Origin of the sequence: Bacteroides sp. An51A, assembly GCF_002161565.1 — a bacterium.
GTDB lineage: Bacteria > Bacteroidota > Bacteroidia > Bacteroidales > Bacteroidaceae > Phocaeicola > Phocaeicola intestinalis.
Genome location: NZ_NFIC01000003.1, coordinates 1 through 57,671 on the forward strand (window position 1 = coordinate 1; position 57,671 = coordinate 57,671).

Below are 57,671 nucleotides of genomic sequence, written 5' to 3' on the forward strand. Positions count from 1 at the left end.
AAAGGACCAAAAAATCGCCCAAAGCACACACGAAAACGAATACATCAAGCCAAGAAAAACTTTTTGGAGAAATTCAAAACAGCTTCTAACTCCTAGAAATAACTCCTTTTTTACTTTTTGCCGGCTAAATGCGGACATTCATTTTACGTTTAACTTCTGATTTATATTATTTATGGTAAAATTTCTGTTTCATAATCGGGTTAGATTCAAATTTTCTTTTTATCGTCCTCCTGTTTCGAATACAGATGACAAAGTTTTGGGATTATAGGTAATGGGCAGACATCTCCCGAATGGTGTCTGCAATATCTTTTCTGAAGTATTCGGGAGTAAGGACTTCCATGTCGGTTCCTCTCGAAAGGATTTCTTGTTTGAAATCGAAAGTCGGTTTGATACGGTATTCGAAAATGGAGTATTCATCCGTTGTCTCTACTTCTGTTTGGGAGGAATGTAGTGGCAGGGCACGCACGTATTGCCGGTGTGTGGCAGATACTTTTATCCGTACAGTCTCGACATCCTCATCGTCTACAATGATGCCGAAACAATCGGCAAAGTATCCTTCCGGATCGAAAGTTTTTGGGTAAGTGAAATGTATGTCTGAAGTAGTCAGCTGGTGTATCCGGTCTAACGAAAACGTGCGCAGGGCGTTACGCTCTTTGCAAAAGCCTACGACATACCAGCGTTGCCTGAACACTTTGATGCAATAGGGCTGTACGGTGTATAGAGTGGGGGTGTCGCGCCAATAACTTTGATGCAGCATGTTCACTTCCAGTCCGTCGCGCATTGCTTCGATAATGGGAGTCAGGAATTGCCTGCCTGACGGTATGTTTTCGAATAAGATGCGACGCTTCAAGTGATGGCTTTCATTGATGAGGTTGTTTACGGCAAACGTGTTGAGCAGCCAGTTGCGTATGCCTCCTTTTTCCATGTCATCAGCATTCTCGATGTAGTAATAATAACCGGCCGTGCGGTCACATTCGATGTTGATGTCGAATACTTGCTCGATAGCGTTGCGCCAGTTGTGGAACGTGCGGTGTGGCAGGCTGGTCCCTTCACTTAACTGGGTACGCATCCACCGTTTGTTGATTTCTTCGAGAGTGATTCTTCCGGCACGGTAGATAGTATCTACCAGCCATATATATTTGTCAAACAGGTCTTTTGTCATGGTTTTTGGTCGTTTAATTTAATCGTAATACATCTTGACGGTCAGGTTGAAGCGTGAAATCTGCATCATGTCCTGCCACGAAAGCTTGTATGTTTCTTTCATGTAGCAGAAGTCTTTTCCCAACCCGTTTGCTTGTTTTTCTTTTAATCTGTCTTCCAAGATGGGATTGTACAGGCGTTGTTGGGGCTGACTATTGTCTTCCGGTTCTTTTTCGTTGACGTAGACATGGTCTCTCATCACACCCCAAAAAGGAGTATATCTGCACTCTTCTCCGCAAAGCACTCCCCATAAATCGCACTCTTCGTCCGAATAACATCTTTCTTCCGTATCTTCCCTGTCCCAGATTTCCAAGTGCAGTGCAAACCATCTTGGTAGATGCGGATGATGATGTCTTCCAGTATGTCTACCGGCAGCTGGGTCAGGTCATCGTATCCGCATAAATACCCGTCTCTGTATTTCATGTGCGTGTTCCTTTTTCGCATGGGGTTCAATTATACATTTCTTGTAAGTATTCGGCAAATAGGTGTAGTCCTGTCTGCATCCGTTTGATGTCTCTTTCGTTATGGTACTTGGCAGGTTCGGTCAAATACTCGAAAGCAAATATCATCTCTTGCAGGGTGGCATCCCAGTGGGCACACTGGTCTTTGATGTCTGTGTAGATGCGGTTAAAGTAGCTGGGTGGACACTGGGTGTGTGCTGCAAAGTCTTTCAGCACAGGGAGTATCCGCTTGGCTATCAGTCGGTTCGTTTGAGCATAGTCTTCATCGTCTACAGCTATGTATTCGGCATTGAGAAAAGGCAGGCAGATGGCAAAATGATGTAACCCGAACAAGACACGGGCACAGGTTTCCAGATTTATATTTTCCTCTTCCTGTTGGTTGTCGAGTATGTAGTGCAAGGCAAATGCGGCTTCTTCATACGTAGGTTTCAATTGGTCGGGGATTTGTGCGTGACGCATGAATCCTTCCAACAGCGATACGCAGGCTCCTGCCGCATAGTCGGCAAAACGCCACACCCGTTCCCGTTCGTCCAGCTCTTCACCCGGAAATGTATGTTGTTTTCTTTCCATTGTCACATATTTGCTTGATATCTTGCTCTCCAGTGTGCAGCTTTCTCTTTCTCGAATGCTCTGCGGTCAATGTCCGAGTAGTCTTCGGTAGTATGCAGCACCGCATAGTTTTCCCCTTCCCGGTGTTGCGACCAGGTCAGTTCGGCAAGAGGCGAATCGGTCAGTTGCCCGATATGGTGCAGCTCGTATGGGTCTCCGTTTTCATCGTGTGGAGGATAACCTTCGCCCATTAAGTCGCTGTTTGTCCATCCGCGCCACTTTTCCCCATGTTCCTTTATCCACCATTCCGGCATCTGATAGTTTGGGTCTATCCGGGGTTGGATTAAGGCTGGTTTTCCGTTGACAGTTGTTTCTTTCAGTCCTGCACCGATGTAGATACGTGCTTCGGCTTCACATTGAATGGCATTGACCACAGTGTCTGACCAACCGGTCATTTGCTGGATTTTCTTTCTGAATGTTTCCATATAATCATCTTTGGTTATTGTTTACTTGTGCAAAGTTAGGGTGGGGAAGTGCCAAAACATTGCACAAGTGAATGAAAAAAAACAGGTTTCTGAAAGAAGATATACTTCAACTGCCAATGAAGATATACTGCGTTGACTGATGAAGTATATCTTCATCGGCAAAGTAAGATATACTGGCTTTTGAGAGTCAGATGAGAAGCCAATGTATTCCATACTGGACGTTATCAAATGGTTAAGAATGAATGAATCCACCTTGTTCGGCATGAAGAGCAAGTGCAACAATGTGTATCCGTTGTTGCAGGTGTTCCAGGCTTTGCTGTTGTACCCGTGTTTCATGGTCCGTAACCCTTATCGTTTCACCGGGTCTTCCTTAAGCGGCTTGCTGGGATGCAAGAAAGACGTGTTCTACCGTTTCATGAGTAATCCCAAGATAAACTGGCGGAAGTCCGTCTATCACCTCACCCTCCAGCTTTGGTCGAAGATCAGACTCCGCTCCGGGCGCAAGGAAGGCACGGTCTGTCTGATAGTCGATGACACGGACTATCCCAAGACGGGACGGCGCATGGAGAACATCGGCAGGGTGTTTTCCCATGTCCATCACAGGTGCATCCTCGGTTTCAAGGCATTGTTCCTTGCCGTCACGGACGGGACAACCCAAATGCTTCTGGATTTTGCACTGCTGGGTGAAAAAGGAAAGGATGGAAAGTTCGGGATGTCCGATGAAGAGCTCGCAAGACGTTTCACCAAAGGACGTGACAGCGGCGACGCCTTGCAGGAGCGTATCGGTGAATACACGGCAAAGAAAACCGACCTGATGATTGCCATGATAAGACGCGCCATCCGCAAAGGGGTCAGGTTCAGGTATGTGCTGGCAGACAGCTGGTTCGCCTGCAAGGATGTCATCCGGTTCATCCGCTCCCGCCACGTCAGGTGCGATTACCTGGGCATGATCAAGGTGGGAGAAAACAGCAGGACAAAATACTGTCTGGACGGGAAGCCTTATACCGCGCCGGCCTTGATCAGGCACCTTAACAGGCAAGGCAGGCGGAAGTACAGCAGGAGACTGCGTTGCTATTACATCGTGGCGGACGTGACCTTTGCGGATACCAAGGTACGCCTGTACTTTGTCAGGAGAAGCAAACGGGGCGCATGGAACGGCCTGATGACCACGGACATACGGCTTGAGTTCCTTGAAGCGTACCGGATTTATGCCCAAAGGTGGTCTTTGGAAGTCGTGTTCAAGGAAGCGAAGGGGCTGTTGGGGCTGGGCAAATGCCAGGCCGGCAACTTCGCCTCGCAAATCGCGGCGACATCCCTGACGGCTTTGCAATACAACATCCTTTCCTTAGTGAAGAGGTTTGCAGCCTACGAGACCATGGGAAAGCTCTTTGAAGACGTAACCAAGGATTCTTTGGAACTGTCCGTTGCGGAAAGGATATGGGGCGTCATGCAAGAACTGGTCATTGCGGTTGCGGAACTCTTCGGATTGACTGATGAAGATATCTATCAGGCTATCATCAACAGGGAGGAAGATATGAAACATATTTGCGACATTTATAGATTAAAAGCTGCAAGTTGAACTTGCGAAACTTGAATAAATTAGTTATGATAGTTCCAAGGGTTGATTTTAATTCTGAGATTATGCAGTGCCATACATGTGGAAAAGATGTTTTCTACAAAGTTGTTTGCCCTGAGCCTGCACTCGTCTTTGACGATGCGCATGACTTTCGCGCTTCCTATGACATGTTCTATACGCACCCTGATGGCGGAAACTTTCTTGTTGTATTCCTTGTCCTGCCTGGAAAGCTCTTTCCCTTTGGGCTTCTTGACCGGCTGTATGATTTCCACCCCCTCAGGCTCATAGCCTTGGTATCCCGTATCTTGATACAAGGTGCAAGGCACAGGAAAAGAATACATTGTGTCAGCCATCTTCTTGTCGTGGGTCTTGCCCGAAACGGTCTGACTGACAAATATGACCAGACAAGCCATCGTTACAATGACGGCGTTCTTGACCGTGTGCCGTTTTTTCTTGCCGCTGTAACGCTCCTTTTGCATGTCCCGGTCTGCCGGACGGGGAATCTCCCGTTCCGTCCCGTCATGAAGAAGCACCGGCTTGTCCCCCTCCTTGGAAAGTTCCGCCAGCCGTTCGGCAAGCTCCTTGTCGGTTTCTGCGGGGACAAGACCTTTCGCTTTAAGGGACAGACGAAGGATTTTAGTCAGGCAATGGATGAATATGTTGCAGTGCTTCTGGTTCATTCCGAAACAGGCCGCATGATATTCCTGCAACGGGTTGTTTTTCAAATAAACCAAAATGAAGAACAGGCGGTCGGATATGCTGGGAAGGGGGCTGTTCTTGTAGATGGAAGGACTGCGGCGTTTTCCGCTACGGCGTTCCCCGGTCATTTCATACTCGGACAAATAGTCCTCATGCGCAGCCTCGAAATAAGGGAGAAGCGCACAAAACTGTTCATGGCTAACTCCCGTCAAGGCACGGAAACTTTTGCTGTTGTCTTTATGGTCGTGGTAATTCATGTTGCAAAGGTACGCGTATGCGCGATATATAACAAATCTAAATTACATAAACTCTAATAATCATGCAGCAACCAGGGCAAACGCATCTAAATTTTGCATAAAGATTAAACATTGCTATCTTTGAAAGCAAAAAACGATGACAAGTCCTTTACCATTCTTTTCAGAGTTGACCGATCCTCGTGTTGACCGTACTAAAGCCCATATGTTGGAAGATATCCTGTTCATAGCCATAGCGTCCGTAATCTGCGGGGCGGAAAGCTGGAATGACATGGAGAATTTTGGCAAAGCCAAGGAAGGATGGCTCCGCACCTTTCTCCGCTTGCCTGAAGGCATCCCCTCTCATGACACGTTCAACCGCGTGTTCTCCGCCCTCAATCCCGAAGAGTTGGAATCCTCTTTCCTGTCGTGGACCCGTTCCGTTGCAGAACTGACAGACAATGAAGTGGTCAGCATTGACGGGAAAAGCATGCGCGGCACTCGTGAGCACGGCTCCAAAAGCATCGTCCACATGGTCAGCGCATGGGCCTCGGCGAATCATATCGTGCTCGGGCAGTTGAAGGTGGACGAGAAAAGCAACGAGATAACCGCCATTCCCAAGCTGTTGGATTTGCTTGTCGTCAAGGGATGCATCGTGACCATTGACGCAATGGGCTGTCAGAAAGACATCGTGTCCGCAATCGTTGAAAAGGAGGCGAACTACCTGATTGCCGTAAAAGGGAATCAAGGCAGCCTTCAAGAGCAGGTGAAGGACAGCTTCCGTTTTCTGCCCGCCGTGTCCGTTTCAGAAGATACCGACTGCGGCCATGGGCGGGTTGAGACAAGACGATGTTCCGTCATCAGCGACTTGTCACTGATAGAACACAGGGAAGAATGGAAAAACCTGCGCTCCTTGATAAAGATAGAGACGGAACGTTACGACAAATGCCGACAGGCGACATTGAAGGAGACCAGACTGTATATTAGCAGTCTTGAGGCGGATGCGGACCTGATAAACAGGTCTGTCCGTTCCCATTGGGGAGTCGAGAACTCCCTTCATTGGGTGTTGGATGTCGCTTTCAATGAGGACCATAGCAGGAAGAGGGCTGGAAACGCAGCGCAAAACTTTTCGTTGATTAATAGAATCGCATTGAATCTGCTTAAGAACGAGAAGTCTGCCAAAGTCGGAGTCAGGGGAAAAAGGCTCAAAGCCGGATGGGACAATGATTATTTGCTGAAAATATTGACAGATTAGATGCGTTTGCCCTGATGCAGCAACGTCTCGAAACGTGCCAACACATCGTGATTGCTCGATTTCCGTGTGGCGAACTGGCGTTCGTAGAAGCGCAGGCAGAAGTTGAGTATCAACTCGATGTAGGCGACAAGGATAGTCCGTTGGTGCACATCGGGATGCCTGCATAATTCTTCCTGTATCTGCTTCATCAGGGCGATGAGGGTAGCCCGTTCCTCGGCGGTCATGTGCAGGGCTTCGTTCACCTGATAGGCAAAGAAGGTAAACTCTTTCATCCGTGCGGCAAGCGGCGTGCCGTGCAGCAGTTCGGGCGAAAACAGCAACGCCCAACCCTCGATGCGGAACACCTCGCCGTTGTCTTCCACACCGCCTATCTGTCCCGGCGACACACAAATAAGCGTTCCCTCCCGATAATCGTACTTGCTGCATCCGTAAGTCAAATCCTCCAAGCAATCATCGCGCAGAAAGAGGGCATAGACGGAGAAACGGGTGCGGCTGTGGCGTATGGGCGGCAGCGCGGCATAGTCGATGACGCTGACCAACGGATGCTGGTCAGCGTGCCCGACGTAGGCGTTGTAGTCGTGGACGGTCTTTGCGTTCAGAATCTTGGGCATGAGTACCATATATTTTATTCATAAATACCATTCTTATAATCCTGTAGATATTGCGTGAACGTCTTCCCCGTCTGCTGTTTGAAGAAGCGCATCAGGTGGCTGGGGTCGGAGAAATGGAAATCGTCCGCCAGTTCGCTGACGGTGCGGTTGGAGAAGAGCAGCTCGTTCTTCAGTTCTTCCAACAGACGTTGTTTCAGCAAATGGGCGGCTGATACGCCAAACTGCGCCATGACCGAAGTATTCAGCGTGATGCGGCTGATGTGAAGCTTGTCGGCATACTCCTGCACTCGCTGCATGGTGCGGATGTGCTGTTCCAGCAAGTCCTTGAATTGGAAGGCGTAATTGTTCTTCGCGATTTCTACGGGCAGGCGGTATGCGGCAGCGTATGCCCGGTTGATAATCAGCAGCAGGTAATAGAGCACGGAGACGATGAGGTTGTACGTATCCGCCACGGGATGCAGCAATTCCCGCTTTATCTTCGCGAGCAAGCGCATGTATTCCGCCAATTCTTCGGGCGAGGCATACAGGTAGGGCGGCGTATCGGTCTGGTAATAGTAGAGCAAGCGATAGACAAAGAACTTGTCGGCAATGAATGTGCGCATGAAGTCCTCACGGAAAATGAGGAACGTATAGTCCAATGCCGCTTCGTCCACATGCCATTCCTGTTGTTGGTGGGGCGAGAGGAGCAACACCATACCGTCATGCAGCTCTATCTTGCGGAAGTTCAGCAACAGGAAACCGTTTGCCTTCCGAAGAAAATAGAAACTGAAGAAGTCCGTCTTGAACCGTTTGTATTCGGTCAGTACGGAGCCGATGTCCTTGTTCGTGGCGGTGTTGATGTAGAAATCCACGCCGCAATCCGTCTTGCTGAACGGCACGCTGACCAGTCGTTCGGGGTTGATTATCTCTTTCATACGCTTGAAATTTCCACAAAGGTAATATATTCCTTTATCAAAATGGCATTTATTCCCCTGTTTTGGGCATAGAGGTGCGGGAAGATTCTGCCGAACTTTGCAACCGTAAACATTAAAACATAGAAGATAATGGAAACAACAACTATCCGATTGGTGCGCAATGCCACCTTAAGAATCAATTATGCAGGGCATAACATCCTTGTCGACCCGTTCTTTGCTGATAAGGGAAGCATGCAGTCGGCAATCGGCGTGTATAAGACTCCACGTGTACATCTGACCATGCCCGTCAGTGAAATAACCGAAGGGCTGGACATGGTGTTGCAGACTCATATTCATCCCGACCACTACGATGAAACCGTGAAACAACATCTGCCTAAAGACATCCGTTATTATGTTCAGCCGCAAGACAAGGCGACGGTGGAGCAGGACGGCTTTACCCGGGTGGAGGTAATCGAAGACAAGACGACAGTAGAGGATATGGCCATCCATCGTGTGAGCGGCCATCACGGTTTCGGCAAGATTGGCGAGATGATGGGACCTGTGTCGGGCTATGTGCTGACGGCAGAGGGCTGTCCTACGGTTTATATCATGGGCGATTGCAAATGGGAAGACTGCATCCGCGAAACGGTAGAACGGTTCAAGCCCGACTATATCGTGGTGAATAGCGGTGGAGCGGTCTTTCCGGAGTTCTCCAAGGTGGACGGCTGCATCATCCCCGATGAAGCCGAGGTAATGCAAATGCTTGATGAACTGCCTGTACACATCAAGCTGATAGCCGTCCACATGGATGCCACCGACCACGGGCAGACCACTCGCGCCATCCTGCGCAACGAGGCACTGCACCACGGTGTCGATATGTCTCGCCTGCTTATCCCGGAAGATGGGGAAACCATCAAATTATAAACCTTATAAAAAAATTACAGAAATGAAAGCAATTAAGAATGTGGCAGCAGCCAAAAACTTCAACGCAATAAGCGTTGGCAAACTGAGTGAACTGAGTGACTATGTGATAGAACTTTCGCCCGAAGTGAAGATTCCGGGAAAGGTGTTCGGAGGTGCGGCACTTCAGGCAACGGGCAGTGAGTTCTCCTTCCAGATGTTCCAGCCGGGAACGGAAACGGGATTCCTCCATACCCACAAGAACCATGAGGAACTTTATTTCTTCCTTGCGGGAAAGGGTGAATTCCAAGTGGACGGGCAAGTGTTCCCCGTTGAAGAAGGCAGCGTGGTGCGCGTGTCTCCCGACGGTAAGCGCAGCGTACGCAACAACGGGACAACTCCGCTCGTAATGCTCTGCGTGCAGTATCGGGGCAACACCTTCACGGCAGAAGACGCAACCGATGGCGTGATTCTGAATGAACCGGTGAAGTGGTGAGAAACGAAACAGGTAAAGGCAAAACAATTTTAAGTTTAACCCGCCTTTCTGTCAAGAATTATCTAAGCGACAACCTGCCCGCAGACACCCCGATTTCCCGTCAGGGACACACGACCTCCTCGTCAGGGACACACGACCTCCTCGTCGGGGACAAAAGACAACCGCTTGTCAGTCAATCGGTTGCAAAGGCGTTTGATAAGGAAGGACGAAAGACACAAGAAAGGAGGTTTGTATGATATTCTGGAAACGAGTAAAGCAATCAATCAATCAACGACCTGTGGTATCCCCGCAGCGTCACCGTGGGCAAGCCTGTGGAGACGCAGGAACTTGCCAACCGCATCGCACGTGAATCAACCGTGTCGCCCGCCGACACTCACGCCGTGCTCCGTGCCCTGCCCAACATTATGGCGGATTTCATGAAAGAAAGCCGTGCCGTGCATTTTGAAGGACTGGGCTGGTTCCGCTACACCACCGTTTCGGCAGGCAACGGCGTTGCTACGAAAGAGGAAGTGAGCAGTGACCAGATTACTGGCCTGCGTGTGCAGTTCACGCCCGACCGTACCCGTAACATGAGCGGCGGCTACACCCGTGCCCTCGTTGCCGACGAAGGCATCATGTTCATGGAATGGCTGGGCAAGGAAAGCGACGAGACGCAGGTGCCCGATAACGAAGAAGAAAATGAGGATGGTGGGCTATAGCGAATAATCCTATACCTGTAAAAAATCCCGCAACGATGTCCTCGCGTTGCGGGATTTTTTGTGCAGTTACGACAAATATACACTTTGCAAATTGACCTTTTCACCAATACTATTTGAGCCTCACAGCAATTATGCGGCAGCTTTTTCGGCGTATCTTTGTATCGTAATAAGAAATCAAACGGATAGGATATGATGAAACGAAAACTGTTATTCTTCACGATGCTGTGTTGCATGGCTTTGTCAACAAACGCCTGCGGTACGGACGGAACGCATCAGCAGACGACGGAAAATGAGATTACTGGTGGCAGCGATGTGAACGCAAATGATACCGTGGTAAGCGGCGAAGGCTTGTTCGACTTGATCACGGGTGAGAACGGCAAGCCGCCTGTCATTACGCTCAGCAGCGGCTACACCATGCCCGTACTCGGCTTGGGAACATACAGCCTGCATGGAGATGAGTGCATCGATGCCATACTCTCCGCCATCAAGTTAGGCTACCGCAAGTTCGATACTGCCACATTCTACGGAAACGAGGAGGAAGTGGGCGAAGCGATACGCCGCTCTGGAGTGCCCCGTGAGGAGTTCTTCATCTGCACCAAGCTTTATCCCAACGAGTTCGGCCACGCGGAGGAAGCCATCGAAGCCTCTCTTGCAAGACTTAACATTGGCTATGTGGACTTGATGCTGCTGCACCATCCGGGCGACAATGACGTGGAAGCCTACAAAGCGATGGAGCGAGCCGTGGCGGAAGGCAAGATACGCTCGCTCGGCGTGTCCAACTACTATATAAAGGAGATGACGGAGTTCCTGCCGAAAGTGAGCATCAAGCCCGTGATGACGCAGAACGAGATTCATCCCTATTATCAGGAGAAAGAAGTACGTGAATACATGCACCGCAACGGCATTGTCATCGAAGGATGGTATCCCTTCGGCGGCAGAGGCTATACAAAGGCGATGTTCAGCAACGAAACCCTCAAGGAGATAGCCGAAGCGCACAGCAAGTCTCCTGCACAAGTCATCTTGCGCTGGGACTTGCAGCACGGCGTGGCGGTCATCCCCGGTTCGAGCAATCCCGACCACCAGAAAGAGAACATCTCCGTGTTCGACTTCGAACTGACACCGGAAGAAATGGCACGCATTGACGCACTCGACCGGAACGAGAAACATGACTGGTATTGATAATCTAAACAACAGAAGAATATGAAAACAACAGCAATGAAATCAATCTGCACGGTCTTGCTCGCCTGCCTCTGCGGCACGGGCAGCCTCATGGCACAAGAAAATCAACTTAATACGAATAACATTATGGAAGAAAAATTGAATTTAACGCAAGAATGGGACAAGGTGTTCCCTCTGAGTGACGAAGTGAATCACAGTAAAATCACGTTCCACAACCGTTATGGAATCACGCTTGCCGCCGACCTGTATGCGCCTAAAGGTGCAACGGGCAAACTGCCTGCCATAGCTGTCTGCGGTCCATTCGGAGCAGTTAAGGAACAGGCTTCGGGACTGTATGCACAGGAACTGGCTAAGCGCGGCTTTCTCACAATAGCCTTCGACCCGTCGTTCACAGGCGAGAGCGGCGGTCAGCCCCGTTATGTAGCATCACCCGACATCAATACCGAGGACTTCTGTGCAGCAGTGGACTATCTCTCAACTCGCAAGGATGTGAACCCGGAACAGATAGGCATTCTCGGCATTTGCGGCTGGGGAGGCATGGCGGTCAATGCAGCAGCCATCGATACCCGCATCAAGGCTACCGTAGCCGCCACCATGTACGACATGAGCCGCGTCAATGCCAACGGCTATTTCGATGCTGCCGACAATGCCGACGCACGCCACGAACTGCGCCGCCAGCTGAACACCCAGCGTACAGCAGACTATCGCAACGGCTCGTATGAGCTTGCCGGAGGTCTGCCCGATGTAGTGCCCGACGATGCTCCGCAATTCTTGAAAGACTACTTCGCCTATTATAAGACGGAGCGCGGCTACCACAAGCGTTCGCTCAACTCCAACGGCGGATGGAACAAGACCTCAACACTCTCGTTTCTGAACATGCCGATATTGTCCTACGCAGGCGAAATCCGCAGTGCCGTACTGCTTGTCCACGGGGAGAAGGCTCATTCGCGCTACTTCAGCGAGGATACCTACAAGAAGCTGACCGGCGACAACAAGGAACTGCTAATCATTCCCGGCGCCAACCACACAGACCTCTACGACAACTTCGACAAGATACCGTTCGACCGGATAGAGGCGTTCTACCGCGAGAACCTGAAATGATGAGCGATATGGATAAACATGTTACTTTCCGAAACGGGCAGCAAGTCTGCCCGCTCGGACAAGGCACCTACCAGATGGGGCGCAGGCGCAACGAAGAAATACAAGCCCTGCGCCGGGGCATTGACTTGGGGCTGACATTAATAGATACTGCCGAGATGTACGACACGGAAGACCTCGTAGGCGAAGCCGTGCGCAGTTGCCGTAACAAGGCGTTCATCGTCAGCAAGGTATTGCCAAGCAATGCCAGCTACGAGGGAACAAAGCGGGCTTGCGAACGGAGTCTCCGGCGGCTCGGCACGGATTACATCGACCTTTACTTACTGCATTGGATAGGGCGTTATCCGTTCTCCGAAACCGTCCGTGCTTTGGTGGAATTGCAGCAGGAAGGAAAGATCCGGCAATGGGGCATGAGTAATTTGGATGTGGACGATATGGAACATATTCTTTCTTTACCACACGGAAAGGACTGCGCCGCCAATCAGGTGCTCTACAACCTAAAAGACAGGGGCATCGAATACGACCTTATCCCGTGGAGCGAGCAGCACGGTATTCTCGTCATGGCCTACACGCCGCTGGGCGAAGGAAGGTTGCGCAACCACAAGACGCTGATAGAGATTGCCCGCAGGCATAATGCCACTTCCACACAAATCATGCTGGCGTGGGTAATGCGTACACAGAATGTCATCGCTATCCCCAAAGCAAGCAGCATCGCCCATGTGGAGGAGAATGCCCGAAGTCTCGACATATCCTTGACGGAAGAAGACCTGCATGACATCGATAAAGTATTTCCGGCTCCTACGCATAAAGTGCGTTTGGCAGGTTGGTAAAGTAAGTCATGCACATTTATTATTAATGCCAATAAGGGAGTTAAAAGGGAGTTACAAAGTTCCCCAAGTGGTGTTTCCTGCATTATTATGTGCAAAAAGAATGATTCTCTAGTCAATGAAAGACTTGTTTGTTCTTAATGAGAGTGTGGTGAATAGCTTTTGATTTATTTAGTCAACTATTTGACTAATTCGAGAAGAATGCGTATCTTTGCGCCCCGAAAAGGATAAAGATTGTTTTTATGGAAAAAGAAAGTGCTGCATTCAGGGAGCTGATGTTGCAGTTGTTTCGTACGCGGATGACCTTCAGGCGTGCTGTGCAACGGGCTCTGAAAAAGACAGAAGCAGGGATTACATTCGAGATGCTTCAGGTATTGCGGTGTTTGTGGGAAGAACAAGGCATCTCCCAGCAGGTGCTGGCAGAACGCATAGCCAAAGGAAAAGCCGCATTGTCGAACCTGATAATGAATCTGGAGAAAAAGAATTATGTGTACCGGCTGGAAAGCCCTTCCGACCGCCGGAACAAGCAGGTCTTCCTGAGCGAAGAAGGGAGCTTGTTTTACAAGCGCATCAGCATTGCGCTGGATGCTATTTACGAGTCTGCCGGCGTTGCCATAGGGCTGGAGAAGGTAGAGTCGATGTCAGCTGATTTAAAACTTACCGGCGATGTGTTGGAAAAAGTTTAGCCTGTTGCTCTGGGGCGTTTGCGCCCTTGCCTTCATAGATGTGCAGGCAGCAGAAAAGGAAGGAATAAAAGAGGACCAGCCTGCCGACTCGTTGTTCCTGACGGTAGATGAACTGTTCCGCTTGGGTGTGGAGAATAGCTTGCGCCTTCAGGCAGATGCCTTGGACGAGGCTATGGCATACGAACGTGGCAAGACCGCCCGCACTTCGCGCCTGCCCGATTTGCAGATAGGCTTGCGCGGGGGTGTCGTAGGGCAGCCAGTGGTATTCCAGCGCGGTTTGTCGGATGCCGTGCGTCCCGACACGCCCGACTGGTCGCAGAACTATGCGATAGATTTTACCCAGCCGCTTTACGAAGGCGGAAGAATCCGCTACGCCATTCGGAGGGCAGACCTGCAGACCCATGCCGCCGCACTTCGTTCCGCCTCCGACCGTGCCGACGTGAAGCTTGAACTGCTGGAACAGTATATGAGCCTGTTCAGCCTGTACAAGCAGCGCGAGGTGCTGATGCGGAACATCGAGGAATCAGAGCTTCGGTTGAAAGATATCCGCCAGATGAAGAAGGAAGGCCTGATTACGAACAACGACGTGTTGCGCAGTGAAATGCAGCTCACGAACGACCGCCTGTCGCTGACCGAAACCGAGAACAGCCTGGCGCTGGTTTCGCAACAGCTCGACATCCTGCTGGGACTGGACGAGGACCGCATGCTTTTGCCCGATACGTCCTTGCTCCGGCGTTCGGTGGCATTGCAGGAGTATGACACTTACGTAGAAGAGGCGTACCTGAACGACCCTGCCATGCAATTGTTGCGCAAGCAGACCGAAATAGCCAAAAACGAGGTTCGCCTGACCAAGGCCGAAGCTTTGCCCAGCATTTCGCTTTATGCCTCGAATACGTTGGCACGCCCCGTGTCGCGCACAATGGCGGACATGTATAATAATGCGTGGAATTTCGGATTGTCAGTCTCTTATCCCTTCTCGTCATTGTATAAGAACAATCACCGGGTGAAGGAAAGCAAGTTTGCCGTGCAGATGAACCTGAATGCCGAAGAACAGAAAAAGCAACAGGTGCGCGTAACGGTACGCACGGCATTTCTCCGCCACCGGGAAGCTTTGCGCCAGGTAGATGCCTTGAAGCTTTCCGTGCACCAGGCGGAAGAGAACTATCGCATTATGCAGAACCGGTATCTGAACCAGCTGGCGATACTGACCGACTTGCTGGATGCCAATGCGGTGAGGTTGAACGCGGAACTGCAACTTACATCGGCACGCACGCAGGTCATCTATACTTATTTTCAACTGGAAAGAGCCTGCGGAAGATTGTGAAATAAGTTGATCAGGTATTAAGGACTAGTTGACGAGGTACTAGGAACTAGGTCTTGAATAGTTTGTTTGTAATCCAGCATGACACTGACTAGTATTTAGTAAAATCTAGTCAACTAGTCCCTAGTCACCTAGTACCTAAAAAAAGAAAAATCATGGGAGAACTAAGAATAAAACGAGAAAGACTGAGGAAATTACGTATGCGGAACCGGATATTGAACGTGGTGTGCATCGTCCTTGCCGGTTCCGGACTATGGTGGACCGCCACTTATTTTTGGCGTTATTTCAATTATGAGGTAACCAACGATGCCTTTATCGACCAGTATGTGGCTCCGTTGAATGTCCGGGCATCGGGCTATATCAAGGAAGTGCGTTTCAGAGAACACCAATATGTGCACAAAGGTGATACGTTGCTGGTGCTGGACAATAGCGAATACCTGATTCGGGTGAAAGAAGCCGAAGCGGCTTTGCTGGATGCACGGGGAGCACAAGATGTCCTGCATTCGGGCATTGAAACCTCGCACGCCAACATTGCGGTGCAAGACGCCAACATTGCCGAGGCAAAGGCACGCTTGTGGCAACTGGAACAAGACTATCACCGTTTCCAGCGGTTATTGAAAGAAGAATCCATCCCCCAGCAGCAGTTCGAGCAGGCAAAGGCATCGTACGAGGCAGCCCAAGCACGCTATCAGGCTTTGCTGGAGCAAAAACGTGCCGCCCAGTCGCAATATACCGAAACCAGCAAGCGGACCGTAAGCGCCGAGGCCACCATCCTGCGCATGGAGGCAGACCTCGACCTGGCAAGGCTGAATCTGTCGTACACGATACTGATAGCCCCCTACGACGGGTATATGGGCAGGCGCACACTGGAACCGGGGCAATATGTGCAGGCGGGACAGACCATTTCGTATCTGGTAAGAGGGGATGACAAGTGGGTGACCGCCAACTACAAGGAGACTCAGATTATGCATATTTACATCGGCCAGCCCGTACGCATCAAGGTAGATGCCTTGCCGGGCAGGGTGTTCCGGGGAGAGGTGACGGCCATATCGGAAGCCACCGGCTCGAAGTATTCGCTGGTGCCGACCGATAATTCGGCAGGAAACTTCGTAAAAGTACAGCAACGCATTCCGGTGCGCATCGACTTGAAAGACGCGTCGGATGACGACATGCGGCATCTGCGTGCCGGAATGATGGTAGAGACGGAGGCTTTGCGGAAATGATGGATGTAAGGAGTTTGGGACTTCCCGTGCGGAGGTGGGTGCCCGACTGGCTGGCGGTGGCTGCTCTTTTCATCGTGATATTGCCGGTATTGATGGTCAACGGCGCTTATACGGGCAGCATGCTCGAGGTGTCGAATACGCTGGGCACGAATACCGAGGACATCACGATGGCTTATTACGCCGCATCGGCAGGGATGGCAATCGGCTATCCCATTGTACCGAAAGTGCTTTCTGCCTTTCCGGCGAAGCCTTTGCTGCTTGCCGACCTTGTCCTGCAGTTCTTTCTGAGCTGGATTTGCGCCCGCTCACAGAATGCGGATATCCTGATTGTGGCAAGCTTTGTCATCGGCTTCCTGAAGGGGTTCATGATGTTGTGGTTCATCCGTATCGTGAAATTCATCTTCAGCCCGAAGGATGTACGTAGCGAGTTTTACTCGTATTTCTATCCGCTGGTATTCGGGTTCGGACAGCTTTCGATGGTGCTTACGGCAGAACTGGCATACCATTACGACTGGAAGTATATGTATTATTTCGAAATGGCACTGATGCTGCTGAGCATCCTGACGGTAATCATTTGCTTCCGGCAAGACAAGGACAGGACGGGATTGCCGATCGAAGAACTGCATCTGCGCGAAATGCTGGTGGCGGCTGTAGGGGTGCTGATGCTGATGTACGTGGCGGATTATGGGAAGATGCTCGACTGGATGGCCTCTTTCAAGATTCGCGCCTACCTGGTTATCGGCCCCATACTGATTGCCTTTTTCATTTGGTTGCAGGCGCATGCCGAAAAGCCCTTCGTCAATCTGGCTCCCTTGTATCAGCCCAAAGCCATCGTGGGATATCTCTACATGATGCTGGTGATGTTTTTCAGCACGTCTACCACGTTGCTCACCAACTATATGACTTCCATCTTGCAAGTGGATTCCGCGCGTACGTACCTTTTATATATATGGATGCTGCCGGGATATGTGCTGGGGGCGTTCATCTGCTTCTGGTGGTTCAGGTGGCAACGGTGGCGTTTCCGCTTCCTCATAGCCGGAGGCATGGCATGCTTTGCCCTGTTTTTCGGTATATTGTATTTTACGGTTTCGCCGGAAAGCACGTATGAGATGCTGTTTTTCCCCGTGTTTATCCGTGGGCTGGGAATGCTGGTTGTGATTATCGCGTTTGCCTTGTTCTCGGTAGAGGACCTGAATCCGAAATTCCTGCTCTCGAATGCTTTTTTCCTGATACTGAGCCGTTCGGTGCTGGCGCCGATTATGGCAACTTCGTTTTACAGCAACGTGCTTTACCACCTGCAGCAAAAGTACATGCATTCGTTATCGGAAACCCTGACGATGGCAGACCCGCTGGCGGCATCGCGGTTCTCCCAATCGTTGAGCAGCGGAATAGGGCAAGGACACGGTTATGCCGAAGCGGCACAGATGGCGACTTCTTCACTTTATGCCACGCTCCAGCAACAAAGCCTGCTGCTGGCGTTGAAGGACATTCTGGGGTGGCTGTTCATCGTGACGCTGGTGATAGCCATCGTGTCGCGCTTCATTCCGTTCCATAAAACCATCCGTGTCACCTTTGCCAAGGCAGGCGATGATATGGTATAGTTATCATATCCCCAGCTTTTTCTTCAGTTCTTGGGAGAGGGCATCTTTGTGGACCAGGATATAGATGGTTTTGGCACGGACATAACTTTCCGACATGTTCAGGTATCCTCCGAAACGGTTCCCGTCGGCTGCCCATGAGTTCTTGGTGATGTAGTAGCGGGTGCCGTTTTGGTCGGTTGCGATACCGGTGATGTGCATCAGGTGATCATCGGTGGTTTTCCCAGATTCGTAGCCTTGTTGGCGGATTTCGGGAGTGACGTTCACTTCCGGATACGGACGCTTAAAATGGAATACTTCGGCAAGCCGGTCTTTTGTGCTCAGTTGTCCCCAGCGTGCACGGTCGCTGTCTTTATACAGGTCGGCATTCTCTACGTCGGGATTGATTGCCACTCCGTTGTTGAACGAGAACCCAGGTTCGCTTACGTCACCGTCCCAGCACAGGGTGTATCCGTTTTCCAATGCCGTGTTCATTGTGCTTATCAGTTCATCCAGAGGAAGGTTGTACATGCGTTGGTGCTCCCAGTTGTCGGGGATTTCCACTTCGAATGCTTTGTAATAGGGCTTGTGGGTGAAGCTGGTGAGCGGGATATAGTCGTCGGTGTCGATGTCCAGACTTTCTGCAAAGCTTTCAGGGGTGTATTCTTTGCCTTTATACGTGAATTTTTCGGGGAGTTTGCCGAAGTAGATATCGAACAGGCTATTGGCAAGCTGCTGGTATTGGGGGCTGTTCTTGCTTTGTTTGACTGCTTCTGCAGAGAGGGCTTCCACGTATCCGGCAAGTTCGGAGTGGTTGTGTACCGGTGAGTCGTAGTTAATGCCTGTATAGACTTCTTCGGGCACGATACCTACTTGGTTGAATGCAGTCATCCAACTGGTGGTGATGCTTCCTTGCCCTACGTTACCCTTGCCGTGGCGCAGGAAGTTGTCGGCCATCTGATTCAGGTATTTCTGGCGCACGATGAACATTTCTGAGAGATCATATTCTCCTTTGCCTTGGCGCAGCAGTTCCGATTCGATGAACGAGGTGGTGGCGAAGCACCAGCATGTACCGCTTATTGCTTGGTCTTTTACGGGGGTCGTCTTTTGCTGGACTACGGTGTTGAACTTGTATCCATCTTTCTCTTCTGCCATTGCCGGCAGGGTGGCAAGCGCGAAGGCTGCCCATACATAATGTCTCAGTTTCATGAGTTTTTAAGTTTTTGAGTTTTTGAGTTTTTGAGTTTTTGAGTTTTTGAGTTTTTGAGTTTTTAAGTTTTTAAGTTTTTAAGTTTTTAAGTTTTTAAGTTTTTAAGTTTTTAAGTTTTTAAGTTCTTGAGTTCTTGAGTTCTTGAGTTACTGATATCTGTTATTAGTTGTCCATTGTCAATTGTTCGTAAGGTATTCTTTTCGGAACATGTCGAGGAACAGCAAGAAGAGTGATACCAGCAACGGTCCGAAAATGATGCCCATAAAGCCGAAGATGGGAAGTCCTGCCACCACGCCGAAGATTGTAATAAGCGGATGGATGTTTGCCATTTTCTTTTGCAGGATGAACCGGATGAGATTATCGCATTGTGAGATGATGATGCCTCCGTAGGCAAGCAGTATCAGTCCGTGTACCCAATCGCCGATGATGAAGAAATAAGCGGTGACCGGAACCCATACCAGAGCCGTTCCTACCAGAGGGACGATGGAGGCGAAACCGGTAAGCATTGCCGTGAGAACCGGGTTCGGTGCATGGCAAAGCAAATAGCCGAACAATGAGATAAATCCTTGAATGATGGCTAGGAGAGGGATTCCGATGGCATTGGAGCGGACAATGAGCTGGATTTTCTGGAGCACTTCGCGCTTGTTGTTTTCTTCGAAAGGAAGCAGTTCGGAAATGAATTGCTCCATTTTGTCTCCTTCCCATAACATGAAAAACAGGAGCATGATGGCTACGGCAAGGTTTACTATCAGGTCGCTTACCCCAGTCATGATGGAATGGCCGATAGAAGACACTTGGCTGATGATGAATGACAGGTTTTTTTCGGACAATACGTCAAATCCTGTCTTTTCCTCGATGATGCTTATCATTTGCTGGGCGGGGCGGATGATATCGGCAGTGTCGAAATGTAGGTTAGATATCTGATTGACCAGTGCCCAGCTGAAAAGTGAAAGTGGTATCAGGATGAACAGGGTTGTTCCAATTGTGATAATCCATACAGAGGCCAAAGGCTTGATTTTCTTTTTCAGCCAGTTTGAGAAGCCGCGCAATAGCAGGTAGAGGGTGAATGCGCCCAAGATGCCGTTCATGAAAGGCTGCGCCTGGCGGAATAATAGAATTCCCAAGCCTACAATCATGATGATGAGTGAATACTTCCAATATTGTTCTTTCATATCCTTAGGTATTTAGCGTTGATGGTTTGTGTTTGGTGATTCGTTCTTCTGATTTCCTTTTCTTCCAAAGCTGCCAGCTGTTGATGGTATTTTGCCACACCACGTAGCTTCCTGGAGCGATGGTTGTAAGCGGGTTCAGATAGGTGGCTGCCATCCAAATGGCAAGCACCGTGTTCTTTTGTCCCAATGCCTGTCCGCCACTGATGCGGTCGTGGTATTTTCCTCCGATGCTTTTTCCTCCCCAAAACTGGAGGCAGCAGATGACTAGTGCCAGAGCAGCGATAATACATTCTTCGGCTATGGAAGTGTTTCCTTCTATCACAGATTGGGTAGTTTGTCCCATTACGATGGTCAGGGATATTCCCCAAAGATAGAATGCCATGTCCTTAAGTCCTACCAGAAATTGATGGACAGGTGGGGCATAACGTCGCAACAACACCGCGATGAAGAAAGGAAAAAGCAGCAAAGGGAATACTTTCCCTAGTATCCGCATGAATGATTCGCCGAACGGAATGTCGGAAGGTTCCACCAGAGGAAAGACCAAAGGGACAACTATGGCTGCCAGAAGATTGGAAGCCAATGTATAAGTGGTAAGCGATGCGGCACTTCCGCCTAGTTTGTTGGTGATAACTGCAGCAGCCGTAGCAGTGGGGCAGATGAGGCAGACCATTGCTCCTTCAAGTGAGATACGCCATACGGAGCTGAAAGGAATGCAGAGCAATACTCCTGCTACTGCCAGACAGGAAATCAGTTGGATAAGCAACAAGATGCAGGTCCATCGCCGCGGAGATAGGTCTTTGACTTCTATCTTGCAGAACGTAAGGAGCAGTTGGGCAAAAATCAGCAGCGGAGTAAGCCAGACCACTAGAAACTTCACGAAAGGTTTGAGTGGATGAAGGAAATCGAACATGGCAAAGCAGAAATATCCTATGACTCCTGCCAGCATGGCCAAAGGCAACGTCCAGTTCTTGATAAATTGTAGCATGGTGTTTCCTACGTTTAGTTTAGGATGCAAAAATAACGAAAAACGTTAAAATGGTTGCCCTTTTTTCTGTTTTTATAGGCTTTCTCCATTAAAATAAAGAAATCTTGTCTGGCTAAAGGAAGAAACCCACAAAAAACTATTACCTTTGCACCAGACTGGAAACATGGGAAAGTATAGATTTAACATATTATGTATATGCTGTTTCTTGCTGTCTTTCGTAGCAACGGCTTCTGAAGTTACGGACAAATCGTTTACCGTAGTTATAGATGCGGGACATGGAGGTAATGATCCGGGGGCTGTGGGAAGACGTGGGCGAGAAAAGAACATCAATCTGAATGTCGCATTGAAATTAGGCAGGTTGATAGAAGAGCAGTGTGGTGATACGAAGGTGGTTTATACGCGCAAGAAAGATGTATTTGTGCCGTTGCATAGACGTGCCGACATTGCCAATGCTGCCAAGGCGGACTTGTTTATTTCCATCCACACCAATTCTGTTGCTTCACGTAACAGCAGGGTGAGCGGTACGGAGACCTATACGTTGGGACTTCACCGAACGGAGGATAATCTGGAAGTGGCAAAGAAAGAAAACTCTGTCATCTTGATAGAAGATGATTATAAGCAGCGTTATGCCGGGTTTAATCCCAATTCGTCTGAGAGTTACATTATTTTCGAGTTCCTTCAAGATAAGTATATGGCACAAAGTGTGAATTTTGCCCAATTGGTTCAGAAACAGTTCCGCCAAAGTGCACGGCGTATAGATAAGGGGGTGCATCAGGCTGGCTTTCTGGTGTTGCGCGAAACCACAATGCCAAGCGTCTTGATAGAACTGGGATATATTACCAATGCCGCCGAAGAGCAATACTTGTTGTCCGACAAAGGCAGCTCGGCTTTGGCTCAAAGTATTTATCAGGCATTCTTGAGGTATAAGCAAGAGCATAAGACTCCGGCGGCTGGTGTGGGCGGAGATGTTCCTGTTTCAACCGTATCAGAAGAGGAAAAGGAAGATTCAGGCATTCAGACAGAACAGGCAAGGAAAGACGGAGTGGAAGACAGACCGGTCTTTAAGATTCAGATATTGACTTCCGACCGGATCTTGCCAGCAAAGAGCCGCTTGTTTAAAGGATTAAGTCCTGTAGGACGGTATAAAGAAAAAGGATTATACAAGTATACTTATGGAGAGACGGTTGATTATAATCAGATACTACGCCTGAAGCGGACGAAAGTAGATGCAAAATTCAAGGATGCTTTCATCATAGCATTCAAGAATGGTGAGAAAATGAATGTCAATCAGGCTATCCGGGAATTTAAACGAAACAGATAATTAAAACAAAAAGACAAGCATATATGAGAAAAGAATTTAAAATAGGACTGGCGGGGATTGCTGCACTGGTCATCTTGTTTTGCGGCATCAAATACTTGAAGGGCATCAATATGTTTAAGCCCGAGAGTTATTACCTGGTAGAGTTTGAAAATGTAAACGGACTTCCTCAGTCGAGTCCGGTGTTTGCCAATGGCTTTAAGATTGGTATCGTGCGTGACATTCAGTACAATTACGCAAAACCTGGTCATGTGCTTGTAGGCATTGAGTTGGATGAACACATGAAAATACCCAAGGGAAGCCGAGCTGAACTGGTGACGGAAATGTTGGGTACCGTAAAGATGAATCTGCTGCTTGACTTGCAGAATACTACCTATTATAATGAAGGAGATACGCTTCCTGGTTCGGCAAACAACGGACTTATGGGAGCTGCTGAACAGGACTTGCTTCCAAAGCTGCAGCAGATGATGCCGAAAATGGATTCCATTTTGGGGTCATTGAACAAGCTGTTGGCAGATCCGGCATTGGCCCAGACGTTGCACAATGCCGAACAGTTGACCGCCTCCTTGAATGCGGCCAGTGAGCAGCTGAACAAGTTGATGAGTACCGATGTGCCTCAGGTGATGGGAAACGTCAATGACATTACAGCCAATCTAAAGGTCATCAGCGGTAATTTGAAAGGTGTGGATTACGCTTCCACTATCTTGAAAGTAGATTCTACATTGGCTAATGTCCGTATGTTGACAGACAAATTGAACCGGAAAGACAATACGCTCGGGTTGCTGATGAATGATTCATCTTTATATCAGAATCTGAATGCAACGGCGACCAATGCGGCCAGTTTGTTGAAAGATCTGGAAACACATCCGAAACGCTATGTTCATTTCTCGTTATTCGGGAAAAAAGACAAATAAGAAGCTGTTTTGAATTTATCGTGCGATGATTTGGGATGAGTTTTTGAGGCATTTTCGCTTCTGTGATGAGGAAGATAGCGGGCTATCTGACGAAGAACAGGAGCGAAAAGGACCAAAAAATCGCCCAAAGCACACACGAAAACAGATACATCAAGCCAAGAAAAACTTTTTGGAGAAATTCAAAACAGCTTCTAAATATGCTTATATAGAAATTGTCTAAATAGCATCCGACGCCTGAAGTCGAAATAAGTAATGACTAATCCTTTGATATTCAAGTTGTGAATGAAGAAGGATTAGTCTTTGTGCGCTTTGAGAAATAGATAAATAATGCATTGAAAAACAAACCTTTGCAATTTTACAAATGCTTGGAAATATATGTTTCAGAAGTGTGTAAAACAAGCGGTTGAAAACCAATATATTATAAAAGCCTTGTAAAAAGCAAGCGAAAAGGCATTTGTTTTTATAGAAATAGATTCCGAACTTTGTTCCGTAGAAGTATAGCTTAAAAATATAGAGAGGACAAATATGATTGAAAACAATCAGGCTATTGTATTGTGGCAACGTTGTCTTGACTTTATTCGTGACAACGTTAATACGACAGCCTTTACTACTTGGTTTGAACCCATCGTGCCTGTCAAATACGAAGGGAAAGCTTTGACTATTGGAGTTCCGAGCCCTTTCTTCTATGAGTATCTGGAAGAAAAATACGTGGAACTCTTGCGTGCCGCCATCTATAAAGAGATAGGTGAGGGTACGGAGTTGATGTATTCCATTTTGACCGACAAAACGAATCACATAGCCATTGATATGAAAGGGACAGAACGCTCGGGCGCTTTGTCTCCTCAGAAGCCCATACATGATGGGAATAAGGCTCCTACATTGTTGCAGGCTCCTGTAGTTCAGGATTTAGACCCACATTTGAATCCTAACTATAATTTTGAAAACTTTATCAAGGGTACCAGCAATGAGTTTTCGCGCACAGTGGCTGAGACGGTGGCTCAGAATCCGGCACGTACTTTCAATCCGTTGTTCTTGTACGGACCTTCAGGGGTAGGAAAAACGCATTTGATTAATGCTATCGGTACACGTATCAAGGAATTGTATCCGGAGAAGCGTGTGCTTTATGTGTCTGCACACTTGTTTCAGGTGCAGTACACCGATTCGGTTCGTACCAATCATTTTAATGATTTCATCAGTTTTTACCAGACTATTGATGTGCTGATTATTGATGATATTCAAGAATTTGCCGGAATGACCAAGACACAGAACACGTTTTTCCATATATTCAACCATCTGCATCAGAACGGGAAGCAGCTTATTCTTACGTCCGACCGTGCACCGGTGATGTTGCAGGGGATGGAAGACCGCTTGTTGACACGTTTCAAGTGGGGACTGATTGCCGAACTGGAAAAGCCGGATATTGAGTTGCGCAAGAACATCTTGCGTAGTAAAATCCGTCGCGACGGTCTTACAATACCAGAATCTGTGATTTGCTATATAGCCGAAAATGTAAACGAGAGTGTACGCGAACTGGAAGGAATTGTCAATTCTTTGTTAGTATATTCTATCCAGTTGAAACGGGAAATCAACTTGGAACTGGCACAGCATATTGTGCAGAAAGCTGTGCGTTGTGCCGAAGTGAAACCGCTTACGGTCAATGATATTATAGAGAAGGTGTGCAAGCATTATCAGATAGATACTTCTGCTATCCATACCAAGACCCGCAAGCGTGAGGTAGTGCAGGTACGCCAGCTTGCAATGTATCTGGCAAAAAAGCATACCGATGTTTCATCTGGCAAGATTGGCCAGATGATAGGAAACAAAGACCATGCTACCGTGCTTCATGCTTGCAAAATCATTAAAGACCAGGTGGAAGTGGACAAGGCATTCAAGAGCGAAGTAGAGGAAATCGAAGCAAGTTTGCATCGGTGAGATATGAAATTTCCTTTTTAAAGATATTTCTTTGTAAAAGGGTTGCATATTTCAAATGAATGTCGTACCTTTGCACTCGCAATTAAGAAACGGGGTTCCGTAGCTCAGCTGGATAGAGCAACGCCCTTCTAAGGCGTGGGTCGAGCGTTCGAATCGCTCCGGAATCACAGAAATCTGTAAGTGGTTTTTCCGCTTGCAGATTTTTGTTTTTTCTACTCCACACGTCATTAATTTGTGCATTTGTTCAAGTATGCCTTTTGATGAACATAAGTGAGTGGACCGTTTCACATAAGTGACTTGGGTGTTTCACATAAGTAAGTCAGTCGTATCACTTATGTTCGTTGATACCGCATATGGTATAGTATGGCTTGTTTATTTTCTTCTCCTGAATTCAGCGCAGACGATAGCTGTGGCTATGGCTACATTCAGTGATTCGCTGGTGGCTCTTTCAGGCGGATAGTTTGGGATGAACAAGCGGTGGTTGATAACTTCGGCTATGTCCGGGCTGATGCCATTGCCCTCGTTGCCCATTATGATGATGCCTTTGCTATCTAAAGCTTCTTCGTATATGTTATTTCCGTTTAGGAATGTACCGAAGAGGGGAACGTCTGCCTTGGCCTGTTCTGTGATAAATGCGGCCAGGTCACAGTAATGGAATTTTACGCGTGCGATGGCTCCCATCGTAGCCTGTACGGTTTTGGGGTTATAGATGTCAGCCGTGCCTCGCGAGCAGAATATGTGTTCGATGCCGAACCAGTCTGCCACCCGTGCTATTGTTCCTACATTTCCGGGGTCTTGAACATCGTCCAGTGCCAGGCAGAGTGAGTGTCTGGCTGCATCTGCTTCTACTTTATGTGGCGGTTGTTCGAAGATAGCCAGTACTTCCTGAGGGGTTTTCTGCAGGCTGATACGAGATAGTTCATCTCTCTTTACCACAATGATTTCGGAAGCTTGGATGTAGGGGTGTTGGTTCAGCCATTCGTCGGTGCCTACTATCAGCCGGCATGTAAAATGCCCCAGCAGGTCGCCTACCAGTTTCGGTCCTTCGGCGATGAAGGCTTGTTCTTCTTTCCGGTTCTTTTTCTGTTCCAGCGAGTGGATGTATTTGATTTTGTTTTTGCTGAGCATACGTTTTCGTTTAAAATGACACCTGTCAGGAATCACAAGGGGAGTCAGAAAAGGTGGTATTGTTCACATTTTGGGTTGGAAGTTAGCAGCCGATACTTGTATGCTTGTTTCATAAAGCTGAATCACGGGCTTTTAACTACCGGGCATAGTGATAATTCTTGCGAAGCATGACCACTTTAACTCCTGATTCGCACAAATAACAAATATTTACGGGCAAAGCTAAGAAGATATTTTCAATAAATCCCTATCTTTGCGGATAAATTTGCATTCCCTCTGAGTAGTATATGAAAAAAAAGGTTCTGATAAACGTATTCCTGATGCTTGCTGTTATGTTGCTGGCAGGCTGTTCAGTGAGCAAGTTTATTCCAGAGGGGAGCTATTTGTTGGATGATGTTAAAATAGAGTCGGATAATAAAGAGATTAAGTCGTCGCAGATGAATCTTTATGTCCGTCAGACCTCTAATGCCAAATGGTTCAGTATTGTCAAGCTTCCCATGTATATTTATAGCGCTTCAGGGCTGGATTCTACAAAATGGCTGAATCGTTTTTGGCGCAAGATAGGTGAGGCTCCCGTCATATATGACCGTGAGGCTGCTCGGGACACCCGTGAGGAAATGGAAAAAGCCGTACAGAATATGGGATATATGGGAGCTACTGTAGATATGGACGAGGTGCCTTCGGGCAACCGGATGAAAGTGTATTATTCGATTCATTCGGGACAACCGTACGTTGTAGAGCGTCTGACTTATGACATTTCCGATTCGAAAATAGCCGCTTATCTGGCAGAAGATTCTACTCATACCCGTCTGTACGAGGGAATGCGTTTCGATGTAAACGTACTGGATGAGGAGCGTCAGCGTATTACCCAATACTTGCAGGACCGTGGGTATTACCGTTTCAATAAAGATTTCATAACTTATCAGGCGGATACGATGCTGAATACGCATCGGGTAGGTTTGACAATGAGATTATTGCCTTACCGCCGTACAAAGGATGATGCGCCTCAACCCCATAGGCAGTACACATTGCGTAATGTGCGTTATGTGCTGGGGGTAGATTTTGCAGAATTGTCAGAGGATGCTTTGCGCGGGCTCGATTCGATATCTTCCGGTGGAGTCGGGCTTTTTTATAAAGACAGACCTTTTTTACGTCCGCGGGTCGTAACCGATTATAATCATTTACATCCGGGGGATTTGTATTGCAGCCGTAATGTACAGGACACTTATTCTTCGCTGGCGAGGCTGTCAGTATTGAAATATTCCAATATCCGTTTCGATGAAGTACGGTTGCCCGGCGATTCTGCCCGTGTGGATGCATATATCTTTTTGTCTAAGAACAAAAACAAAGCCCTTTCATTCGAAATAGAAGGTACCAATTCGGCTGGTGATTTAGGAGCAGCCGCTTCGGCTTCATTTATCCACCGCAACTTGTTTAAAGGATCGGAAACGTTTACCTTGAAATTGCGTGGTGCGTACGAAGCGGTAAGCGGACTGGAGGGGTATGCCAACAGCAATTATGTGGAGTATGGCGTGGAGAGCAGCATCAATTTCCCCGAATTTATGTTTCCTTTTTTGTCATCCGACTTCAAACGGCGTGTCCGGGCAACCTCAGAGGTCAGTGTGAAGTTCAATTCACAGGTACGTCCGGAGTTCGAACGGACGTTGGCTTCTGCTGCTTGGAGTTATCGGTGGTCGCGTAGGGGAAAAGCTACGCACCGGTTTGATGTGCTCGACATCAACTATGTTTACATGCCTTACATTTCCGGTGCTTTCAATGATTATCTTGACCGTATGGACCAGGTCAATCCTTTGTTGCGGCATAGTTATGAAGACCTTTTTATCGTGCGGATGGGGTATACTTATACATACAACAGTGCAGGAGGAAATGCGATGAAGGCTGCCAAGAGCAATTCGTATTCCATCCGTTTCAATATTGAAGAGTCGGGCAATCTGCTTTATGGATTTTCGCGTCTGGTGCATAAGAAACCGAAATACGGCGATGCTTATCAGCTGGCAAACATCGATTTTGCCCAGTATGTGAAGATGGATATCGATTTTGCGAAGAATTTTGTGATAGACGACCGGAACTCGTTGGTATTTCATGCTGGATTGGGCATAGCTTGCCCGTATGGCAATTCGAGAAGCCTGCCTTTCGAAAAGCTTTATTTCTCGGGTGGAGCCAATAGTGTGCGTGGCTGGAGAGTGCGTACGCTGGGACCCGGTTCGTACCGGGGAGACGGGAATACCATCGATTATGTCAATCATACGGGTGATATCAAGCTTGACCTTAACATCGAGTATCGTACCTATTTGTTCTGGAAATTGAATGGTGCGGCATTTATCGATGCCGGTAATGTGTGGAATATTCGTACCCAAGGCACACAGACCGAAGGCGTTTTCAAGTTCAACCGTTTTTATAAGCAATTGGCAGTAGCATATGGTTTGGGCATTCGTTTTGACCTCGATTTTCTAATCCTGCGTTTCGACGGTGGTATGAAAGCCATCAATCCGATGTATACGGGCAAAGACCGTTATCCGATTGTTTCACCTGATTTCAAGCGTGATTTTGCTTTCCACTTTGCTGTAGGCTATCCCTTCTGATTAGTTTAATTCAATTATAAAGACAAGATGAAAGATTCTAACAATTTGTATACGAAAGAAGAAATTCAGGAACTGGAACATTGGTTCGATAGCAAGGAGCTTCCTAAGAGTTTGCAATTGGACAAGGCTACATATATCCCAGACCTGAAAGAAACATTGCACAGGTTGTTTCTGCAAGCAGACCAATGCTACGAAAATCCGAAGATGCAAGGTTGTATTTATCTGCTAGAACGCATCAAGGCAAAGCTGGAGGAATGAAGAATGAAGAATCCCATGTGGCGAAGCGATTCTTCATTCTTCATTTAAAAAAGTTCATCATTCCTCAAACTTCTGCTTGCGTAGAGTTTCTTTCAGCACTTTCGACATTGCCTCGTTTCCTTCTTTCGTGTAGCGGATGTCGGTGAAAATCTGTGCCAGCGTTTCGGTATGGTTGATTTCCACGAAATGCTTGTTCTCGGGCAGTGACTCCTTGTAGGCATAGATACGGTCGATGTCCTCGGGCGAATAGTCATGATATTGCTCTTCGTGAACGATGCCTTCCAAAGGCAGACGGTCGGTCTGGGGAGGACATTCATCGGGATAGCCCACGGTGATGGTAGCAAGCGGAATGACCCGTTCGGGCAGGTTCAGGACTTCGATGATTTGGTCGGGATTGTAAATCGTGGTGCCCAGGAAACAGGTGCCCAGTCCGGCGGCTTCGGCAAGTGTGCAGAAGTTCTGTGTAAGCATGATGGCATCAATGCTGGCATTCATGAACGAGAGCAGGTTGTCGTAGCCTGGTTCTGCCTTGCGTTGGCGACACCACTTCACAAAGCGGTTGAAGTCGGCGCAGAAGGTCAGCACCACGGGAGCTTCTGCCAGCATTGGCTGGTGGAAATGTGCGGGTGCCAGCCGTTCTTTCATTGCCGGGTCACGTGTGATAATGACGCTATACAACTGCATGTTACCCATTGTTGGGGCACGGAAAGCTTCTTCCAGCAATCCGTTCAGCAAGTCGGCAGGGATGTCCTGTTGCTTATACTTGCGTATCGTACGTCTGTTTTTGATAGAATCCATAATTTGTTTTTGGTTTTTGGTTTGAGCAAAGGTAATATAAAATGAGCAAATAAACAATGTGCCAATGTGCCAATGTGCTAATGTGCTAATGTGCTAATGTGCTAATGTGTTAATGTGCTAATGTGCTAATGTGTCAATGTGCTAATGTGCCAATGTTCGTTACGCCGGATTTGATAATATCTCTTGTGGCTTAATGTGTGTCGAACTCGGACAACTTGATGCCATAGCCCATTTCGGGCCATTCTACGTAGATGTCTTGGTCGTCTGTATGCCTCACTATCAACACTTGTTGCGTAGGGTTGATTGTTTGAAGAAAATCGTATGCCTCTATGGGCAATTGGTACGTGCGGCTGTCCCCATTGTGCCTGATGAAGAGCTTCAGGCAAGTCCGGCTGATGCTGACATCTTCCAGCTGGTAGGTGTCTTTCAGGTCAATTCTGCCTGCAAACAACGCTTTGGCTTGTTCGAAGATGGAATTTCCTTGTTCTTTATCCCATTTGTTCATGATTCTTGCCCACACTTTTTCTTCTTTGTCTTTCGGTTTTTCCAGATTTATCTGTTTCATGGCTTCAGGAAGCCCGAATAGATTACCTGTTGCAGGATTGGCTTCCAGATAGAGTGTATGTGTTTCTTCATCATATCCGTAGGCATAAAAACACCATTCTCTATGTGCTCCAGTTCCCCGGCAAGCTTGAAGGATGAGCGGGTCGTCTTCTTTATCTACCGACCAAAAGCAAAACACCAATGCGTCTTTCAGTACGAATGTGCAGATGTCTTTTCCTGCTTCCAGGCACAATACGATGTAGCACCCGTTTGTGGCACGCCCGAAACTATGCTCTACCAGTACCCATACTTGGCTGCCTTGTAGGTAAGGGTGCCCGGGTATGCGCCAAAAGCTTTTTGCATCCCAACCGAATAACATCATGCTTTGACTGGCATAGCTGCTGAAATCCGCTTCCGTATAGCGTCGGAACAAGATGGTACAGTTTTCGATGATTTTCCACAAGTTCGATGCTTTTGTCAGTTCTTTCAGATTGAAAGAAATTTCATGCGCGTCCGTCCTTTCCGGGTACCAGTAGGATAACATACTGTCCAATTCGTCTATCAGCAGGCAGAAAGTGCGTTGGGGGTTTTCCTTATAAGGGTCGATATTTCGGCATCGTATATAAATCACCGTCACGATGCCCCAATACACGTCCGGTTCGTCCGCTTTCAGGTCTTTCAGTATCGGGGCGGTTTCTTGCTGGAATTCCGGAGAACAAGCTTCGTAATCATCATCGGTCAGCATGAGCAGCAAGTATCGAAGCCACTTCGGATGTTTCCGGTCCATTTCGGGCAGAATCAAGTCGCTGAAATAAGCGGCCCCTTCAAAGATACGCGCTAAGTTATACAAGTGCCTTTCCGTGAGGCAGTGCTCTTCCAGGAGCTTGTCCCACACGTCGTCCACCGTACTGTCTTTCGTTTCATCCCTCATAATCCGATAAAGGGTCGCCTTGTTGCTTTCGTATCCCAAGTCTTTGGCGAGTGCGGAAGCCGAAGGCGCGAAAGCCCGGTTTTCGATGAGGCATTGCAATATCTTTCGTTTCTCGTTCATATCCGTATCAATTTAAGCCGGTTTTGATACAAAACGCCGGCACCTGCCGAAATCCGTCCTTATATAATATAAGGAGTAAACGGGAAAACCGTAATTTTGTATCAATCGGATGTAAAGGTAAAAAAACTCCCGAAAAAGAGCGTCATGTCCGGCAAAAAATGTATATTTGCATGATGCGGGCTGGAGAAATGGCCCACATTTATGGAAAGCGTTTTTTACTTTCGTCCTAAGAAACGAAATCGCCAAAATTCAGACTCAGATGGATGAAAGGAACATGACGCTCATCTGTTTTGTATATGTCTGTGTACAGCCCGTGTTGTACCTGTACATACCAAGACGGCGTGGGAGTACTGTTTATATTCATTTCTGGGTAAGGCGTTTGGCGATGCCTGTTTCTTGATGGATAGCAGACAAGTCCTCACGCCTTTACTTTTGTGTTAAATCTAATGCTGAATTCGGAGGGCTTATAGGCGTATAAGAAGGGGAGGGAATATCTTCTCCAGAAAGGGGAAAAAGTCATGAAATATAAATTAGATTACGATTGCGGTTCGTGAGAGTCCGATTGGGAAATAGAGGACGGTATCCGATACGATGCTATGGGTTGACAAAGTAATATATACTGCATCGCCCGATGCAGTATATATTCATAGGCAGATGAAGTATATATTCATCAGGCGATGCAGTATATATTACTTTTGGAGGGGTATTGGATAGCTTGGCTTTTATAATATCAGTCCGGCTATGTTTCCGTACGAATAAGCGTCCGTATTTTATTTCCCTTTTTAGTGGTGAAATAGCTGTAATATTGCAATAACTTGATGATGTAAAGGTAAAAAACTCCAAGAAAAGAGCGTCATGTTCGAGTAAAAAACATATCTTTGTAGTGTCTGGCCGGAGAAATGGCCGGACTTACATATAGAAAGCGTTTTTTTGCTTTCGTCCTGAAAAACGAAATCGCCAATTTCAAACCAGAAGGATGAAAGAACATGACGCTCATCTGTTTTGCATATGTCCGTGTACAGCCCATGCTGTATCTGTACATACCAAGACGGCGTGGGAGTACTGTTTATATTCATTTCTGGTAAGGCGTTTGGCGATGCCTGTTTTTCAGTGCATAGCAGACAAGTCCTCACGCCTTTACTTTTGTATTAAATCTAATGCTGAATTCGGAGGGCTTATAGGTAAGAAAGGAGATGTGTGGTAAAGAAAGTATGTGTGTAAAAAATAATAGCTTAACGGAACCTATAGAAGGATTGATTTGAAGTCTAATTTAAATTTTACAGAATATGAAACCTTATAACGATTATGATGATAACGAGGAGGATTATTATTCTCCTACAGATTGGGAAAGAGATCCTTATGAAACAGATGAAGATTATGAGGATAGAATACAAGACCAAGAAGATTATTTGGATTACAACAATGATTGACGCTTATTAAATCGCTATTTTTTTGAGGAATGGCAAGATATGGTAGTAATAAAGCACGATCTTGCCATTTCTCATATAGACCCACATTGTTAGGTGATAATTTTGCTATAGTCTAAAAATAAAAATTAAGGAAATAGATTATTAGGGGGTATATATTTTTTAAAACGTAATATTGTAAAAATATTAAAGATGGATGGGAAATTTTAGCAATATAATTCTTAAAAGTGGATTCAGATTATGGCAAGATATAAAAAAAGTCCTATGCATGAAGGACAAGATAAAATAGCTCGGTTTAAACGACTTGATCAATTGTTACGCTCTTCTGAGGGGCATACATTAAATGAAATTTTAAATGATGACCGAATAGACAACATAAGCAAACGCCTTCTTCAAGATAATTTAAATGAACTAAAAGAGAAATATGGTGCCAAGTATAAAGAAGGTCTTTGTCGTGGCAGAGAAAAATTGTGGAGATATGAAGACACAAATTTCTCAATTATGGAGCAGACTTCCATAGACATGGAAGTAATAGGAAAGTCTATTGAAAAGCTTAACTTTTTTAAGGGTGATCCTCGTTATGATATGCTTAGATTCTATCTTATTGAACTCGAAAATGGTATATCTGAAGATGGAATTAATTTTATGTCGTTTGACAATAATAGTGAGGTCGCCGGTCTTGAATATATTGAGAATATTATGAATGCCATTATACATAAATATCCGTTGAAAATGTGGTATCAACCTTTTAAAGGAAAGGAATTGGAAAGGAATATCCATCCTTATCATCTTCGTCAATATAATAGACGGTGGTATGTGTTCGCATTATGTGAAGGGCAAAACGAAATACATAATTATCCTCTTGATAGGATTGTGAGACTGGAACATTTAAGTAAGCCATATATCGAATCAAATATTGATTTTGATGAATATTTTGATGATATAGTAGGTGTATCGAATTACAAGAATGCACCTTTAGAGAAGGTTGTGCTCAAAGTTGGCAATTCAAGTATTGATTATATAAGGACTAAGCCTCTTCATTGGAGTCAGACTGAATTGAAAGAATATTGTACAGAAGATTATACTGTTATTCAGCTGAAGGTTAAAGTTAATACAGAGCTTAAGATGCTTCTGTTTTCATATAGCGATGCAATCGAGGTCTTAGAGCCTGCATGGTTGCGGGATTCATTTGCAAAACAAATAAAAAATATGAGCGATATGTATAAAGTATGAAGAAATGCTGCATACATAGATTTGATAATTGGTGTATTTTTGCATGTCTGTAAAAGTGCACTTAAAAATACAGATGCCACAAACACCTATGGGCGGAAAAGACGGTGTCAAATTGGGTAATCTAATTAGTTCGTTTTATAGAATTAAATCTGGGTTATATAAATTAAGAGCAATATGGGTTTTATCGGAACAATATTAGGTTCAAAGGCTGTAGAAGAATATGTTAAAGAATATAAGAAAGTCCACTCTCAGTATGTAAAGAATCAAGAGAGTTTGAGGACGCAAGCTTTATTGCTTTATGGAAAAAGGAAGTTGTATGTTAAGATTCTTGAATCTATTCCACAGCGTTTATCTTCCATTAACAACTTACCCCCTTGGTGTAATAATGATTTGACAGATTCATTGAAACAAATAGAAGATTTTCAAAAAGCTGTCGAGTATGAGAAACGCCCTGATAAGTTTGCAGAATTAACGGATAAGACAGGACGAACAGCTGCTCAAATTTTGGGTACAGCTGCTACTGGTACAGCAATCGCAACTCTTGGCCCAACCGCAGCAATGTCAATAGCAACAGTTGTTGGTACAGCTTCCACAGGAACTGCAATTAGTGCCCTTACAGGTGCGGCGGCAACGAATGCGGCATTGGCATGGCTTGGAGGAGGTGCTGTCGCAGCTGGTGGAGCAGGCATTGCGGGGGGAAATCTCTTATTAGGCTTGTTGGGCCCGATTGGATGGACTATTGCTGGTTTAGGTACTGCGGGTGGAATCTTCGCTGCCAGATTGAAGAATAAGAGTAAGCTAAAGGAGTTGGAGGCGCAGGTGGAGATTATGAAGCATTATAATGAAAATGTGGTTCCCCAGTTACGACATTTATCAAGTCTCATAGTGAGAAGCGATGATAATCAGAAACGATTGGAAGATTCTTTAGTGTGGTTAAATACTGTTTTCCCCAAGGACTATCAGCAATGGAATGAAGATCAAAAACATAAGTTGGAAGTTTTAATCAATATTGTATTCATTTCTGTTCAGTTGATAAACGAAAGGATTTAGTATGGAACTTCAAGATTTGCTAAAACTTTCCCCAGTAGAGCTTGCATCACGTGTTCAAGAACTTGAGTCACGCATTCAAGAGCTTGAGGATGAACGTTCTCGTCTGATTGATTTGATGGATAAAGTGAGGGAGCATAAACATAACTATTCAGGAGATTTTGGATTAGTTGTTAGTGCCCCAATTCAAGCATTGGTTAAAGAAGTTATATCTAATCCGGATGCTTTTATCCCTGATGACATAGACCGAATTATTAAGATATATGCCGATTCTGCGGAAATGCGCGGAACTTATGAATGTCTTGGATGGCGAATAGAAGAAAAATTGGAAAAAGTTAAGGAGGTTATGGTACCTAAAATCAGAGAAAATGTCGAGTTTTTTTCATCTATAGTTGGCCAGAACAAGACGGAGTATAACAATACTCATCTTATAGATATTTTGAGAATGGCTTTAAATGAGTCTGAGTCACTTTGTGATAACCTTGAGAATATCGAATCGTTTAAATATGGGATATCGGAACCATTTAATTTGAAGGCTGAGATACTAAGTGCTTTTAAGGGGGACAACTCCAAGCGTGGTCTTTTAGGAAAAACTACTATTCAAATTGAAAAATATTTTGGAGATTTGTCCGATGTTCAAGTTAGCATGAGTAAGAAAGCTTTCCGTTCACACGTTTTGGGAAACATAATCAAGAATTTGCATGATCATGCATTTGTTGAGGATTCAACTTCTACTTTCCCTATCTTAAATATTCGATTATCGCTGTGGAAGAAAATTTTGTCACGCTTTTTCTCGCGATTATTTACTATTAATCTCCAAAAAACTTTCAGTGTCGGAGATTATTTTGAGAAAAAAGTACTGATTAAATTAATAAAGGATGAGAAAAGTGATCATAGGGTTAACTTAATCATAGAAAATAATGGTAAGGAATTTAAGGGTGATAGAGATGCTATATTTGATAAAGGAGTTGGAAGCGGGGAGGGAATAGGGCTGTATTCTGCAAGGCAATTCCTGAAGCATTATGGAGCAAATATTGATATGTTGGAAAAGGTTGACGACGGATATAAAGTTGGATTTATTATTAATTTACCTATATATGGATCAAATTTATAACATCTTGTGGCTTGATGATGAGCCTATCAAAGCGCTGGAAATTATTCGGGAAATGCATCCTGAGATGAATTTTGAGAAGATTGGTTATGTTGATGAATGTAAAGACAGGATTACCAATAAACGCGAAAAGTATCATGCAGTAATACTTGATGCTAACGGAGTGTCTTCGGATTCTCCAGAGAAAGATGCAAATAAAAGCGGTTTTCTTCCTTTGGTTCGTCACGTGATAAATTGCAAAATACCGCTATACATTTACTCTGGTCAGCTCCTTAGGAAATCGGAGGGAGATACCGCAGATGTAGTTTTGGAGGCATTACACAATTGGGGATTGCGAGACGGAGAAAACATATTTCAAAAGTCAAGTGGTCCTTATGAAATGATTGAGAAGATAAAATCCGATTTAGATAATAAATATTATTACTATCAGGGATATGAATATATTCTTGATTTCTTCTCAAGGGGTTGGATAGAGATGAAATTTAAGTCTTCTCAATTCGATCCTATTATGGAATATTATAAAGAACGTGATATAGATTCAGCTCATGGTAACCAGATGCGTCAAAGCGTTGAGCAAATGCTGGAGTGTATAAATTCAATAATGAAAATTACAGATGACAAGGAAGATAGGGCATCTAAAATTATTGGTGGATTGTCTCATTCCTATAAGAGATACTCTGAAGTAATGATAGGTGCTTTGAAGCATATGGATGAAATGCCTAACGAAGAAAGTCACAATGCTTTGGACGAAGAGATGCGAGAACTGTTTTTTTTATCAGACTTCTCAACCTTTTTCTTGGTTACAAAATGGTTTCATAATCTCATGTTACGGCTTGAAAAAGAAGGTTTCACAAAGATTGTTGAACAGCCAATAGAAGAAACGAATGCGGAAACATTTGTTCCTTTGCAGGATAATTCGAAACCAAGAATGCTTGAAAAACCGGAACGTCAATCCAATAATGATGGTTTGTTTGAGATGCCATACGAAGAAGATGGGCAGAAGTATGTAAATCTGAAAGTAAAAGTTCTTTATGGTGATAAGTCTTTGAGAAACGCTCCGGGAAGGGTGCTTGTAACCGGTATTATGAAAGATAAATATACAAAGAATGGTTGGGTTACCCGCCATGTTAATCAAGTTGAAAAATAAGTTTGAAAATCTGAAATTATAAGGAATCAAATTGGGGAATATTGCTAAAATTGAGGTTTTAAGGAAAAAATAATTTCACTGGATTAACTTTTAATGATAGCTATGTAGTGTGAAGTAATGCTGCATAGTTATCGTTTTTTTTGTGCTTACATTTGCAATGTCAATCAAAGAGAGGCGCCGCTTTGGTTGAATACCAAAATCTGCTTATGGGTAGGAAAAGACGGCAGAATAATAGTTAACTATGAATCAGAATTGAGCTTCAACTACTGGTTTACAAAAATTTAAGAGTATGAAAAAACAAGAAAGAGGGTTTTTAGAAGACATCGAAGATGCTTTGGGAGATTGGGAGTATCAAACAGATGCTTACCACGAGAATGAATATTTTTGTGTTGATGTAACTATCGACATGGATGATTGGGGCGGCAATGCTGATGAAATCTGGGACGCTTTAAGTGACGTTGCCTCAGAATGGGGAGCTGGTATTGATTCTGATATGAATACATATTACCTCGCATTGTAGAATAAGATTGTAAATTAATTGTTTAACCATTTAATACTTTTGATTATGAAAATATTAGATGAAGATTTGGAGTTTCTGGCTAAGTGTGGTAATGAAGACTTACGGGTTTTGGTAGACTATTTGACAAAGGATAAAGATGGTGATACCCGTTGGACTGAAGAATTGACAGGTTCGGAAACTTATCAATTGTATTATCCGAACCAATTGCAAACAATGTGGTTGGATATTGCGCATGAATTGCAAAAATTTGGTGGCAATTCAATAATGAATTTGTTTCGTGGGCATGGTGTTCCTTATCGGGAGATTTTGCTGGATGTGTGTAAGAAGATGAAAGTTAATTTCAACAAGAAAGCAAAGATAGAGTTCATTGAGGATTCTCTGCTGAGGAAGGTTGCCGAAGATGCCATTGAAAGAATGTCGCCTTCTGACTTGAAGAGTTTGATTGATTCTTCAAATCTCAAGGTTGCAAATTATAGTAAAGAGGCTATGGTGGCTGCGTTGCAGATGGCTATCCGTATGGGCGGCTTTATGCCTTATCAAATAGCTGTAATCGTTGCTAATGCCGTTTGTCGAGCCTTATTAGGCAGAGGTTTGTCGTTAGCTGTGAATGCAGGTTTAACCAGATGGTTGTCTGTTTTTGCCGGGCCTATTGGATGGCTATTGACAGTTATATGGACTGCAATAGATGTGGCTGGACCCGCTTATCGGATTACGATACCTTGTTGTATTCACATAGCTTACATGAGAAAGATGCTGTCTTTGTCTGACGAGCAAAAGAAAGAAATTCTTCTCTTGCAAGATTGAATTAAATCACTTATGTTAAATTTTAAACTTGATTATCATGGTTAAGATTTTAAGTATCTGGGTAAAGCCCGCAATCGGACGTTACGTGTTTGGAACAAACTTCCAAAAAGGTGATTACATTCCTACACCGGATGAGTACTATGCAAAGATCGAAGGTGGAAAAGTTATACAACTCGATCCAAAATTGATTCGTTCTTATTTTGGTTGGGATAGAATTAGTGCAAAACGTTTGAAAGAATGTGTAGTTGGTTCAAACGCTGAATTGTTTGTTTGTGCAGAGGATAAGGATGTACTTGCGTCAGTTATAAATGAAAATTTGAAGTTCGTAGTTTCGTCAGAAGAAATAAAAAAAGGACTTATGGCCTTTCAAGATAAAGTACAAGAAACTCAAACGTCAATTTCTTGTACTAATGGCACAAATTCATCCCGAACATTAGGTGAAGCATTGCCTAATGCGAAAGAGATGGCATGTGGTGCTGGAATTGGATTTGTTATTGGTACTGGATTGGGTTTGTTGTTCCATGGTAAAAAGGAAGGCAGAGTGAATAAGAAGGTAATGAAGAAATCTTGTATCTGGGGAGTGTTAGGTAGTGCTATCACTGTAACTGGACAAGTTATATTAAAAGCGAGTTCAGTCAAGTGAGTTTACGAATAGTTAAAATTGAGTTAATAATTAAAATCTGATATTATGAAAGAAGACAGGGACTTGCAGTTTTTAGCGTCTTGCAAAAGCGAGGACTTGAAGACGCTGGTGGATATGATGACATCCGATAAGGACGGGAATGTGCGTTTGTCGGAACAGTTGACAAATACGGACGCTTACTTGCGGTATTACCCCGACCGTCTGCCTTGTATGTGGCAGGAGATTGCCAACGAGTTGCAACGCTTTGGTGGCAATACGATAGTGAATGTGTTCCGCAAGGGAGGTGTGCGCTATCGGGAGATATTGCAGGATGTGTGCCGGAAGATGGAGGTTTGGTTTTCCGATTTGGAAGAGACCGCAGAGATAGAAAGACGTTTGTTGGAAAAGGTCTGTATGGAAACGGTAAGGCGTATGCCGGAAGAAGAGTTGCGGCAGATGGCGGAACAATTGGACATTGGTGAGAAGCATCCGCAGAAATTTATGTTAATGTTTGCCCTCCAGATGGCGATACGGAAAGGGGGCGTGCTGTTTACCTGCATTGCGCTTTATGTAGCGCAGATGATTTCGAAGATGCTGTTAGGCAGGGGTATATTGATGTTGGGTGGTAATTTGCTGAATAAGGCGTTCGGCATTTTAGGCGGTCCGATAGGATGGGCGGTCACTTTAGGTTGGGCGGCTTTCGATTTGGCTTCGCCGGCCTACCGGGTGACGATTCCCTGCGTGATACAAGTGTCGTGCATGCGTTTGCGGTTCATGGAAGAAAGGAGGATAGGCTATGAGGGCGCAAGACATTATGCATCCTGAAGATGCAAAAGCGATACAGTTGATAAAGAGTGTGCCAGGCTGTGAAAGATTGATCCGTAAGTTCATGAAGTGGGGTTACGAAGCCCAATACCGAGGAGAGAATCTGGCGAATATGATAAGAGTCACCTCAAGAAATTATCCGGATATCTATGCCGTTTTTAAAGAAGTGACGGGACAAGTCGGCATCACGGAACCGGAACTGTATGTCTATAATGACCCCATGATAAACGCTTATACTTACGGAGAGACCCGTACGTTCATCGCCTTATCCAGCAGTTTGGTGGAGCGGATGAGCAAGGAGGAATTGAAGGGGGTTATCGCTCACGAGTGCGGTCATATCTTGTGCCGGCATATGTTGTATCTCACGATGTATGAGACGCTGAAAGAGATGGGCATGTTTTTAGGCTTGATACCTTGGATGATGTTCTCACCAATTTATTTGGCTTTGCAATACTGGAACAGGAAGAGCGAATTGTCTGCCGACCGTTGTGGGGCAGCAGTCGTTGGCGAAGAAACCTATCAGTCGGTATTGATAAAGTTGGCATCGGGAATGAAAGAAGACTCCCGCCAGCCGGACTGTCTGGTGGAACAAGGAAAAGCGTATGAGGCACTGAAGCACTCTTCGCTTTGGAACCGGATACAACAAGAGTATCAGTGTATTTTTTATTCGCACCCTCAATTGTGTGTGCGGGCATTGGAACTGGACCGTTGGAAGGTTTCGTATGCTTACCGCAGCCAGCGGAACAGGTATTAATCAACTAAACTCAGCAGTGATATGAACAAGGCGATAACTTCTTTTTGGGAACGGCTGTTTTTCCGTTATGACGTTAGCCGGATGCGCAAGGCGGTGGTGGATTATCTGACCGCGGAAGGCATACAGGCGGAAGTGAAAGACGGCATGATACAGGTGCTGTTTGAAGACTATTATTATAATGTAGAGTTCGACTTGGACGGGGAATATCCTCGGTGTGACATTTCATTTCGGCTGAAGGATGAAATGTACGAAAAGCTGGATTTGCCGCGTAAGACTTTCATTGCGGATAAAGTCAATACAGACGAGGAGCGTTTGTCGACACTAAAGGCATTCGGTGACGTGTTAATTGTTGATGCGCATTTCTACTTTGCCAATCGCAAGATGCTGCTTTCGCTATTCTATGAATACTTTGCGGATGTAAAACATGCTGTAGACGATATGTGCGATTTGTTGCAAAACGAATTGAGTGAGAAGGAAGAAAAGCGTCCGATCGGATTCACGGCAAGTCCGGTTGTTTCTAAAGAGGAAGCTAAGGTAGCGGCTTGCAATAAAAAAACAGAATGAGTTATGATACGAGGAATAACATTATTCATCTGCACCGAGTGCAAGAAAATCTTTATGGCACCGGATGTGGAATACGGTGCAATGGTCTATTCCGTTCCGATGCCTTGCAAACGTTGTGGAAGCAGACGCACGTTGCCTGTATTCCAATTGTTGGCTTATCCGGTGTATAAAGGCATATGGGAAACGATAGAAAGGGAAAAGAATGATAAAAACGATAACAATGAAAATAGATAAAGATGATCTCCTTTTTGGGGCCATCATCGGCGGATTAGTGATTTGCAGTCCGTTCATTGCCATGTATCATATAGGTAAATGGATTTATAGCAAAACACCCCAAAAGATTAAAGAGCAAAAAGCAGAAGAGAAAAAACGGGAGGAGATGAACAGGGAGATACATGAGTTGGAAAAGCAACTGGGACTTGCGGAACGTGATGACAGCTATATGCACTATGATCCTCTGTATATGGGTAATGAGCAGAGGGGCAGAGAAGGTTATTGGGCAGATCTAAAGAAGAAAGTAGCTTCAGGGTATAAAAGTCCGGACTTGATATGGATGATTAAAGAAACGAAAGGTGGAATTTGTGCACCGAGGTTCGGTTATGGAGATTGTCAGGTCTTGTTGCTGCTGCAGAAAGACTGCTACGACATTCTTGGTTGCGTACCTATAGAAAGAGGGTCATTGGAACATATAGGGAATGGCAGTGAAGAGCCGGGAAAATTGCCAAGAGCTGACCGCTATGTGAAAGCAGCTTACGAAATGATGACTTTTTCAAACGACTATGCAGTACGGCTTCAGACGCTGTCGGAATGCGGTAATTATCGGGATTATTATGTTTATGCGGTTCCGGGAAACTTCCAATTCTCTGATGTGGAAACGGGGATGGATGAACGGTTAAAAAAGTTTATAGCAGATTTCCAACGTAAATATAAGAAGCAATGAAGAAAGACAAATATTATTATATGGTCCTGAAAGTTCAAGAGGAATATTTCCTGAATTTCGTATGACCATACTGCAGGCATCGCTCATATTTTATTCCCGTTCCACTTCTTCCAGTCCTATTAAGAAGCTGTTTTGAATTTCTCCAAAAAGTTTTTCTTGACTTGATGTATCCGTTTCCGTGTGTGCTTTGGGCGATTTTTTGGTCCTTTTCGCTCCTGTTCTTCGTCAGATAGCCCGCTATCTTCCTCATCACAGAAGCGAAAATGCCTCAAAAACTCATCCCAAATCATCGCACGATAAATTCAAAACAGCTTCTAAGTCGTATCCTTTGATTTGGGCAACGATAAGATGCAATGTGGTTCCTTGGATGAGCGTTTGCACTTTGGGACCGGAAGCGTAATCTTTTACTTGCTTTATGGCTTCCGTCCGCTGTGCTTCCGCTCTCTCATCGGTAGCTGTGGCAGGCAGGTATTTCAATTCTAAAATATAGCTGTGCTTTACCATGGGCCAACGTACCAGGTCGGGCATGAGGAAGAAATCGCAATAACCGTGATTCAATTCCACTTCGGGGGCGGTCAGGTAGTAAGGGTTCAAGCTGAGGTAAGCATTCATAAAACCTTGCAAGTTCCGTTCACCTTCTATCAGGCTGCGGATGGCGGTGGTGTCATGATATGCTTTGAAAATATGTTCCAGCATGGGATGCCAATTCCCTTTGAAAGCTGCGTCGGTATAGCTGCGAAGCAACGGAGAAAGGTTTATCGGGTGTACCTTTTTGTATTCGTTCAATAAGAAATCGTAATATTGCTTCCGTACGTTGTTGTTCGGGATGCCCAGTTCTTGCTCGATTCCGTAAGTTCCCGTGATGGTCAGCATGCCGTAATAGAATAACAGGCTCTTGAATATTTCCGGGTCGGTCAGTCGGGATGCCGGGAATGAATTGGCTACGATGCCGGTAGTTGTTCCCTTTTCTGCCACTTCCAATAATACGCCTTTGCGATCACCGTCTAACTGGTCTAACTTAATCAGCTTGTCCAATTTCGTGTAATCTGTACACGTGTTGCGGTCTACCATTTCTTTAGGGGCACATCCGTGTTGGATATAGTAATTCAAATAATAAGTAACCATATCGCAGTTAAACATCTTCGGGTCTGTATAGACTACCTCTTCTGAAAAGCAATATCCGTCGTACCAGGGTTTCATTTCTGCTATCAGATGTTCTTCATCGGCTTTTAATGTACCCGCAGACTGGTAGTAACGGATCATTTCGCGCACGTCTGTTTCGCTGAACCCTAACATCCGGTTGAAGCGGGCATCCATCGTGATGCTGGTGGCGATGTTGTAACCGCTGGTCACGTCATCTAAGGCCACGGGGCTGACTCCCAGCATCAGGATACGCTCGAAGTTGCCTTTAAATTTCTTGAATACATCACGGTAGAAGCCGCTGGCGTGGGTTATGGCATGATAAATGGCTTCACCTTCTTCGTTCAGTATGGTATTGGTGAAATTGTCGTATTCGTCTACTATCAGATACAGTTTATGGTTGCGTGCGCTGGCTGCTGCAATGATAAGGGCGAACTTGGTGTTTGCGTCTTGCGCTCCTCTTATTCTTTCTACAAAGTCGGCGGGATAATAGGCGGCATAACGTTCTGCAAAATCGTCTAACCGCACTTCGAAGTAGCGGTCGAAATTCAAAGGGAGTGCATCTGCATTTCCTCCGACTTGCGAGAAGTCTAAGTGCAGCACTTGAAATTTGCCTTGCCATTGGGTAGGATGGTCTGCTACCCAAAGCCCTTTAAACAGTTCTCTGAAATTTTCTTTTTCGTTGATGTCGTAATAATAGCGGAGCATGGACAGGAAAAGGCTTTTCCCGAAACGGCGCGGGCGGATAAGGAACAGGAAACTCGCCACATCTTCCATGCGTTGGATATAGGCACTTTTGTCTACATAATAATAATTTTCTTTTCGAATCCGCCGGAAGTCTGATATGCCGTAAGGGAGGAGCTTGTATGTATTCATATTATTGCCGCATTGATACCTTTTGTTTTAGTGATGTTGTAACTGAGCGCTATCGTTGCAAAGGTAGCATTTTCTTTTGAAACGTCCAATACCGGAAGAGCTTGTTCTTTATATGAAATGAGGTCATTCCGGAAAAAGTCATGAGTGGTTATGCTGTATGAATCTGCGAGATTACAAGGATGATTCATGCATATATGTGCATAAGCCATTTCAATTATATGCGGACATGAAGGAAGATAGTCGCGTTGTGCCGGTCACGTAGAAGCATCGGCGCGAGGGCGGGCTTCTTTGTCTATATTAATGGGAATGTTTTTGCAAAGTAATCGTGTGTGCGGACGAGCCGGACAAGGTGGTTTTCTTGCTTGTGTAGCTTGTCTTGATTTCTTTGTTAGATAAACTATGTTAAAACTATAGTTTTCCCAAAAAGAAAACTTACAAGATGCTTGTGTGTTAATAAAGTTGTGTGAATCAGCTTGTTAAGATTTTGTTTTGGAAAACTTTCTTTTTTGTTTTGCAGATTGGAAAAACATCTTTAGCTTTGTACCACCTTATGAAAGACGATAGATTTTAATCAAAATACTCATTAATCGTGGAAAATCAGACGTTCAGTTACGACGAAGCATATAATGCCTCGTTGGATTATTTCAAGGGAGACGAGCTTGCCGCCCGCGTGTGGGTGAACAAGTATGCCGTAAAGGATTCTTTCGGCAATATTTACGAGAAATCTCCCGAAGATATGCATTGGCGTATCGCGAATGAAGTGGCACGTATCGAAGCCAAGTATCCGAATGGGTTGAGCGCAGAAGAGCTGTTCCGCCTGTTTGATCATTTCAAGTACATCATTCCGCAGGGAAGCCCGATGACGGGCATCGGAAACAATTATCAGATTGCGTCCTTGTCGAACTGCTTCGTAATCGGGCTGGACGGAGCTGCCGATTCGTATGGGGCCATCATCCGCATCGACGAGGAGCAGGTGCAGCTGATGAAGCGCCGCGGAGGTGTAGGGCACGACCTGTCGCACATCCGCCCGAAAGGTTCGCCGGTAAAGAACTCGGCGTTGACTTCTACCGGGCTGGTGCCATTTATGGAGCGTTATTCCAACTCTACGCGCGAGGTGGCGCAAGACGGACGCCGAGGGGCGCTGATGATGACGGTATCTATCAAGCATCCCGACTCGGAAGCTTTCATCGATGCCAAGATGACCGAAGGAAAGGTTACGGGAGCCAATGTGTCGGTGAAGCTGGACGATGAGTTTATGGAAGCTGCCGTGGAAAACCGCCCGTATGTGCAGCAGTTCCCTATCAGTTCGCCTCATCCGATGGTGAAGAAAGAGATTGACGCTTCGGCTTTGTGGAAGAAAATCGTGCACAACGCGTGGAAGTCGGCAGAGCCGGGCGTGTTGTTCTGGGACACGATTCTCCGCGAGTCGGTGCCCGATTGTTATGCCGACTTGGGTTTCCGCACCGTGTCTACCAACCCGTGCGGCGAAATCCCTCTGTGCCCGTACGATTCTTGCCGTCTGCTTGCCATCAACCTGTATTCGTATGTGGTCAATCCGTTTACTCCGGAGGCTTATTTCGATTTCGATTTGTTCAAGAAGCACGTGGCTTTGGCACAGCGCATCATGGACGACATCATCGACCTGGAGCTGGAAAAGATAGAGAAAATCATGGAAAAGATAGATTCCGACCCCGAAAGCGAAGAAGTGAAAGGTACGGAGCGCCATTTGTGGGAAAAGATTTACCGCAAGTCGGGCATGGGACGCCGTACGGGCGTGGGCATCACTGCCGAAGGCGACATGCTGGCGGCTTTGGGATTGCGCTACGGGACGGAAGAGGCGACCGAGTTTGCCGAACGGGTGCAGAAAACCATTGCGCTGGAGGCATACCGTTCTTCGGTTGTTATGGCAAAGGAACGTGGCGCGTTCGAGATTTACGATACGGAACGCGAGAAGGACAATCCGTTCGTGAACCGCTTGCGTGAAGCCGACCCCGGGCTTTATGAGGAGATGAAGAAGTACGGCCGGCGTAACATCGCGTGTCTGACCATTGCCCCTACGGGGACCACCAGCCTGATGACGCAGACCACTTCGGGCATTGAGCCGGTGTTTATGCCGGTTTACAAGCGCCGGCGCAAGGTGAATCCGAATGACGAGAACGTGCGCATCGACTTTGTGGACGAAACGGGAGACGCTTTCGAGGAATACCTGGTGTTCCATCACAAGTTCCTGACGTGGATGAAGGTGAACGGTTATGACCCTGACAAGCATTATACGCAAGAGGAAATTGACGACCTGGTGGCGAAATCTCCTTATTATAAAGCGACTTCGAACGACGTGGACTGGCTGATGAAGGTCAAGATGCAGGGACGCATCCAGAAATGGGTGGACCATTCGATTAGCGTGACCATCAATTTGCCGAACAACGTAGACGAAGACTTGGTGAACCGCCTGTATGTAGAGGCATGGCGGTCGGGCTGCAAGGGATGTACGGTGTACCGCGACGGTTCGCGTGCAGGCGTGTTGCTTTCTGCCAAGAAGAAAGACGACAAGAAAGAGGAAGAATGCCATTGCAAGCCTCCTCAGGTAACGGAAGTCCGCCCGCGTGTGCTCGAAGCCGATGTGGTGCGTTTCCAGAACAACAAGGAGAAATGGGTGGCGTTCGTCGGTCTGCTCGACGGTTATCCTTACGAAATATTTACCGGTCTGCAAGATGATGACGAGGGAATTGTATTGCCGAAATCGGTAGTCCGCGGCCGCATCATCAAGAATTATGACGAGAACGGCGTGAAGCGTTATGATTTCCAGTTCGAGAACAAGCGTGGGTATAAGATGACGATTGAAGGATTGTCCGAGCGCTTCAACAAGGAGTATTGGAATTATGCGAAACTGATTTCAGGCGTGTTGCGCTACCGGATGCCTATCGAACAGGTTATCAAGTTGGTCAATTCGCTCCAGCTCGATAGTGAAAATATCAATACGTGGAAGAACGGTGTGTCGCGTGCATTAAAGAAATATGTGCTCGACGGCACGGAAGCCAAAGGCGTGAAATGCCCGAATTGCGGCAATGAGACTTTGGTTTATCAGGAAGGTTGCCTGATTTGCAAGACTTGTGGTTCTTCGCGTTGCGGATGACTTTGCTTTTCACCACAGATTACGCAGATTTATAAAAAATGCCAATCAGGAGTTAAAAGGGAGTTATAGGTAGTTATCGCCCGCCGGTGCGGGCTGGGAGTTAGATGCCAATACCTTTTTGCGCCGCTTCTGTAGAGACGATGTGCACATCGTCTCTACTACGTGGCATATACAAAATGCACAAAATAAATACCGCGTGAAGTATAACTCCTGAACGAAGTGATAACTCCCGTGAAACATAACTACGTTTAACTCCTGATTCGCATAAAAATTATATTCTTGATTTATTTTAATCTGTGTAATCTGTGGTGCTTTAAAAAAGAGGTATGGAAGAAACAGTAAAACATCATTTGTTGGACCGGGTGAAAAAGAACCCGTATGTCAATCATTTGGAGATTGATTTTCAAGAGATAGAAGAAGGCCGTGTGGTAGGGCGCATGCCGTTGAAGCCCGAACAGCGCCAGTATAGCGGAGTGGTGCACGGAGGGGTGTTGGCGGCATTTGCCGATACGGTAGCCGGATTTGCGGCTTATACGATGACGCCTACCGACCGGGATGTGCTGACGGCAGAGCTGAAGACTTCGTTCTTGCGTGCGGCATGGGGCGACGAGCTGGTAGGGATAGGCACCGTTGTGAAATCGGGGTTGAACTTGCAGTTTGCCGAGTGTGAAATCTATTGCGACGGCAAGCTGGTGAGCAAGGCTTCGGGGACATTTTGTGTGGTGCATTCTCTGATTTAGGCGTATGAAAGCGGAAGCGATGTATATCCGTCTGGACGGATTGAAATTTTATGCCCGTCATGGTGTGTTTCCTCAAGAAACGCGTGTAGGTGCGGAGTTTACCGTCGACCTGTGTTTGCGTACCGATTTCTCGCAAGCGGCGGAGGCCGATGCCTTGGAGGGAACCGTCAGTTATGCGGAGGTGTTCGAGCGGGTAAAGGCGGAAATGGAAATTCCTTCCCGTCTGCTGGAGCATGTCGTTTATCGGATAGCCCGCCGCCTGCTGGACGATTTCCCTAATGTCATGGAAGTCACTATCGGCCTGTATAAGCAGAACCCGCCCATGGGAGCCGATTGCCGCCGGGTGGGGGTAGAGGCGAGGTATGCACGGAATTAGTTGACAAGGAAACAAGTTGGCAAGGTTTACATATTACAAAGCCTTGCCAACTTGTCAACTGAATAGCGATTTACCTTTCTCCTATCGGCGTGTACGTTACTTCTTCCAATACGTTCTTGTATGCCGGCCGGATGATGCGTCTTCCTTCGAAGTTCAGTTCTTCGATACGGTGGGCGGTCCAGCCTACGATGCGCGCCATGGCAAAGAGCGGTGTGTAGATTTCTATCGGCAGCCCAATCATTTCGTAGATAAAGCCGGAATAGAAGTCCACGTTCGAGCATACTTGTTTCTTTGTGCCCTTTACTTTCTTGAAACATTCAATGGCGCGTTGTTCCAGCAATTCCAGGAAGGCAAATTCTTTTTCGCACCCTTTTTCGGCTACCAGTTCGCTGGCAAGTTCTTTCAGAAGCACGGCACGCGGGTCGGAAATGGTATATACGGCATGGCCGATTCCGTAAATCAGTCCGCTCCCGTCGTATGCCTCTTTGTGCAGCATCCGTATCAGGTAGGTGTCTATTTCGTCGATGTTGGTCCAGTCGGAGATGACCTCTTTCAGGTGGTGGAACATCTTTACCATCTGGATATTGGCTCCGCCGTGTAGCGGACCTTTCAGCGAGCCGATGCCGGCTGCAATGCTCGAATAGGTGTCGGTGCGGGTAGAGCTGGTGACACGTACGGTGAAGGTGGAGTTGTTTCCTCCTCCGTGTTCTGCCTGAAGCACCAGCAGCAGGTCGAGCATCCGTGCTTCCAATGGGGTATATTCCTTTTTCATCATGTAAAGGAAGTTTTCGGCTATCGACAGGTTTTCATGCGGGTGCCGGATGTGGAGCGAACGGCCGTGTATGCTGTGCCGGTAAATGTTGTAGGCGTATGCGATGATGGTAGGGAACTTCGAGATGAGTTCGATGGACTGGCGCATCAGGTTGTCGCGCGAGATGTCATCGGGGTTGGGGTCGAACGTGTACATTTCCAGCACGCTGCGCGCGAGGATGTTCATGATGTTCTGTCCTTCCAGGTCGATGATGTTCATGGTTGTCTTCTTGTCGAGCGGCATGTTGTCGTTTATCAGTTCCTTGAAGGCATCCAGCTGTTCGTTGTCGGGCAGTTCTCCCGAAAGGAGCAGGTATGCCACTTCTTCGAATCCGAAGCGTTTTTCCTTTAGCAGGGCATGTACGATGTCGGCAAGGTCGTATCCCCGGTAGAAGAGTTTTCCGGGAATCGGTTTCAGCCCTTCTTCCGTACGTTCATATCCCACTACGTTGCCTATCTTGGTCAGTCCTACCAGCACGCCGGTCCCGTCTTCGTTGCGCAGCCCGCGTTTCACGTTGTATTTCGTAAATAGTTCATTGTCGATGCGGCAAGCCTGCTTGGCGCATTCCGAAAGCTTGTATACGATGTATTCTTTTTTCATGAGTAGTACAAAATTTAAATGATGTTTATTAGAAACGCAGATTAAACCGATAGGTAAATAATCTGCGTTTCAGAACTGACAGGTTATTTAAACGAATCAGAGTCAGTTACTGCTTAGCGCATCAATCACCCGTTGTCCGAATTCCATAGTGCCCAAGGGTTTTCCGTTGGGCATGAAGCGGGCGAGGTCGTTGGTCGCTTCTCCCGCTTCGAATAGTTTCTCCAAGGCTTGTGTGACGAGGGTTGCGGCTTCTTCCCAGCCTAAATGTTCCAGCATCATGACCGAAGAGAGCAGCATCGAACAAGGGTTGACGATGTTTTTTCCGGCGATGTCGGGAGCCGTGCCGTGGGTGGCTTCGAAGATGGCATGCCCCGTTGCGTAGTTGATGTTGGCTCCGGGAGCGATTCCGATGCCTCCTACCATGGCGGCAAGCTGGTCGGATATATAGTCGCCGTTCAGGTTCAAGGTGGCTATTACCGCATATTCTTCAGGCTTCAGCAGGGTGTTTTGCAGGAACGCGTCGGCTATGCAGTCTTTGATGATGACCTTTCCGGTGTTGGCGGCATCGGCAAGGGCGGCATTTGCCGATTCTTCTCCCAGGTCTTTCTTTATCTGGTTGTATTGGTTCATGGAGAAGGTCTGGTCGGGAAACTCTTGCTCTGCCACTTCATATCCCCAGCGTTTGAACCCGCCTTCGGTAAATTTCATGATGTTGCCTTTATGCACCAGTGTGACGGAAGTCTGATGATGCTGCAAGGCATACCGGATGGCGGAACGTACCAGCCGTTTGCTCCCTTCGGCGGAGACCGGTTTTACGCCGAAGGACGAGGTCTCGGGGAAACGTACTTTGCTTACTCCCATCTCGTCGTGAAGGAAGGTGTAGAACTTCTGGGCTTCGGGAGTTCCCTGTTCCCATTCGATGCCTGCATAGATGTCTTCCGTGTTTTCGCGGAAGATGTGCATGTTTACTTTTTGCGGTTCTTTCAATGGGGAAACGACTCCCTTGAACCAGCGTACCGGGCGCAGGCATACATAAAGGTCGAGGGTCTGGCGCAGGGCTACGTTCAGCGAACGGATGCCTCCGCCTACGGGAGTGGTCAGCGGCCCTTTGATGCCTATCAGGTATTCGCGGAAAACATCAAGGGTGGCTTGAGGGAGCCATTCGCCTGTTTGGGCAAATGCTTTTCCTCCTGCAAGCACTTCCATCCATTCGATGGAACGTTTGCCTCCGTATGCGGCTCTGACCGCTTCGTTCACAATTTTCTGGCATACCGGAGTGATTTCGGCGCCTACTCCGTCACCTTCTATATAAGGTATGGTTACACAGTCGGGTACAATCAGCCGACCGTCTTTCATTTGTACTTTGCTCATAATGGATTATTGTTTTAAATTTTTTAATATCCGCATTCTACCCAATTGCCATGTAGGGGCGTATCGCATACGCCCTGAAGGCATCCGCATGGGTTAGTTGATGCATTCGGGCGTATGCGATACGCCCCTACATGGGATGTTTGCGGATATTCAAATTAAATTTAGGTACTGGTAGACCGGATTTTTAGAATGTATTTAAAAACCTAGTCAACTGGTATCTAGTCCCTGGTTCCTGATATTGTTTATAAATTCAATGCCGCTCCGGCTTTAAACCACTTTATCTGCATTTCATTATATGTATGTGCGGCTTCGAATGTATCTTCGCTTCCGTCGGCATGCCTTAACTTGATTTGCAGGGGTTTTCCGGGTGCGAACTCTCTTAATCCGAAGACAGAGATGCGGTCGTTTTCCTGCACTTTATCGTAATCGTCTTTATGGATGAATGTCAGTGCCAGCATGCCTTGCTTTTTCAGGTTCGTTTCATGGATGCGGGCGAAACTCTTGGCAAGAACGACTCTTACGTTGAGGAAACGCGGCTCCATGGCGGCATGTTCGCGGCTGGAGCCTTCTCCGTAGTTTTCTTCGGCTACTACGATGGAGGGAATCCCTTTTGCCTTATAGCTTTTGGCAACGGCGGATACGGCTTCGTATTCTCCGGTCAGGGTGTTCAATACCCAGTTCGTTTTCCCGTTGAAAGCGTTTACGGCTCCCATCAGCAGGTTGTTGGAGATATTTTCCAAATGTCCGCGGAACCGTAGCCACGGGCCCGCCATGGATATGTGGTCGGTGGTGCATTTCCCTTTTGTCTTGATCAAGAGCGGCATGTCGATGAGGTCATTTCCGTCCCACGGTGCGAATGGTTCCAGCTTTTGCAGGCGTTCCGAATCGGGATGTATGGAAACTTCGATGGATTTGCCGTCGGCAGGCGGGGCAATGTATCCGTTGTCGTCTACGGTGAATCCGTTTCGGGGCAGGGTTTCGCCGGCAGGTGCATCCAGTTTCACCTGTTCGCCCTTTTCATTGGTAAGGGTATCGGTCAGCGGGTTGAAGCACAAGTCTCCGGCGATGGTAAGTGCCATAGCCAGCTCCGGTGAAGCTACGAAGGCGTGCGTATTCGGGTTCCCGTCGGCACGTTTGGCAAAGTTCCGGTTGAACGATGTGACAATCGAGTTGGCTCTGTTCGGGTCATCGGTCACCCGTTTCCATTGTCCGATGCACGGGCCGCAGGCATTGGTCATAATGGTTCCGCCTACGGCTTCGAAGGCACTTATCATGCCGTCGCGCCGGGCGGTGCAATAGATTTGTTCCGATCCGGGATTGATTATCAGGGGAGAAGCCATCTTGAGGGCTTTCTCCTTTACCTGACGTGCCAGAGAGGCTGCCCGGCTCAGGTCTTGGTAAGACGAATTGGTGCACGAACCGATTAATCCTACTTCCATGCGGCGTGGGTAACCGTTTGCTTTTACTTTTTCTGCAAAATCCGAAATGGGGCAGGCGGCATCAGGTGTAAACGGCCCGTTGATATAAGGTTCCAATGCCGACAGGTCGATTTCGATGATGCGGTCGTAATACTTTTCCGGTTGTGCCAGCACTTCGGGGTCGGCTTGCAGGCAATCGGCGCATGCCGATGCCAGCCGGGCTATTTCTTCCCTTCCCGTAGCGCACAGGTAAGTTGCCATCTGTTCATCGTAAGGGAAGATGGATGTAGTGGCACCCACTTCGGCGCCCATGTTGCAGATAGTGGCTTTCCCCGTTGCCGAAATCGATGCGGTCCCTTCGCCGAAATATTCGATGATGGCATTGGTCGCTCCTTTTACGGTAAGGATGCCGGCAAGTTTCAGTATCACATCTTTAGGGGCAGCCCATCCGTTCAGGCTTCCTTTCAGGTGCACGCCGATGAGGCGGGGCATTTTCAGTTCCCATTCCATGCCGGTCATTACGTCTACGGCATCAGCTCCGCCTACTCCGATGGCTATCATGCCCAGTCCGCCTGCATTAGGCGTATGCGAATCGGTGCCTACCATCATGCCGCCGGGAAAAGCGTAGTTTTCCAATACGACCTGGTGGATGATGCCGGCACCCGGTTTCCAGAATCCGATGCCATATTTGGCAGACACGCTTTGCAGGAAGTCATACACTTCACGGTTTGTCTGGCAGGCGGCAGGAAGGTCGGTTTGTACGCCTTTGTAGGCTTGTATCAGGTGGTCGCAGTGTACCGTTGCAGGAACGGCTGTTGTTTCTTTGCCTGCATTCATGAATTGCAGCAGTGCCATTTGCGCCGTGGCGTCTTGCATGGCAACGCGGTCGGGGCGGAATGTCGCATAATCTTCGCCTCGCCGGAAGCGGGGTTGTATCTCCGGATGATACAAGTGGGTATATAAAATCTTTTCGGCAAGCGTGAGAGGCTTGCCGCTTGCCTGTTGAGCCGCTTTTACCCGTTTTGCATACGAGGCGTAAAACGTTCTTAGCATGTCGATGTCGTAAACCATAAGACTTTTTGTTTAATGAATTGTTTTTATTTGTCCGCAAATGTAAGAAGAATGTTTTGGAAAAGCAAGATTTTGCAGACAAAGCGTCTTGTTTGATGTGAATCATGCAGCGGTTTGCCAAATTTGCGGCTCGTATATCCGGTGAAACGTTTCTTTGATGCGCCGTATCCTTTCGAAATGCAGCCGAAACGTTTCCGCAGGCTTTCGAAGCCCTCTGGAATGTTGCCGAAGCGTTTCCGCAGGCTTTCGAAGCCCTCCGGAGTGTTGCCGAAGCGTTTCCGCAGGCTTTTGAAGCCCTCCGGAGTGTTGCCGAAGCGTTTCCGCAGGTTTTCGAAGCCCTCCGGAGTGTTGCCGAAACGTTTTACCGGAGATTTTTTTAGAAAAGCATTGAGTATTTCTCATTTCTTGTTCGTATTTTAGGGAAAACTTAATAAACTCATCTATTTATGAAAACAAAAATTTGGATAATCGTTTTCTTCTGTATAAGTGCCAGTTTGCAGGTTGCAGGTCAGGTAAGTGGTTTGCCGCAAGGGCACCCGCGTTTCTTGACCGATGCCGGAGGCAAGGAGGAGACGTTACGGTTGATTGAGGAAGAAACGTGGGCACGGGAGGTGTTCGACGGATTGAAACGGCGTACTGACACCTATGCCGGACGTGAAAAAGGATGGCTGACATCGCGTCTGCAAATGTACTGGAACACCCACGCTACCGACGTATATATAAAAGGAGAGGTGTACGACCATGCCGGAGGCAATCGCGCGCCTGCGCCTACGGTGATGTTTACCGGCGCACGCAGCCATGCCACCAACTACCGCCGCCCCAAGCTGGAAGAGCTGGAGCCTTACGCCGAAGATCCGAAGGGCATATATCTGGCGAACGCTACGCTGGAAGGAAATCCCAAGGAGTGGGTGCACATCGGCAAGACGGGGCGCATGATAGAGAGCATCAACCGCGAGATAATGGGCATCGCCCGCGATGCTGCTTTCCTGTGGTGGCTGACCGGCGAGGAGCCGTATGGACGGATGGCGGCATCGGTGTTCGATACGTACATGACGGGCATTTATTACCGCAACGTGCCGGTCGACTTGAATAACGGGCACCAGCAGACCCTGGTGGGCATGACCTCGTTCGAGGTGATTCACGAAGACATCCTGAACGAGTTGGTGCCGTTGTATGATTTCCTTTATGATTACCTGAAGCAGACCCGTCCCGAAAAGATGTCCGTGTATGCCGGGGCGTTCAAGAAATGGATAGAAAACATCATCGCCAACGGTGTGCCCCATAACAACTGGAACCTGATTCAGGCACGTTATATCATGAACGTGGCATTGATACTGGAAGACGATGCCGCTTATCCCGACCGGAAGGGCAGGGGCTATTACATCGATTATGTAATCAACCAATCTTCGCTCCGCCAGTGGTCGCTGAAGCAGTTGGCGGATTACGGATTTGATTCCGCTACAGGCATTTGGGCGGAGTGTCCGGGCTACAGCATGAACGTGGTGGGCGACTATGTTTCGTTTGCCAACCTGTTTGACCGTAACCTGCAAACCGACCTGACCATGCAGATTCCGGTTATCCCGAAGGCGGTAGAAGCCTTGCCTCAATACCTGTTCCCCAACCGGATGCTGTGCGGCTGGGGCGATACGCATCCGGGAGCGTTGCGCACCGATGTGTTCCGTTACCTGATTCAGAACGCGCAGCAGTACGGCAAGAAAGCCGAAGAACGGAAATTCACGGCGATGTTCCGCCTGTTCGACACGAAAGCCAGCGAGGCAGGAAAGCCAGCCCGTATGCCGGTAGCCGTCACTTCGTTTTTCGCCGATAAGCCGCTGGTGCTGGACCAGGAGGTGAAAGCCGGCAAGATAGACGACTATGTGACGCCGACGTTTTATGCGCCCAATGTGAGCTGGCTGGTACAGCGCAGCGGCATGGACGCACGCAACAGCCTGATGGCATCGCTCAACGGAAGCGAGGGAAACCATGCGCACGCCAACGGCATCAGCCTCGAACTGTACGGAAAAGGCTATGTGCTGGGACCGGATGCAGGCATCGGGAAGACGTTGTATCAAGGTTTGGATTACCTGGAGTATTACAGCCAGTTCCCGGCTCATAACACGGTGTGCGTAGACGGCATCTCGTCGTATCCCGTCATGAAGAGCAACCATGCCTTCCGTGTGCGCAACCTCTATCCGGCATCGGGCGCCAAGGTGGGCTACCAGCCGGTAAGCTACACCAACGTGTATTTCCGCGAGCCCGAATCGTATGCCGACCAGACCCGTTTGGTGAGCATTGTCAATACGGGCGATTCTACGGGATATTATGTCGATGTGTTCCGCAGCCGGAAGATAGAGGGCGGCGACAAGATGCACGACTATTTCTACCATAACTTAGGACAGACGCTGGACTTGCGTGCTTCCGGTGGCGATACGCTCGCGATGCAGCCCACGCAAGAACTTGCTTTTGCCGGGGCGCATCTCTATGCTTACTCTTATATATATAATCAGCGATGCATCGAAACCAGTAAAGATGTCCGGGCTGACTTTACCGTCCGGATGCCCGATGGCGATGATATTACGATGTCGATGTGGATGAAGGGCGAGCAGGAGCGGAAAATCTTCTCGGCTTTAAGTCCGATGACCGAAGGGTTGAGCCGCATCAAGCAGATGCCTTATGTGATAGCCGACCAGCCTACGCTGACCTTTGTGGCACGCCAGCGCGGAGAGGCGTGGAAGCGTCCTTTCGTATCGGTATTCGAACCGCATACGGCAAAGAATGCGCCTTCGCACATCAGGGAGGTACGCTTTCCGGAAGTCAGCGCCACCGGAGAAGGAAGCCATACGGGCATTCAAGTGATACAGACCGACGGTACGGCCGATTGGATTCTCTCTTCCGATAAGGCAGAAGTGCGTTGCACCACGGAAGGGATTTCGGCACAGGCGGTATATGCGCTCTACCGGCAGAAAGGCGGGCAGGGAGAAATGGCTTTCTTGGGCGGCGGAACCTTGCTTGAGGCGGGGGATATCCGCATCGAAGCGGCAGAAGCGGCGGATGTTTTGCTGGTGAAGGAGGCTGGAGGCTGGATGTACACCGCTTCCCGTCCGTGTACAATTACGATGGGTGGAAAAGAGCTTAGTTTGCCGTCGGTGCAAACAAAAACTTCTGTATTGTTTTCAAAGTAGAAAAGATATTGTTATTTTTGTTCGTCTCAAAAAAAGGTAGATTGGTAAATAAGAATGAGAGAACAGCTGAAGTTTATAATAAT

At 47.1% G+C, this 57,671-nt stretch carries 54 protein-coding genes, 1 tRNA gene and 1 pseudogene (1 of these 56 running past the window's edge); 37 read left to right on the forward strand and 19 right to left on the reverse strand.

Going from position 1 to position 57,671, the window contains the following annotated elements:
- Nucleotides 1–262: 262 nt before the first annotated feature.
- The 5 genes from B5G04_RS06290 to B5G04_RS06310 are packed head-to-tail and all read right to left on the reverse strand — an operon-like array spanning nucleotide 263 to nucleotide 2,695.
- Nucleotides 263–1,162, reverse strand: coding sequence for a WYL domain-containing protein (locus tag B5G04_RS06290; RefSeq protein WP_087396338.1), 900 nt, complete (start codon nucleotides 1,160–1,162; stop codon nucleotides 263–265).
- Nucleotides 1,163–1,180: 18 nt separating this feature from the next.
- Complete coding sequence (locus tag B5G04_RS06295; protein ID WP_022040807.1) at nucleotides 1,181–1,399, reverse strand: hypothetical protein; 219 nt, start codon at nucleotides 1,397–1,399, stop codon at nucleotides 1,181–1,183.
- A complete protein-coding gene (locus B5G04_RS06300; protein ID WP_087396340.1) occupies nucleotides 1,399–1,623 on the reverse strand; it encodes a hypothetical protein in 225 nt (74 codons plus the stop codon). Before B5G04_RS06300 ends, B5G04_RS06295 begins: the two co-directional genes overlap by 1 nt.
- Before the next feature lie 26 nt (nucleotides 1,624–1,649).
- Nucleotides 1,650–2,231, reverse strand: a complete 582-nt coding sequence (locus B5G04_RS06305; RefSeq protein ID WP_087396342.1) for a hypothetical protein — start codon at nucleotides 2,229–2,231, stop codon at nucleotides 1,650–1,652.
- A 2-nt stretch (nucleotides 2,232–2,233) separates the two neighbouring features.
- Nucleotides 2,234–2,695, reverse strand: coding sequence for an HNH/ENDO VII family nuclease (locus B5G04_RS06310; protein ID WP_087396344.1), 462 nt, complete (start codon nucleotides 2,693–2,695; stop codon nucleotides 2,234–2,236).
- A 202-nt stretch (nucleotides 2,696–2,897) separates the two neighbouring features.
- Between B5G04_RS06310 and B5G04_RS06315 the strand changes: the two are divergent.
- Nucleotides 2,898–4,274 (forward strand): annotated as a pseudogene (locus B5G04_RS06315) (transposase); the annotation flags it as partial.
- A gap of 20 nt (nucleotides 4,275–4,294) precedes the next feature.
- Here the strand turns inward: B5G04_RS06315 and B5G04_RS06320 are convergent.
- Nucleotides 4,295–5,227: a transposase family protein gene (locus tag B5G04_RS06320; RefSeq protein WP_087395870.1), complete on the reverse strand. Its 933-nt coding sequence runs from the start codon at nucleotides 5,225–5,227 to the stop codon at nucleotides 4,295–4,297.
- A 136-nt stretch (nucleotides 5,228–5,363) separates the two neighbouring features.
- On the opposite strand from B5G04_RS06320, the gene B5G04_RS06325 reads away from it, so the two are divergent.
- Nucleotides 5,364–6,458: an ISAs1 family transposase gene (locus B5G04_RS06325; protein WP_087396241.1), complete on the forward strand. Its 1,095-nt coding sequence runs from the start codon at nucleotides 5,364–5,366 to the stop codon at nucleotides 6,456–6,458.
- Here the strand turns inward: B5G04_RS06325 and B5G04_RS06330 are convergent.
- Nucleotides 6,455–7,069: a hypothetical protein gene (locus tag B5G04_RS06330; RefSeq protein ID WP_143270434.1), complete on the reverse strand. Its 615-nt coding sequence runs from the start codon at nucleotides 7,067–7,069 to the stop codon at nucleotides 6,455–6,457. The two genes, B5G04_RS06325 and B5G04_RS06330, sit on opposite strands and share 4 nt — an antisense overlap.
- Before the next feature lie 14 nt (nucleotides 7,070–7,083).
- Nucleotides 7,084–7,983, reverse strand: coding sequence for an AraC family transcriptional regulator (locus B5G04_RS06335; RefSeq protein WP_087396348.1), 900 nt, complete (start codon nucleotides 7,981–7,983; stop codon nucleotides 7,084–7,086).
- A 126-nt stretch (nucleotides 7,984–8,109) separates the two neighbouring features.
- On the opposite strand from B5G04_RS06335, the gene B5G04_RS06340 reads away from it, so the two are divergent.
- From B5G04_RS06340 to B5G04_RS06385, 10 genes are all read left to right on the forward strand, one after another.
- Nucleotides 8,110–8,886, forward strand: coding sequence for an MBL fold metallo-hydrolase (locus tag B5G04_RS06340; RefSeq protein WP_087396350.1), 777 nt, complete (start codon nucleotides 8,110–8,112; stop codon nucleotides 8,884–8,886).
- A gap of 22 nt (nucleotides 8,887–8,908) precedes the next feature.
- On the forward strand, nucleotides 8,909–9,358 hold the full coding sequence (locus tag B5G04_RS06345) for a cupin domain-containing protein (RefSeq protein ID WP_087249765.1): 450 nt from the start codon (nucleotides 8,909–8,911) through the stop codon (nucleotides 9,356–9,358).
- Nucleotides 9,359–9,669: 311 nt separating this feature from the next.
- Nucleotides 9,670–10,056, forward strand: a complete 387-nt coding sequence (locus B5G04_RS06350) for an HU family DNA-binding protein (protein WP_239414041.1) — start codon at nucleotides 9,670–9,672, stop codon at nucleotides 10,054–10,056.
- 189 nt (nucleotides 10,057–10,245) lie between these two features.
- The gene (locus B5G04_RS06355; RefSeq protein WP_087396352.1) at nucleotides 10,246–11,235 is read left to right on the forward strand and encodes an aldo/keto reductase; all 990 of its coding nucleotides are present in this window, start codon (nucleotides 10,246–10,248) and stop codon (nucleotides 11,233–11,235) included.
- A 21-nt stretch (nucleotides 11,236–11,256) separates the two neighbouring features.
- Nucleotides 11,257–12,336, forward strand: a complete 1,080-nt coding sequence (locus B5G04_RS06360) for an alpha/beta hydrolase (RefSeq protein ID WP_087396355.1) — start codon at nucleotides 11,257–11,259, stop codon at nucleotides 12,334–12,336.
- A gap of 8 nt (nucleotides 12,337–12,344) precedes the next feature.
- The gene (locus tag B5G04_RS06365; RefSeq protein ID WP_204246999.1) at nucleotides 12,345–13,163 is read left to right on the forward strand and encodes an aldo/keto reductase; all 819 of its coding nucleotides are present in this window, start codon (nucleotides 12,345–12,347) and stop codon (nucleotides 13,161–13,163) included.
- Between the two features lie 239 nt (nucleotides 13,164–13,402).
- Entirely contained in the window at nucleotides 13,403–13,846 is a 444-nt protein-coding gene (locus B5G04_RS06370; protein ID WP_087249798.1) for a MarR family transcriptional regulator, read from the forward strand.
- A complete protein-coding gene (locus B5G04_RS06375; RefSeq protein ID WP_143270435.1) occupies nucleotides 13,827–15,170 on the forward strand; it encodes a TolC family protein in 1,344 nt (447 codons plus the stop codon). The genes B5G04_RS06370 and B5G04_RS06375 overlap by 20 nt, the downstream gene beginning before the upstream one ends.
- A gap of 149 nt (nucleotides 15,171–15,319) precedes the next feature.
- Nucleotides 15,320–16,390 carry an HlyD family secretion protein gene (locus B5G04_RS06380; RefSeq protein ID WP_162609948.1) on the forward strand — a complete coding sequence of 357 codons (1,071 nt, stop codon included), beginning with the start codon at nucleotides 15,320–15,322 and terminating at the stop codon, nucleotides 16,388–16,390.
- Nucleotides 16,387–17,991: an MFS transporter gene (locus B5G04_RS06385; RefSeq protein WP_013618926.1), complete on the forward strand. Its 1,605-nt coding sequence runs from the start codon at nucleotides 16,387–16,389 to the stop codon at nucleotides 17,989–17,991. The genes B5G04_RS06380 and B5G04_RS06385 overlap by 4 nt, the downstream gene beginning before the upstream one ends.
- Nucleotides 17,992–17,994: 3 nt before the next feature.
- Here the strand turns inward: B5G04_RS06385 and B5G04_RS06390 are convergent, their stop codons facing one another.
- From B5G04_RS06390 to B5G04_RS06400, 3 genes are all read right to left on the reverse strand, one after another.
- A complete protein-coding gene (locus tag B5G04_RS06390; RefSeq protein WP_022040418.1) occupies nucleotides 17,995–19,176 on the reverse strand; it encodes a C1 family peptidase in 1,182 nt (393 codons plus the stop codon).
- Between the two features lie 177 nt (nucleotides 19,177–19,353).
- Nucleotides 19,354–20,349 carry an AI-2E family transporter gene (locus B5G04_RS06395; protein WP_022040419.1) on the reverse strand — a complete coding sequence of 332 codons (996 nt, stop codon included), beginning with the start codon at nucleotides 20,347–20,349 and terminating at the stop codon, nucleotides 19,354–19,356.
- Nucleotides 20,350–20,353: 4 nt separating this feature from the next.
- The gene (locus tag B5G04_RS06400; protein WP_022040420.1) at nucleotides 20,354–21,334 is read right to left on the reverse strand and encodes a bile acid:sodium symporter; all 981 of its coding nucleotides are present in this window, start codon (nucleotides 21,332–21,334) and stop codon (nucleotides 20,354–20,356) included.
- A gap of 163 nt (nucleotides 21,335–21,497) precedes the next feature.
- Between B5G04_RS06400 and B5G04_RS06405 the strand changes: the two genes are divergently transcribed.
- From B5G04_RS06405 to B5G04_RS06420, 5 genes are all read left to right on the forward strand, one after another.
- On the forward strand, nucleotides 21,498–22,655 hold the full coding sequence (locus tag B5G04_RS06405; protein ID WP_087211982.1) for an N-acetylmuramoyl-L-alanine amidase: 1,158 nt from the start codon (nucleotides 21,498–21,500) through the stop codon (nucleotides 22,653–22,655).
- A 23-nt stretch (nucleotides 22,656–22,678) separates the two neighbouring features.
- Nucleotides 22,679–23,566, forward strand: a complete 888-nt coding sequence (locus B5G04_RS06410) for an MlaD family protein (protein ID WP_087396360.1) — start codon at nucleotides 22,679–22,681, stop codon at nucleotides 23,564–23,566.
- A 25-nt stretch (nucleotides 23,567–23,591) separates the two neighbouring features.
- Nucleotides 23,592–23,786: a hypothetical protein gene (locus tag B5G04_RS19710; RefSeq protein WP_158100062.1), complete on the forward strand. Its 195-nt coding sequence runs from the start codon at nucleotides 23,592–23,594 to the stop codon at nucleotides 23,784–23,786.
- A 305-nt stretch (nucleotides 23,787–24,091) separates the two neighbouring features.
- Complete coding sequence (dnaA, locus tag B5G04_RS06415; protein WP_022040423.1) at nucleotides 24,092–25,498, forward strand: chromosomal replication initiator protein DnaA; 1,407 nt, start codon at nucleotides 24,092–24,094, stop codon at nucleotides 25,496–25,498.
- 93 nt (nucleotides 25,499–25,591) lie between these two features.
- Nucleotides 25,592–25,665 (forward strand) — tRNA-Arg (locus B5G04_RS06420).
- 205 nt (nucleotides 25,666–25,870) lie between these two features.
- On the opposite strand, the gene B5G04_RS06425 is transcribed toward B5G04_RS06420, so the two are convergent.
- A complete protein-coding gene (locus tag B5G04_RS06425; RefSeq protein WP_022040425.1) occupies nucleotides 25,871–26,626 on the reverse strand; it encodes an RNA methyltransferase in 756 nt (251 codons plus the stop codon).
- Nucleotides 26,627–26,910: 284 nt separating this feature from the next.
- On the opposite strand from B5G04_RS06425, the gene B5G04_RS06430 reads away from it, so the two are divergent.
- Together B5G04_RS06430 and B5G04_RS06435 are read left to right on the forward strand one after the other, a co-directional pair.
- Nucleotides 26,911–29,226, forward strand: a complete 2,316-nt coding sequence (locus B5G04_RS06430) for a BamA/TamA family outer membrane protein (protein ID WP_087396362.1) — start codon at nucleotides 26,911–26,913, stop codon at nucleotides 29,224–29,226.
- 27 nt (nucleotides 29,227–29,253) lie between these two features.
- Nucleotides 29,254–29,484 carry a hypothetical protein gene (locus B5G04_RS06435; RefSeq protein ID WP_087208372.1) on the forward strand — a complete coding sequence of 77 codons (231 nt, stop codon included), beginning with the start codon at nucleotides 29,254–29,256 and terminating at the stop codon, nucleotides 29,482–29,484.
- Nucleotides 29,485–29,541: 57 nt separating this feature from the next.
- Here the strand turns inward: B5G04_RS06435 and B5G04_RS06440 are convergent, their stop codons facing one another.
- Nucleotides 29,542–30,282 carry an NADPH-dependent oxidoreductase gene (locus B5G04_RS06440; RefSeq protein WP_022040428.1) on the reverse strand — a complete coding sequence of 247 codons (741 nt, stop codon included), beginning with the start codon at nucleotides 30,280–30,282 and terminating at the stop codon, nucleotides 29,542–29,544.
- Between the two features lie 190 nt (nucleotides 30,283–30,472).
- Nucleotides 30,473–31,876, reverse strand: coding sequence for a hypothetical protein (locus B5G04_RS06445; RefSeq protein WP_087249781.1), 1,404 nt, complete (start codon nucleotides 31,874–31,876; stop codon nucleotides 30,473–30,475).
- Nucleotides 31,877–33,162: 1,286 nt separating this feature from the next.
- On the opposite strand from B5G04_RS06445, the gene B5G04_RS19715 reads away from it, so the two are divergent.
- From B5G04_RS19715 to B5G04_RS06510, 13 genes are all read left to right on the forward strand, one after another.
- Nucleotides 33,163–33,306, forward strand: coding sequence for a hypothetical protein (locus B5G04_RS19715; RefSeq protein WP_158100063.1), 144 nt, complete (start codon nucleotides 33,163–33,165; stop codon nucleotides 33,304–33,306).
- A gap of 237 nt (nucleotides 33,307–33,543) precedes the next feature.
- Nucleotides 33,544–34,536, forward strand: a complete 993-nt coding sequence (locus B5G04_RS06455; RefSeq protein ID WP_087396366.1) for a WYL domain-containing protein — start codon at nucleotides 33,544–33,546, stop codon at nucleotides 34,534–34,536.
- A gap of 174 nt (nucleotides 34,537–34,710) precedes the next feature.
- Complete coding sequence (locus tag B5G04_RS06460) at nucleotides 34,711–35,586, forward strand: hypothetical protein (RefSeq protein WP_087396368.1); 876 nt, start codon at nucleotides 34,711–34,713, stop codon at nucleotides 35,584–35,586.
- 1 nt (nucleotide 35,587) lies between these two features.
- Nucleotides 35,588–36,697: an ATP-binding protein gene (locus B5G04_RS06465; RefSeq protein ID WP_087396370.1), complete on the forward strand. Its 1,110-nt coding sequence runs from the start codon at nucleotides 35,588–35,590 to the stop codon at nucleotides 36,695–36,697.
- Nucleotides 36,681–37,841 carry a hypothetical protein gene (locus tag B5G04_RS06470; RefSeq protein ID WP_143270436.1) on the forward strand — a complete coding sequence of 387 codons (1,161 nt, stop codon included), beginning with the start codon at nucleotides 36,681–36,683 and terminating at the stop codon, nucleotides 37,839–37,841. The genes B5G04_RS06465 and B5G04_RS06470 overlap by 17 nt, the downstream gene beginning before the upstream one ends.
- A 289-nt stretch (nucleotides 37,842–38,130) precedes the next feature.
- Nucleotides 38,131–38,361 carry a hypothetical protein gene (locus B5G04_RS06475; RefSeq protein WP_087396374.1) on the forward strand — a complete coding sequence of 77 codons (231 nt, stop codon included), beginning with the start codon at nucleotides 38,131–38,133 and terminating at the stop codon, nucleotides 38,359–38,361.
- A 45-nt stretch (nucleotides 38,362–38,406) separates the two neighbouring features.
- Nucleotides 38,407–39,165: a DUF3944 domain-containing protein gene (locus B5G04_RS06480; protein ID WP_087396688.1), complete on the forward strand. Its 759-nt coding sequence runs from the start codon at nucleotides 38,407–38,409 to the stop codon at nucleotides 39,163–39,165.
- 37 nt (nucleotides 39,166–39,202) lie between these two features.
- Nucleotides 39,203–39,808 (forward strand): hypothetical protein, encoded by a 606-nt coding sequence (locus B5G04_RS06485; protein WP_143270437.1) that lies wholly within the window; start codon nucleotides 39,203–39,205, stop codon nucleotides 39,806–39,808.
- 45 nt (nucleotides 39,809–39,853) lie between these two features.
- On the forward strand, nucleotides 39,854–40,612 hold the full coding sequence (locus B5G04_RS06490; RefSeq protein WP_087396690.1) for a DUF3944 domain-containing protein: 759 nt from the start codon (nucleotides 39,854–39,856) through the stop codon (nucleotides 40,610–40,612).
- Nucleotides 40,584–41,366 (forward strand): M48 family metallopeptidase, encoded by a 783-nt coding sequence (locus B5G04_RS06495; protein ID WP_087396378.1) that lies wholly within the window; start codon nucleotides 40,584–40,586, stop codon nucleotides 41,364–41,366. Before B5G04_RS06490 ends, B5G04_RS06495 begins: the two co-directional genes overlap by 29 nt.
- Nucleotides 41,367–41,387: 21 nt before the next feature.
- Nucleotides 41,388–41,930, forward strand: coding sequence for a hypothetical protein (locus B5G04_RS06500; RefSeq protein WP_087396380.1), 543 nt, complete (start codon nucleotides 41,388–41,390; stop codon nucleotides 41,928–41,930).
- 3 nt (nucleotides 41,931–41,933) lie between these two features.
- Entirely contained in the window at nucleotides 41,934–42,164 is a 231-nt protein-coding gene (locus B5G04_RS06505; protein WP_087396383.1) for a hypothetical protein, read from the forward strand.
- A complete protein-coding gene (locus B5G04_RS06510) occupies nucleotides 42,151–42,870 on the forward strand; it encodes a hypothetical protein (RefSeq protein ID WP_087396385.1) in 720 nt (239 codons plus the stop codon). The genes B5G04_RS06505 and B5G04_RS06510 overlap by 14 nt, the downstream gene beginning before the upstream one ends.
- Nucleotides 42,871–42,989: 119 nt before the next feature.
- Here the strand turns inward: B5G04_RS06510 and B5G04_RS19720 are convergent, their stop codons facing one another.
- The gene (locus B5G04_RS19720) at nucleotides 42,990–43,160 is read right to left on the reverse strand and encodes a hypothetical protein (protein WP_158098043.1); all 171 of its coding nucleotides are present in this window, start codon (nucleotides 43,158–43,160) and stop codon (nucleotides 42,990–42,992) included.
- Nucleotides 43,147–44,886, reverse strand: a complete 1,740-nt coding sequence (locus tag B5G04_RS06520; RefSeq protein ID WP_087396388.1) for an ATP-binding protein — start codon at nucleotides 44,884–44,886, stop codon at nucleotides 43,147–43,149. The genes B5G04_RS19720 and B5G04_RS06520 overlap by 14 nt, the downstream gene beginning before the upstream one ends.
- A 589-nt stretch (nucleotides 44,887–45,475) precedes the next feature.
- Between B5G04_RS06520 and B5G04_RS06530 the strand changes: the two genes are divergently transcribed.
- From B5G04_RS06530 to folB, 3 genes are all read left to right on the forward strand, one after another.
- Nucleotides 45,476–48,019, forward strand: coding sequence for an adenosylcobalamin-dependent ribonucleoside-diphosphate reductase (locus B5G04_RS06530; RefSeq protein ID WP_087396390.1), 2,544 nt, complete (start codon nucleotides 45,476–45,478; stop codon nucleotides 48,017–48,019).
- A gap of 326 nt (nucleotides 48,020–48,345) precedes the next feature.
- Nucleotides 48,346–48,759 (forward strand): PaaI family thioesterase, encoded by a 414-nt coding sequence (locus tag B5G04_RS06535; RefSeq protein WP_013616180.1) that lies wholly within the window; start codon nucleotides 48,346–48,348, stop codon nucleotides 48,757–48,759.
- Nucleotides 48,760–48,763: 4 nt separating this feature from the next.
- Entirely contained in the window at nucleotides 48,764–49,135 is a 372-nt protein-coding gene (gene folB / locus B5G04_RS06540) for a dihydroneopterin aldolase (protein ID WP_087208410.1), read from the forward strand.
- Between the two features lie 70 nt (nucleotides 49,136–49,205).
- Here the strand turns inward: folB and B5G04_RS06545 are convergent, their stop codons facing one another.
- From B5G04_RS06545 to B5G04_RS06555, 3 genes are all read right to left on the reverse strand, one after another.
- Nucleotides 49,206–50,546: a citrate/2-methylcitrate synthase gene (locus B5G04_RS06545; RefSeq protein WP_013616182.1), complete on the reverse strand. Its 1,341-nt coding sequence runs from the start codon at nucleotides 50,544–50,546 to the stop codon at nucleotides 49,206–49,208.
- 102 nt (nucleotides 50,547–50,648) lie between these two features.
- The gene (gene icd / locus B5G04_RS06550) at nucleotides 50,649–51,917 is read right to left on the reverse strand and encodes an NADP-dependent isocitrate dehydrogenase (RefSeq protein WP_087396393.1); all 1,269 of its coding nucleotides are present in this window, start codon (nucleotides 51,915–51,917) and stop codon (nucleotides 50,649–50,651) included.
- A gap of 242 nt (nucleotides 51,918–52,159) precedes the next feature.
- A complete protein-coding gene (locus B5G04_RS06555) occupies nucleotides 52,160–54,406 on the reverse strand; it encodes an aconitate hydratase (protein ID WP_087208414.1) in 2,247 nt (748 codons plus the stop codon).
- A 446-nt stretch (nucleotides 54,407–54,852) separates the two neighbouring features.
- On the opposite strand from B5G04_RS06555, the gene B5G04_RS06565 reads away from it, so the two are divergent.
- Together B5G04_RS06565 and B5G04_RS06570 are read left to right on the forward strand one after the other, a co-directional pair.
- Nucleotides 54,853–57,588 carry a heparinase II/III family protein gene (locus B5G04_RS06565; RefSeq protein ID WP_087396398.1) on the forward strand — a complete coding sequence of 912 codons (2,736 nt, stop codon included), beginning with the start codon at nucleotides 54,853–54,855 and terminating at the stop codon, nucleotides 57,586–57,588.
- 54 nt (nucleotides 57,589–57,642) lie between these two features.
- Nucleotides 57,643–57,671: the start of a two-component regulator propeller domain-containing protein gene (locus tag B5G04_RS06570; RefSeq protein ID WP_087396400.1), read on the forward strand. The gene runs 2,812 nt beyond the window's last position; the window shows 29 of its 2,841 coding nt (coding positions 1–29); its start codon is at nucleotides 57,643–57,645; the stop codon falls past the right edge of the window.

Coding starts and splice junctions, on each gene's coding strand:
- B5G04_RS06495 (WP_087396378.1), top strand. CDS start 40,584: ATGAGGGCGCAAGACATTATGCATCCTGAAGATGCAAAAGCGATACAG.
- B5G04_RS06455 (WP_087396366.1), top strand. CDS start 33,544: ATGGCAAGATATAAAAAAAGTCCTATGCATGAAGGACAAGATAAAATA.
- B5G04_RS06370 (WP_087249798.1), top strand. CDS start 13,403: ATGGAAAAAGAAAGTGCTGCATTCAGGGAGCTGATGTTGCAGTTGTTT.
- B5G04_RS06325 (WP_087396241.1), top strand. CDS start 5,364: ATGACAAGTCCTTTACCATTCTTTTCAGAGTTGACCGATCCTCGTGTT.
- B5G04_RS19715 (WP_158100063.1), top strand. CDS start 33,163: ATGAAACCTTATAACGATTATGATGATAACGAGGAGGATTATTATTCT.
- dnaA (WP_022040423.1), top strand. CDS start 24,092: ATGATTGAAAACAATCAGGCTATTGTATTGTGGCAACGTTGTCTTGAC.
- B5G04_RS06510 (WP_087396385.1), top strand. CDS start 42,151: ATGAAAATAGATAAAGATGATCTCCTTTTTGGGGCCATCATCGGCGGA.
- B5G04_RS06425 (WP_022040425.1), bottom strand. CDS start 26,626: ATGCTCAGCAAAAACAAAATCAAATACATCCACTCGCTGGAACAGAAA.
- B5G04_RS06565 (WP_087396398.1), top strand. CDS start 54,853: ATGAAAACAAAAATTTGGATAATCGTTTTCTTCTGTATAAGTGCCAGT.
- B5G04_RS06430 (WP_087396362.1), top strand. CDS start 26,911: ATGAAAAAAAAGGTTCTGATAAACGTATTCCTGATGCTTGCTGTTATG.
- B5G04_RS06330 (WP_143270434.1), bottom strand. CDS start 7,069: ATGCCCAAGATTCTGAACGCAAAGACCGTCCACGACTACAACGCCTAC.
- B5G04_RS06500 (WP_087396380.1), top strand. CDS start 41,388: ATGAACAAGGCGATAACTTCTTTTTGGGAACGGCTGTTTTTCCGTTAT.
- B5G04_RS06400 (WP_022040420.1), bottom strand. CDS start 21,334: ATGCTACAATTTATCAAGAACTGGACGTTGCCTTTGGCCATGCTGGCA.
- B5G04_RS06470 (WP_143270436.1), top strand. CDS start 36,681: ATGGATCAAATTTATAACATCTTGTGGCTTGATGATGAGCCTATCAAA.
- B5G04_RS06390 (WP_022040418.1), bottom strand. CDS start 19,176: ATGAAACTGAGACATTATGTATGGGCAGCCTTCGCGCTTGCCACCCTG.
- B5G04_RS06520 (WP_087396388.1), bottom strand. CDS start 44,886: ATGAATACATACAAGCTCCTCCCTTACGGCATATCAGACTTCCGGCGG.
- B5G04_RS06480 (WP_087396688.1), top strand. CDS start 38,407: ATGAAAATATTAGATGAAGATTTGGAGTTTCTGGCTAAGTGTGGTAAT.
- B5G04_RS06335 (WP_087396348.1), bottom strand. CDS start 7,983: ATGAAAGAGATAATCAACCCCGAACGACTGGTCAGCGTGCCGTTCAGC.
- B5G04_RS06375 (WP_143270435.1), top strand. CDS start 13,827: ATGTGTTGGAAAAAGTTTAGCCTGTTGCTCTGGGGCGTTTGCGCCCTT.
- B5G04_RS06355 (WP_087396352.1), top strand. CDS start 10,246: ATGATGAAACGAAAACTGTTATTCTTCACGATGCTGTGTTGCATGGCT.
- B5G04_RS06475 (WP_087396374.1), top strand. CDS start 38,131: ATGAAAAAACAAGAAAGAGGGTTTTTAGAAGACATCGAAGATGCTTTG.
- B5G04_RS06310 (WP_087396344.1), bottom strand. CDS start 2,695: ATGGAAACATTCAGAAAGAAAATCCAGCAAATGACCGGTTGGTCAGAC.
- B5G04_RS06320 (WP_087395870.1), bottom strand. CDS start 5,227: ATGAATTACCACGACCATAAAGACAACAGCAAAAGTTTCCGTGCCTTG.
- folB (WP_087208410.1), top strand. CDS start 48,764: ATGAAAGCGGAAGCGATGTATATCCGTCTGGACGGATTGAAATTTTAT.
- B5G04_RS06290 (WP_087396338.1), bottom strand. CDS start 1,162: ATGACAAAAGACCTGTTTGACAAATATATATGGCTGGTAGATACTATC.
- B5G04_RS06435 (WP_087208372.1), top strand. CDS start 29,254: ATGAAAGATTCTAACAATTTGTATACGAAAGAAGAAATTCAGGAACTG.
- icd (WP_087396393.1), bottom strand. CDS start 51,917: ATGAGCAAAGTACAAATGAAAGACGGTCGGCTGATTGTACCCGACTGT.
- B5G04_RS19720 (WP_158098043.1), bottom strand. CDS start 43,160: ATGATTTGGGATGAGTTTTTGAGGCATTTTCGCTTCTGTGATGAGGAA.
- B5G04_RS06490 (WP_087396690.1), top strand. CDS start 39,854: ATGAAAGAAGACAGGGACTTGCAGTTTTTAGCGTCTTGCAAAAGCGAG.
- B5G04_RS06300 (WP_087396340.1), bottom strand. CDS start 1,623: ATGAAATACAGAGACGGGTATTTATGCGGATACGATGACCTGACCCAG.
- B5G04_RS06385 (WP_013618926.1), top strand. CDS start 16,387: ATGATGGATGTAAGGAGTTTGGGACTTCCCGTGCGGAGGTGGGTGCCC.
- B5G04_RS06555 (WP_087208414.1), bottom strand. CDS start 54,406: ATGGTTTACGACATCGACATGCTAAGAACGTTTTACGCCTCGTATGCA.
- B5G04_RS06485 (WP_143270437.1), top strand. CDS start 39,203: ATGGTTAAGATTTTAAGTATCTGGGTAAAGCCCGCAATCGGACGTTAC.
- B5G04_RS06305 (WP_087396342.1), bottom strand. CDS start 2,231: ATGGAAAGAAAACAACATACATTTCCGGGTGAAGAGCTGGACGAACGG.
- B5G04_RS06445 (WP_087249781.1), bottom strand. CDS start 31,876: ATGAACGAGAAACGAAAGATATTGCAATGCCTCATCGAAAACCGGGCT.
- B5G04_RS06365 (WP_204246999.1), top strand. CDS start 12,345: ATGGATAAACATGTTACTTTCCGAAACGGGCAGCAAGTCTGCCCGCTC.
- B5G04_RS06440 (WP_022040428.1), bottom strand. CDS start 30,282: ATGGATTCTATCAAAAACAGACGTACGATACGCAAGTATAAGCAACAG.
- B5G04_RS06405 (WP_087211982.1), top strand. CDS start 21,498: ATGGGAAAGTATAGATTTAACATATTATGTATATGCTGTTTCTTGCTG.
- B5G04_RS06410 (WP_087396360.1), top strand. CDS start 22,679: ATGAGAAAAGAATTTAAAATAGGACTGGCGGGGATTGCTGCACTGGTC.
- B5G04_RS06465 (WP_087396370.1), top strand. CDS start 35,588: ATGGAACTTCAAGATTTGCTAAAACTTTCCCCAGTAGAGCTTGCATCA.
- B5G04_RS06360 (WP_087396355.1), top strand. CDS start 11,257: ATGAAAACAACAGCAATGAAATCAATCTGCACGGTCTTGCTCGCCTGC.
- B5G04_RS06460 (WP_087396368.1), top strand. CDS start 34,711: ATGGGTTTTATCGGAACAATATTAGGTTCAAAGGCTGTAGAAGAATAT.
- B5G04_RS06395 (WP_022040419.1), bottom strand. CDS start 20,349: ATGAAAGAACAATATTGGAAGTATTCACTCATCATCATGATTGTAGGC.
- B5G04_RS06345 (WP_087249765.1), top strand. CDS start 8,909: ATGAAAGCAATTAAGAATGTGGCAGCAGCCAAAAACTTCAACGCAATA.
- B5G04_RS06535 (WP_013616180.1), top strand. CDS start 48,346: ATGGAAGAAACAGTAAAACATCATTTGTTGGACCGGGTGAAAAAGAAC.
- B5G04_RS06295 (WP_022040807.1), bottom strand. CDS start 1,399: ATGAGAGACCATGTCTACGTCAACGAAAAAGAACCGGAAGACAATAGT.
- B5G04_RS19710 (WP_158100062.1), top strand. CDS start 23,592: ATGATTTGGGATGAGTTTTTGAGGCATTTTCGCTTCTGTGATGAGGAA.
- B5G04_RS06505 (WP_087396383.1), top strand. CDS start 41,934: ATGATACGAGGAATAACATTATTCATCTGCACCGAGTGCAAGAAAATC.
- B5G04_RS06545 (WP_013616182.1), bottom strand. CDS start 50,546: ATGAAAAAAGAATACATCGTATACAAGCTTTCGGAATGCGCCAAGCAG.